The organism is Maricaulis sp. (assembly GCF_034670125.1).
Classification (GTDB): Bacteria; Pseudomonadota; Alphaproteobacteria; order Caulobacterales; family Maricaulaceae; genus Maricaulis.
Window position 1 is genome coordinate 677,929 of record NZ_JAXMOC010000001.1, and the last position, 57,671, is coordinate 735,599.

Annotated in this window: 55 protein-coding genes, 1 tRNA gene and 1 pseudogene (2 of these 57 only partly in view); 27 read left to right on the forward strand and 30 right to left on the reverse strand. The window is 61.6% G+C overall.

Going from position 1 to position 57,671, the window contains the following annotated elements:
- The 11 genes from VOI18_RS03030 to VOI18_RS03080 form a co-directional block, all read left to right on the forward strand.
- A protein-coding gene (locus tag VOI18_RS03030; protein WP_323760930.1) for a TQO small subunit DoxD crosses the window boundary here: on the forward strand, window positions 1-231 show its 3' portion. Its footprint begins 198 nt before the window's first position; only the last 231 of its 429 coding nucleotides appear in the window; the start codon falls outside the window, past its left edge; its stop codon occupies window positions 229-231.
- A gap of 101 nt (window positions 232-332) precedes the next feature.
- Window positions 333-1,706, forward strand: coding sequence for a hypothetical protein (locus VOI18_RS03035; protein ID WP_323760931.1), 1,374 nt, complete (start codon window positions 333-335; stop codon window positions 1,704-1,706).
- 101 nt (window positions 1,707-1,807) lie between these two features.
- Window positions 1,808-3,010 (forward strand): ADP-forming succinate--CoA ligase subunit beta, encoded by a 1,203-nt coding sequence (gene sucC, locus VOI18_RS03040; RefSeq protein ID WP_323760932.1) that lies wholly within the window; start codon window positions 1,808-1,810, stop codon window positions 3,008-3,010.
- Window positions 3,007-3,213 carry a hypothetical protein gene (locus VOI18_RS03045; protein WP_323760933.1) on the forward strand — a complete coding sequence of 69 codons (207 nt, stop codon included), beginning with the start codon at window positions 3,007-3,009 and terminating at the stop codon, window positions 3,211-3,213. Before sucC ends, VOI18_RS03045 begins: the two co-directional genes overlap by 4 nt.
- Window positions 3,213-4,121, forward strand: a complete 909-nt coding sequence (gene sucD / locus VOI18_RS03050) for a succinate--CoA ligase subunit alpha (protein ID WP_323760934.1) — start codon at window positions 3,213-3,215, stop codon at window positions 4,119-4,121. The genes VOI18_RS03045 and sucD overlap by 1 nt, the downstream gene beginning before the upstream one ends.
- A gap of 188 nt (window positions 4,122-4,309) precedes the next feature.
- Window positions 4,310-7,294 (forward strand): 2-oxoglutarate dehydrogenase E1 component, encoded by a 2,985-nt coding sequence (locus VOI18_RS03055; RefSeq protein WP_323760935.1) that lies wholly within the window; start codon window positions 4,310-4,312, stop codon window positions 7,292-7,294.
- A gap of 37 nt (window positions 7,295-7,331) precedes the next feature.
- The gene (gene odhB, locus VOI18_RS03060; protein WP_323760936.1) at window positions 7,332-8,912 is read left to right on the forward strand and encodes a 2-oxoglutarate dehydrogenase complex dihydrolipoyllysine-residue succinyltransferase; all 1,581 of its coding nucleotides are present in this window, start codon (window positions 7,332-7,334) and stop codon (window positions 8,910-8,912) included.
- Between the two features lie 10 nt (window positions 8,913-8,922).
- The gene (locus tag VOI18_RS03065; RefSeq protein WP_323760937.1) at window positions 8,923-9,369 is read left to right on the forward strand and encodes a hypothetical protein; all 447 of its coding nucleotides are present in this window, start codon (window positions 8,923-8,925) and stop codon (window positions 9,367-9,369) included.
- Window positions 9,370-9,451: 82 nt separating this feature from the next.
- Complete coding sequence (locus tag VOI18_RS03070) at window positions 9,452-9,910, forward strand: hypothetical protein (RefSeq protein ID WP_323760938.1); 459 nt, start codon at window positions 9,452-9,454, stop codon at window positions 9,908-9,910.
- A 98-nt stretch (window positions 9,911-10,008) separates the two neighbouring features.
- A complete protein-coding gene (gene lpdA / locus VOI18_RS03075; RefSeq protein WP_323760939.1) occupies window positions 10,009-11,409 on the forward strand; it encodes a dihydrolipoyl dehydrogenase in 1,401 nt (466 codons plus the stop codon).
- A 192-nt stretch (window positions 11,410-11,601) separates the two neighbouring features.
- The gene (locus tag VOI18_RS03080) at window positions 11,602-12,159 is read left to right on the forward strand and encodes a GNAT family N-acetyltransferase (RefSeq protein ID WP_323760940.1); all 558 of its coding nucleotides are present in this window, start codon (window positions 11,602-11,604) and stop codon (window positions 12,157-12,159) included.
- 10 nt (window positions 12,160-12,169) lie between these two features.
- Here VOI18_RS03080 and VOI18_RS03085 read toward each other — a convergent pair whose 3' ends face one another.
- The 4 genes from VOI18_RS03085 to VOI18_RS03100 form a co-directional block, all read right to left on the reverse strand.
- The gene (locus tag VOI18_RS03085; protein ID WP_323760941.1) at window positions 12,170-12,469 is read right to left on the reverse strand and encodes a transcriptional regulator; all 300 of its coding nucleotides are present in this window, start codon (window positions 12,467-12,469) and stop codon (window positions 12,170-12,172) included.
- Window positions 12,470-13,084: a hypothetical protein gene (locus tag VOI18_RS03090; RefSeq protein ID WP_323760942.1), complete on the reverse strand. Its 615-nt coding sequence runs from the start codon at window positions 13,082-13,084 to the stop codon at window positions 12,470-12,472.
- Window positions 13,085-13,184: 100 nt separating this feature from the next.
- On the reverse strand, window positions 13,185-14,120 hold the full coding sequence (locus tag VOI18_RS03095) for a tyrosine recombinase XerC (RefSeq protein WP_323760943.1): 936 nt from the start codon (window positions 14,118-14,120) through the stop codon (window positions 13,185-13,187).
- Window positions 14,102-14,773, reverse strand: coding sequence for a DUF484 family protein (locus tag VOI18_RS03100; RefSeq protein WP_323760944.1), 672 nt, complete (start codon window positions 14,771-14,773; stop codon window positions 14,102-14,104). The genes VOI18_RS03095 and VOI18_RS03100 overlap by 19 nt, the downstream gene beginning before the upstream one ends.
- 176 nt (window positions 14,774-14,949) lie before the next feature.
- On the opposite strand from VOI18_RS03100, the gene VOI18_RS03105 reads away from it, so the two are divergent.
- The 8 genes from VOI18_RS03105 to VOI18_RS03140 all read left to right on the forward strand — a co-directional run bounded on the left by VOI18_RS03105 (window position 14,950) and on the right by VOI18_RS03140 (window position 24,062).
- Window positions 14,950-17,115: a primosomal protein N' gene (locus tag VOI18_RS03105; RefSeq protein WP_323760945.1), complete on the forward strand. Its 2,166-nt coding sequence runs from the start codon at window positions 14,950-14,952 to the stop codon at window positions 17,113-17,115.
- Window positions 17,116-17,140: 25 nt separating this feature from the next.
- Window positions 17,141-17,944 (forward strand): TerC family protein, encoded by an 804-nt coding sequence (locus VOI18_RS03110; protein ID WP_323760946.1) that lies wholly within the window; start codon window positions 17,141-17,143, stop codon window positions 17,942-17,944.
- A gap of 243 nt (window positions 17,945-18,187) precedes the next feature.
- Complete coding sequence (locus VOI18_RS03115; protein WP_323760947.1) at window positions 18,188-18,727, forward strand: F0F1 ATP synthase subunit delta; 540 nt, start codon at window positions 18,188-18,190, stop codon at window positions 18,725-18,727.
- Window positions 18,728-18,731: 4 nt separating this feature from the next.
- Window positions 18,732-20,264, forward strand: coding sequence for a F0F1 ATP synthase subunit alpha (atpA, locus tag VOI18_RS03120; protein WP_323760948.1), 1,533 nt, complete (start codon window positions 18,732-18,734; stop codon window positions 20,262-20,264).
- Between the two features lie 33 nt (window positions 20,265-20,297).
- The gene (locus VOI18_RS03125) at window positions 20,298-21,185 is read left to right on the forward strand and encodes a F0F1 ATP synthase subunit gamma (RefSeq protein ID WP_323760949.1); all 888 of its coding nucleotides are present in this window, start codon (window positions 20,298-20,300) and stop codon (window positions 21,183-21,185) included.
- Window positions 21,186-21,202: 17 nt separating this feature from the next.
- Window positions 21,203-22,642: a F0F1 ATP synthase subunit beta gene (atpD, locus tag VOI18_RS03130; RefSeq protein ID WP_323760950.1), complete on the forward strand. Its 1,440-nt coding sequence runs from the start codon at window positions 21,203-21,205 to the stop codon at window positions 22,640-22,642.
- A 32-nt stretch (window positions 22,643-22,674) separates the two neighbouring features.
- The gene (locus tag VOI18_RS03135) at window positions 22,675-23,076 is read left to right on the forward strand and encodes a F0F1 ATP synthase subunit epsilon (protein ID WP_323760951.1); all 402 of its coding nucleotides are present in this window, start codon (window positions 22,675-22,677) and stop codon (window positions 23,074-23,076) included.
- A 128-nt stretch (window positions 23,077-23,204) separates the two neighbouring features.
- Window positions 23,205-24,062: a hypothetical protein gene (locus VOI18_RS03140; protein ID WP_323760952.1), complete on the forward strand. Its 858-nt coding sequence runs from the start codon at window positions 23,205-23,207 to the stop codon at window positions 24,060-24,062.
- A gap of 34 nt (window positions 24,063-24,096) precedes the next feature.
- On the opposite strand, the gene VOI18_RS03145 is transcribed toward VOI18_RS03140, so the two are convergent.
- From VOI18_RS03145 to VOI18_RS03210, 14 genes are all read right to left on the reverse strand, one after another.
- Entirely contained in the window at window positions 24,097-24,609 is a 513-nt protein-coding gene (locus VOI18_RS03145; protein WP_323760953.1) for an RNA pyrophosphohydrolase, read from the reverse strand.
- Entirely contained in the window at window positions 24,609-25,934 is a 1,326-nt protein-coding gene (locus VOI18_RS03150) for a divergent polysaccharide deacetylase family protein (protein ID WP_323760954.1), read from the reverse strand. Before VOI18_RS03150 ends, VOI18_RS03145 begins: the two co-directional genes overlap by 1 nt.
- 152 nt (window positions 25,935-26,086) lie before the next feature.
- A complete protein-coding gene (locus VOI18_RS03155) occupies window positions 26,087-27,400 on the reverse strand; it encodes a S41 family peptidase (RefSeq protein ID WP_323760955.1) in 1,314 nt (437 codons plus the stop codon).
- 45 nt (window positions 27,401-27,445) lie between these two features.
- Window positions 27,446-28,651, reverse strand: coding sequence for a murein hydrolase activator EnvC family protein (locus tag VOI18_RS03160; protein WP_323760956.1), 1,206 nt, complete (start codon window positions 28,649-28,651; stop codon window positions 27,446-27,448).
- A 32-nt stretch (window positions 28,652-28,683) separates the two neighbouring features.
- Entirely contained in the window at window positions 28,684-29,154 is a 471-nt protein-coding gene (gene rlmH, locus VOI18_RS03165) for a 23S rRNA (pseudouridine(1915)-N(3))-methyltransferase RlmH (RefSeq protein WP_323760957.1), read from the reverse strand.
- On the reverse strand, window positions 29,155-29,586 hold the full coding sequence (gene rsfS / locus VOI18_RS03170) for a ribosome silencing factor (RefSeq protein ID WP_323760958.1): 432 nt from the start codon (window positions 29,584-29,586) through the stop codon (window positions 29,155-29,157).
- A gap of 22 nt (window positions 29,587-29,608) precedes the next feature.
- The gene (gene egtD, locus VOI18_RS03175; RefSeq protein WP_323760959.1) at window positions 29,609-30,613 is read right to left on the reverse strand and encodes an L-histidine N(alpha)-methyltransferase; all 1,005 of its coding nucleotides are present in this window, start codon (window positions 30,611-30,613) and stop codon (window positions 29,609-29,611) included.
- Between the two features lie 30 nt (window positions 30,614-30,643).
- Window positions 30,644-31,246, reverse strand: a complete 603-nt coding sequence (locus VOI18_RS03180) for a nicotinate-nucleotide adenylyltransferase (protein WP_323760960.1) — start codon at window positions 31,244-31,246, stop codon at window positions 30,644-30,646.
- Window positions 31,243-32,370, reverse strand: a complete 1,128-nt coding sequence (gene proB, locus VOI18_RS03185; RefSeq protein WP_323760961.1) for a glutamate 5-kinase — start codon at window positions 32,368-32,370, stop codon at window positions 31,243-31,245. Before proB ends, VOI18_RS03180 begins: the two co-directional genes overlap by 4 nt.
- Complete coding sequence (obgE, locus tag VOI18_RS03190; RefSeq protein ID WP_323760962.1) at window positions 32,367-33,422, reverse strand: GTPase ObgE; 1,056 nt, start codon at window positions 33,420-33,422, stop codon at window positions 32,367-32,369. The genes proB and obgE overlap by 4 nt, the downstream gene beginning before the upstream one ends.
- 227 nt (window positions 33,423-33,649) lie before the next feature.
- The gene (locus tag VOI18_RS03195; protein ID WP_323760963.1) at window positions 33,650-34,171 is read right to left on the reverse strand and encodes a GNAT family N-acetyltransferase; all 522 of its coding nucleotides are present in this window, start codon (window positions 34,169-34,171) and stop codon (window positions 33,650-33,652) included.
- A gap of 121 nt (window positions 34,172-34,292) precedes the next feature.
- Window positions 34,293-34,562 (reverse strand): 50S ribosomal protein L27, encoded by a 270-nt coding sequence (gene rpmA, locus VOI18_RS03200; protein WP_011644711.1) that lies wholly within the window; start codon window positions 34,560-34,562, stop codon window positions 34,293-34,295.
- 15 nt (window positions 34,563-34,577) lie between these two features.
- Complete coding sequence (locus VOI18_RS03205) at window positions 34,578-35,255, reverse strand: 50S ribosomal protein L21 (protein ID WP_323760964.1); 678 nt, start codon at window positions 35,253-35,255, stop codon at window positions 34,578-34,580.
- A gap of 207 nt (window positions 35,256-35,462) precedes the next feature.
- Window positions 35,463-35,774, reverse strand: coding sequence for a hypothetical protein (locus VOI18_RS03210; protein WP_323760965.1), 312 nt, complete (start codon window positions 35,772-35,774; stop codon window positions 35,463-35,465).
- 154 nt (window positions 35,775-35,928) lie between these two features.
- Here VOI18_RS03210 and VOI18_RS03215 point away from each other — a divergent pair.
- Window positions 35,929-36,018 (forward strand) — tRNA-Ser (locus VOI18_RS03215).
- Window positions 36,019-36,195: 177 nt separating this feature from the next.
- Window positions 36,196-36,832, forward strand: a pseudogene (locus tag VOI18_RS15040) (IS6 family transposase).
- A gap of 224 nt (window positions 36,833-37,056) precedes the next feature.
- Here VOI18_RS15040 and rffA read toward each other — a convergent pair.
- A complete protein-coding gene (gene rffA / locus VOI18_RS03230; RefSeq protein ID WP_323760967.1) occupies window positions 37,057-38,331 on the reverse strand; it encodes a dTDP-4-amino-4,6-dideoxygalactose transaminase in 1,275 nt (424 codons plus the stop codon).
- 98 nt (window positions 38,332-38,429) lie between these two features.
- Here rffA and VOI18_RS03235 point away from each other — a divergent pair, with 98 nt between their 5' ends.
- Genes VOI18_RS03235 through VOI18_RS03260 form a run of 6 tightly spaced genes read left to right on the forward strand, consistent with a single transcriptional unit; the run spans window position 38,430 to window position 44,213 of the window.
- A complete protein-coding gene (locus tag VOI18_RS03235) occupies window positions 38,430-39,362 on the forward strand; it encodes a lysylphosphatidylglycerol synthase domain-containing protein (RefSeq protein WP_323760968.1) in 933 nt (310 codons plus the stop codon).
- A gap of 1 nt (window position 39,363) precedes the next feature.
- The gene (locus tag VOI18_RS03240) at window positions 39,364-40,482 is read left to right on the forward strand and encodes a hypothetical protein (protein WP_323760969.1); all 1,119 of its coding nucleotides are present in this window, start codon (window positions 39,364-39,366) and stop codon (window positions 40,480-40,482) included.
- Window positions 40,479-41,492 (forward strand): hypothetical protein, encoded by a 1,014-nt coding sequence (locus VOI18_RS03245; protein ID WP_323760970.1) that lies wholly within the window; start codon window positions 40,479-40,481, stop codon window positions 41,490-41,492. The genes VOI18_RS03240 and VOI18_RS03245 overlap by 4 nt, the downstream gene beginning before the upstream one ends.
- An 8-nt stretch (window positions 41,493-41,500) precedes the next feature.
- Window positions 41,501-42,508, forward strand: a complete 1,008-nt coding sequence (locus VOI18_RS03250; protein ID WP_323760971.1) for a sulfotransferase — start codon at window positions 41,501-41,503, stop codon at window positions 42,506-42,508.
- On the forward strand, window positions 42,505-43,470 hold the full coding sequence (locus VOI18_RS03255; RefSeq protein ID WP_323760972.1) for a glycosyltransferase: 966 nt from the start codon (window positions 42,505-42,507) through the stop codon (window positions 43,468-43,470). The genes VOI18_RS03250 and VOI18_RS03255 overlap by 4 nt, the downstream gene beginning before the upstream one ends.
- Before the next feature lie 20 nt (window positions 43,471-43,490).
- On the forward strand, window positions 43,491-44,213 hold the full coding sequence (locus tag VOI18_RS03260) for a WbqC family protein (RefSeq protein ID WP_323760973.1): 723 nt from the start codon (window positions 43,491-43,493) through the stop codon (window positions 44,211-44,213).
- Between the two features lie 33 nt (window positions 44,214-44,246).
- Here VOI18_RS03260 and VOI18_RS03265 read toward each other — a convergent pair whose 3' ends face one another.
- The 11 genes from VOI18_RS03265 to VOI18_RS03315 all read right to left on the reverse strand — a co-directional run.
- A complete protein-coding gene (locus VOI18_RS03265; protein ID WP_323760974.1) occupies window positions 44,247-46,025 on the reverse strand; it encodes a hypothetical protein in 1,779 nt (592 codons plus the stop codon).
- A 304-nt stretch (window positions 46,026-46,329) separates the two neighbouring features.
- Entirely contained in the window at window positions 46,330-47,457 is a 1,128-nt protein-coding gene (locus tag VOI18_RS03270) for a hypothetical protein (RefSeq protein ID WP_323760975.1), read from the reverse strand.
- A gap of 26 nt (window positions 47,458-47,483) precedes the next feature.
- Window positions 47,484-47,939, reverse strand: coding sequence for a hypothetical protein (locus VOI18_RS03275; RefSeq protein ID WP_323760976.1), 456 nt, complete (start codon window positions 47,937-47,939; stop codon window positions 47,484-47,486).
- A gap of 87 nt (window positions 47,940-48,026) precedes the next feature.
- Window positions 48,027-49,205, reverse strand: a complete 1,179-nt coding sequence (locus VOI18_RS03280) for a hypothetical protein (protein ID WP_323760977.1) — start codon at window positions 49,203-49,205, stop codon at window positions 48,027-48,029.
- A 112-nt stretch (window positions 49,206-49,317) separates the two neighbouring features.
- Entirely contained in the window at window positions 49,318-50,538 is a 1,221-nt protein-coding gene (locus VOI18_RS03285; RefSeq protein WP_323760978.1) for an SEL1-like repeat protein, read from the reverse strand.
- Entirely contained in the window at window positions 50,535-53,660 is a 3,126-nt protein-coding gene (locus VOI18_RS03290) for an FG-GAP-like repeat-containing protein (protein WP_323760979.1), read from the reverse strand. Before VOI18_RS03290 ends, VOI18_RS03285 begins: the two co-directional genes overlap by 4 nt.
- 5 nt (window positions 53,661-53,665) lie before the next feature.
- Window positions 53,666-54,454 (reverse strand): hypothetical protein, encoded by a 789-nt coding sequence (locus VOI18_RS03295; RefSeq protein ID WP_323760980.1) that lies wholly within the window; start codon window positions 54,452-54,454, stop codon window positions 53,666-53,668.
- On the reverse strand, window positions 54,451-56,508 hold the full coding sequence (gene gspD, locus VOI18_RS03300) for a type II secretion system secretin GspD (protein WP_323760981.1): 2,058 nt from the start codon (window positions 56,506-56,508) through the stop codon (window positions 54,451-54,453). The genes VOI18_RS03295 and gspD overlap by 4 nt, the downstream gene beginning before the upstream one ends.
- 77 nt (window positions 56,509-56,585) lie before the next feature.
- Window positions 56,586-56,993, reverse strand: coding sequence for a hypothetical protein (locus VOI18_RS03305; protein WP_323760982.1), 408 nt, complete (start codon window positions 56,991-56,993; stop codon window positions 56,586-56,588).
- Complete coding sequence (locus tag VOI18_RS03310) at window positions 56,993-57,568, reverse strand: hypothetical protein (RefSeq protein ID WP_323760983.1); 576 nt, start codon at window positions 57,566-57,568, stop codon at window positions 56,993-56,995. The genes VOI18_RS03305 and VOI18_RS03310 overlap by 1 nt, the downstream gene beginning before the upstream one ends.
- Window positions 57,558-57,671, reverse strand: partial view of a hypothetical protein gene (locus tag VOI18_RS03315; RefSeq protein ID WP_323760984.1) — the end only. It continues 843 nt past the right edge of the window; 114 of the gene's 957 nt are visible here — the last part of the coding sequence; the start codon falls outside the window, past its right edge — the gene reads right to left on this strand; the stop codon is at window positions 57,558-57,560. Before VOI18_RS03315 ends, VOI18_RS03310 begins: the two co-directional genes overlap by 11 nt.

Sequence of the window (57,671 nt, forward strand, 5' to 3'; positions counted from 1 at the left end):
GCCCAGATCGCCGTGTGGGGTGCGCAACTGGTCGCTTTCCTCCTGCTGGTCGGATTCCTGACGCGATTGGTGGGGTTTGCCTTGCTGGTCGCTTGCGGCGTCTACGCGTTCTGGGTCATGCCTGAGGCGTGGACGTCCGTCGCTGTTCTCGCCGCTGCCGGATTTTACCTGTTCGCACGTGGTGGTGGCGCCTTCTCGATCGACGGAGCGATAGTGGCGACTTTGCGATAAGCATCTCAACGCGATAGTCCCGCCAACAGACTTACAAATTCGCAAGACATACGACCGCAGAGTGTGGTGGCTCGGGTTTGCCCCAAACGGATCGACCGCACATGTCGCCAGAAATGCGTCAAAAACTGAAGAAGGCCCTGGCGGGCCGGACCTCTGTGGACATGGGGCAATTCCAGTTCCTGAACCTTGAGAGAGTCCGGGCCCGCGCCGGCGAAGACTGGCCCAAGCTCCGCGAGAAAGTCTACGAGACGTCGACACAATTCATCGAGCGACGGATCAAGCCGGATGATGTGATGCTCAGGGTCCAGGGTGGGTTCCTGATTATCTTCAAGGCCGCGGACGTTGAGGCCGCGGACGAAATCGTCGACGCCATTTCAGGCGAGTTGAACACGTTTTTCCTCGGGCAGCCGGAATTGGCAGAGGTCCGTGCCGAAGGCGAGGCGCGTGATGTGCCAACCCATGAACTTCTCGATATTGTCGCCCGGTCGCAGCCTCATGAGCCTGAACCCGATCCCAAAAAGCCGGCGAAGGTCGCGCCCGTACGGGGCGGTGAGCAGGCGCCGCCATGGCAGACCGCGCCGGTAAAGGAGCGCGATGACGATGATCGGACGCGTTGGGTTGAGGGGCCAAGACCCGAGCCGCGCGGTCGCCCGTCCATTGTCGCAGGTGCATCGCCGGCTTCCAGCGGTCCGCGTCCAAGCTGGGACGACATTGTTTTCAAACCTTGTTGGGACAGCCGGAAGGCGGTGATCAGCCACAGCCTGTGCGTTGCCCGCAAGGTGATCGACGGCTTCGCCTACTACGGGCGCGAAACCCTTTCGGGTTCAGCCGACCGTGACCAGCATCGTCAGCTTGATCGCGCCATCGCCCTTGCCGCCCAGCGCGGATTTCAGCGCGCACGTGCCGCCAAGCGCGCCGGCATGATCGTTGTCCCGGTGCATTATGACAGCCTGTCGTCGGTGTCGCGCCGGATGGCGTATTTCAAAGTCTTGCAGCCGATACCCGAGCCGGCACGGAAATTTTTCCTGTTGCGGGTGGACGGCATTCCGGACGGCGCTCCGATGGCACAGATGCAGGAAGTCTTCCGGTCGATGAAGCATTTTGGGGCCTATGTGCTGGCTCACCATGCCTTTGGCTCACAGCGACTCGATCGTTTCGAGAGTTGCGGTATCGGCGTCCTCAGCGCCGAAACGCCCGCCCGGCTCAATGACGGCGGTGTCAGCGAAAAGGACTTGTTGGCCTGTGTCGATTGGGTGACCGCGGGTCGTTCCCTGACCGCCGATACCTGGCTCACGCAAATCGGCAATCCGGCCCTTGTCGAGGCGGCCATGTCTGCCGGAGTGCGGTACTTCTCAGGGCCGGTCATTGGCCAGGAATCGGATCAGCCGATACCGGCGCGCCGCCTTGGACTGGCAGACATCCTCAACCCCCCGACAGACGATGAGGAAGGTGACGACACGTTCGAGATCGACTGACAATTAGTCGCTGCGAGTGCGTTGCGCCGCAGCAGCCCAGTGCTATAAGGCGAGTCCATTCTGGCCGTTTTGTCGCTCCCTTCCTCCCGCGAGGCCCTTTCATGAATATCCACGAACATCAGGCGAAAGCCGTCCTGAAATCCTTTGGCGCACCGGTCGCTGAAGGCGTTGCCATTTTCTCTGCCGACGAGGCAGCCGCAGCCGCAGACAAGCTGCCCGGACCGCTCTGGGTCGTGAAGTCGCAGATCCACGCTGGTGGACGCGGCAAGGGCAAATTCAAGGAACTTGGTCCCGACGCCAAGGGCGGTGTCCGTCTTGCCTTTTCCAAGGAAGACGTGATCGCCAACGCCAAGGACATGCTGGGCAATACGCTGGTGACTCACCAGACCGGCCCGGACGGCAAACAGGTCAACCGTCTTTACATCGAAGACGGGGCCGATATCGCCACCGAGCTCTATTGTTCGCTCCTGGTGAACCGCGAAACCGGCCAGGTTGCCTTTGTCGTTTCCACCGAGGGCGGCATGGATATCGAGGAAGTCGCGGCGGAAACGCCGGAGAAGATCCAGACCATCGATATCGACCCGTCGACCGGCGTGACCGACGCCTCTGCGGCTGCCGTGTGTGATGCGCTGAAGCTGGAAGGCCAGGCGCGCGACGACATGATGGGGCTCGCCAAGATTCTCTACACAGCCTTTTGCGAGAAGGACATGTCGATGCTGGAGATCAATCCGCTGATCGTCATGGACAACGGCCATGTCCGCGTTCTCGACGCCAAGGTCTCCTTCGACGGCAATGCACTCTTCCGTCACCCGGACATCATGGAGCTGCGTGACACGACCGAGGAAGACGCCAAGGAAATCGAGGCCTCCAAATATGACCTCGCCTATGTCGCCCTCGACGGGGATATCGGCTGCATGGTCAATGGCGCCGGCCTTGCCATGGCGACCATGGACATTATCAAGCTCTACGGCGCCGAGCCGGCCAACTTCCTCGATGTTGGCGGTGGTGCCACCACCGAGAAAGTCACGGCCGCCTTCAAGATCATCACCGCCGACCCGAACGTCAAAGGCATCCTGGTCAATATCTTTGGCGGCATCATGCGCTGTGACGTCATCGCCGAGGGTGTGGTCACCGCGGTCAAGGATGTCGGCCTTCAGGTCCCGCTTGTGGTCCGGCTGGAAGGCACCAATGTCGCCAAGGGCAAGCAGATCATCAATGAAAGCGGTCTCAACGTGATCGCCGCCGATGACCTCGACGACGCTGCCCAGAAAATTGTCGCCGCCGTGAAGGGTGGTGCTGCGTGACAAGCGCCGAGGACATTCTGTTTGCACTGATGCCTTTGGCATTGTTGATCGGCGTGGTGTGCATTTCTGTGATGCTCATCCTGCGCGCAGGCAAACGGTCGTCAGCGGTACTCCGGATGCTCGAGAAGCAGGCTTCTGTGAATCGGGAAATCGCGACGAGCCTTCAGTCTATTGAAGGCCTACTGAAAGACAGGAAAAACTGATGTCGATCATCGTCGATAAGAACACCAAGATCATCGTCCAGGGCCTCACCGGCAAGACGGGAACCTTTCATACCGAGCAGGCGCTGGAATACTACGGCACCAAGATGGTTGCCGGCGTACACCCGAAAAAGGGTGGCGAGAGCTGGTCGGCCGGCATTGACGGCGCCGCCTCGCTGCCGATCTTCGCCTCGGTTGGCGAAGCCCGGGACGCGACCGGCGCCGACGCCTCCGTGATCTATGTCCCGCCGGCCGGTGCCGGCGCGGCGATCATCGAGGCGATTGATGCCGAGATCCCCTTCATCGTCTGCATCACCGAGGGCATTCCGGTGATGGACATGGTCAAGGTCAAGGATCGTCTCGACAAGTCGAACTCCATGCTGCTGGGCCCGAACTGCCCGGGTATCCTCACGCCGGAAGAATGCAAGATCGGCATCATGCCGGGCTCGATCTTCAAGAAGGGCTCCGTGGGCGTGGTATCGCGCTCGGGAACGCTGACCTATGAAGCTGTCTTCCAGACCTCGCAGGTCGGCCTCGGCCAGACCACGGCGGTCGGTATTGGCGGTGACCCGGTCAAGGGCACCGAATTCATCGACGTGTTGGAAAAATTCCTCGCCGACGACGAAACCAAGTCGATCATCATGATCGGCGAGATCGGTGGCTCGGCCGAAGAAGACGCGGCGCAATTCCTGGCTGATGAAGCCAAGAAAGGCCGCTCCAAGCCGACGGTCGGATTCATCGCTGGTCGCACAGCGCCTCCGGGCCGGACCATGGGCCATGCCGGCGCCATCGTCTCCGGCGGCAAGGGCGGCGCGGAAGACAAGATCGCGGCCATGGAAGCGGCTGGTATCACGGTCTCCCCGAGCCCGGCGCGTCTTGGTACGACCCTCGCGGACGTGCTCAAGGGCTGATTGCCCGCATCATCGTGACAACAACAAGCCGCGCTCCGGGCCTCCGGGGCGCGGTTTTGTTTTGTCACCATCTTGGCAGCAGACCCGCGCCAATCCCTTTCGTGTGGCGCGGATTGAGCATAGAGGGTTGGTTAACCGACACGGTTTAACCCCATCCAGACACACTCCTGACTCAGGCCTCCCCCCACATGTCTGACCAAAACCGCTCCCAAGAAAACCAGAACTTCCTGGACACCTCATTCCTCCAGGGCGCCAACGCCGTCTATCTCGAGCAGATGGCCGCGGCTTACGCCTCTGATCCGAACTCGGTGCCGCCCAGTTGGAAAGCCTTTTTTGCCGCCATGGGCGATGCGCCGGCCGAAAGCTCGCACGCCGCACGTGGCCCGGCCTGGAAGCGCGCCGACTGGCCGCGCCAGGCCAATGGCGAGATGGTCTCGGCGCTGGGCGATATCGGGCCCGATGAGGGTGCGATGGTCGACAAGGTCGCCAACCACGTCGCGGCAACCAATCCCGGAGCCAATGCGGAGGATGTCCGCAAGGCAACCCAGGCTTCAATCCGCGCCATCATGATGATCCGCGCCTACCGTATGCGCGGGCACCTGGCGGCCGATCTCGATCCGCTGGGGCTGACAGATTTTGGCTATCAGGCCGAGCTGGACCCGGCGACCTATGGCTTTACCGGGGCGGCGCTCGACGAAGAGATCTTCATCGACGGCTATCTCGGTCTGGAGACAGCGACCCCGCGGGTGATGCTCGACATCCTCAAACGCACCTATTGCGGCCCGCTCGGTGTCGAGTTCATGCATATTTCAAACCCCGAAGAGAAAGCCTGGCTGCAGGAGCGCTTCGAGGGGCCGGACAAGGACATTTCCTTCACGAAGGAAGGCAAGATTGCCATCCTGTCCAAGTTGATCGAATGCGAACGATTCGAGCAGTTCCTGCACAAGCGTTACCCGGGCACCAAGCGTTTCGGCGTGGATGGCGGCGAGAGCATGGTTCCGGCGCTCGAGCAGGTCATCAAGCGCGGCGGCTCGATGGGCGTCGAGGACATCATCATCGGCATGCCGCACCGTGGGCGCCTCAACGTGCTCGCCTCGGTGATGGGCAAGCCCTATCACCAGATCTTCCATGAGTTTCAGGGCGGCAACACCCAGGGCGAGGAAGAGTTCGGGTCCGGTGACGTGAAGTATCACCTGGGGGCCTCGTCAGACCGCGAGTTTGACGGCAACAAGGTTCACCTGTCCTTGACCGCCAACCCGTCACACTTGGAAGCGGTTGATCCGGTCGTGCTCGGCAAGGCTCGGGCCAAGCAGGAAGAGAATTGCCGCAAGAAAGCGGGCACGCCGCGTTCCAGTGTTCTGCCCCTGCTTTTGCACGGCGACGCGGCCTTTGCCGGCCAGGGCATTGTGACGGAGTGCCTCGGCCTGTCGGGCCTGCGCGGCCATCGCACGGGTGGTGCGATCCACTTTATCGTCAACAACCAGATCGGTTTCACGACTGACCCCAAGGACAGCCGCTCAAGCCCGTATTGCTCGGATGTGGCGCTGATGGTCCAGGCGCCGATATTCCATGTCAATGGTGACGACCCGGAGGCCGTGACCCACGCCACCCGCATGGCGACGGAGTACCGTCAGCTGTTCGGCAAGGACGTGGTGATCGACATGATCTGCTACCGCCGCTACGGCCACAATGAAGGTGATGATCCAACCTTCACCCAGCCGATCATGTACCGCATCATCAAGGACATGCCGCCGGTCAAGAAAAAGTACCAGGACCGGCTCCTGGCCGAGGGTGTCCTGACGGCCGCTGAGGCCGAGGCGATCGAGAATGAGTTCGATACCTTCCTCGAAAAGGAATTCAACGCCGGCAAGGATTTCGAGCCGAAGAAGGCGGACTGGCTGGATGGGCGGTGGTCCGGACTGGGTCTGGCCGAGGGCGATGACCGTCGCGGCGAGACGTCGGCCACTACCGAGAGCCTGATGACAGTCGGCATGGCGATGACCGAGATTCCCGACGGGATCAACATCCATCGCACGCTGAAACGCGTCATTGGCAGCCGTCGCGAAGCGATCGAGACGGGTACCGGGATTGACTGGGCGACGGCCGAGCACCTCGCTTTCGGCACGCTGCTCACCGAGGGTTTTCCGGTTCGGCTGTCCGGACAGGATTGCGGGCGCGGCACTTTCTCGCAACGCCATTCCCACATCATCGATCAGGAAAGCGCTGAAAAATATACGCCACTCAACAATCTGGCGCCGGACCAGAAGAAGTATGAAGTGATCGACTCCATGCTGTCCGAAGAGGCCGTTCTCGGCTTCGAGTATGGCTTCTCGCTGTCGGCGCCCAACACGCTGGTCATGTGGGAGGCCCAGTTTGGTGACTTCACCAATGGCGCCCAGGTGATCATTGACCAGTTCATCTCCTCAGGTGAGCGCAAATGGCTGCGCATGTCCGGCCTGACGATGTTGTTGCCGCACGGCTATGAGGGGCAGGGGCCCGAGCACTCTTCAGCGCGCCCCGAACGCTTCCTGCAGCTGTGCGCGGAAGACAACATGCAGGTGGCGAACTGCTCGACGCCGGCAAACTATTTTCACATCCTGCGCCGCCAGATCCACCGCAATTTCCGTACGCCGCTGGTGATCATGACGCCGAAGAGCCTGCTGCGGCACAAGCGCTGTGTTTCACAACTGGCCGCTATGGGGCCGGGTTCCTCCTTTCACCGCGTGCTCTGGGACGACGCTGACGAGGCGTCGCGGCCTGAAGGTGAAATCCGCCAGACCTCGCTCAAGCTGAAGGCGGACAGCGAGATCCGGCGTGTCGTTCTTTGCACCGGCAAGGTCTATTATGACCTGTTGGAAGCGCGCGAAAATCGCGGAACCGACGATGTTTACCTGATGCGGGTCGAGCAGCTTTATCCTTTCCCGTACAAGGCGTTGATCGCCGAAATTGGGCGATTCCCGAACGCCGAAATCGTTTGGTGTCAGGAAGAGCCGCGCAACATGGGCTACTGGACTTTTGTCGAACCGAATATCGAGTTCGTGCTCGGCAAGGTCGGCGGGACCGCACAGCGCCCTCGCTATGTCGGGCGCGTGCCGACCGCGTCGACAGCGACCGGCATCGCCTCGAAGCACAAACAACAACAAGACGCCCTGGTCGATGAAGCCCTGTCCTAGGGGCCGGCCAACCTTGATTTGAAGGAAGACGAGAGACATGACCGATATCACCGTGCCGCAGCTCGGCGAGAGCGTCACTGAAGCCACCGTGGGCAGCTGGATGGTCAAGACCGGCGATACTGTCTCCCGGGACGATGTCCTGGTCGAGCTGGAAACCGACAAGGTTGCTGTTGAAGTCCGCGCGGAAGCCGACGGTGTGATGGGCGAGATTTTCGCGTCAGAAGGCGACAATGTTGAGATTGGCGCCCGATTGGCAGTGATCGAGGCTGCCGGCGGTGCCGGCGGTGCCGATGCAGCCGATGCTGCCGAACCGGCCAGTGAGGCTGGCGGTACGGACGACGAGGACGTCGACGACAACAAAGCTGGCGAGGAAACGGCAAAGTCCGCGGCGCCGTCGTCGGGCGACACCGTTGACGCGACTGTTCCGCAAATGGGTGAAAGCGTCACGGAAGGCACGATTGGTTCCTGGCTGGTCAAAGCCGGCGATACGGTCGACATCGACCAGGCCCTGGTCGAGATCGAAACCGACAAGGTCGCGGTGGAAGTTCCGTCTCCCGTGGCCGGCGTGGTCGCCGAACTGCTGGTGGACGAAGGCGACACGGTCGCTCCCGGTGATGCCGTCGCGCGCATCAATGAGGGCGGATCGGCGCCGGCCGAAGACACGAATTCCAAGGCTTCTGACAGTGCCGACCCGGCAAGCGAAAAGAAAACCATGCCGTCGGCGGCGCGGGTAATCGAGGAGAACAAACTCGATGCCAATTCAATCGAAGGCTCTGGCAAGGATGGTCGTATCACCAAAGGTGATGCACTGAAGGCTGCTGCCGCGCCAAAAGCCGCGACATCAACCGCCCCGCCCGCGGCCGCACCGGCCAAGACACCCGCGGCGCCGTCGGCGCCGACCGCTCCGCGCGAAACCGGGCCTCGTGAAGAGCGCGTGCGCATGACGCGTCTGCGACAGACCATCGCCAAGCGGCTCAAGGACGCACAGAACGCTGCCGCGATCCTGACCACCTATAACGAGGCCGACATGTCGGCCATCATGGCGGCCCGGAAAGCGCATCAGGAAGCCTTCGTCGCCAAGCACGGCGTCAAGCTGGGCTTCATGAGTTTCTTTGTGAAGGCGTGCTGTCACGCTCTCAAAGAGGTGCCCGCTGTCAATGCCGAGATCGATGGCGCCGACATCATCTACAAGAATTATTACGACATGGGCGTGGCTGTCGGCACGGATCGCGGCCTCGTGGTCCCTGTGGTGCGCGATGCCGATCAGATGACCCTCGCGGAGATCGAGAAAGAGATCATTCGCCTCGGGAAGCGGGCGCGAGACGGCAAGCTTTCGATCGACGAGATGCAGGGCGCGACCTTCACTATCTCGAATGGTGGCGTATACGGGTCATTGATGTCCATGCCGATCCTGAATGCCCCGCAATCGGGCATTCTCGGCATGCACAAGATCCAGGAACGCCCGATGGCCGAGAATGGCCAGGTCGTGATCAAGCCCATGATGTATCTTGCGCTTTCCTATGACCACCGGATTGTGGACGGCAAGGAAGCCGTGACTTACCTGGTGCGCGTGAAGGAGAACCTGGAAGATCCACAACGCATGATGTTTGACCTCTAGGGGATCGGTCATGCCGCTAATTCGACATGTTCTCGTCGTGCTGGCGGCCTTGAGGGGCATCTACGGATTGCGGTCGCCGATTGCAGGATTTCTGCATCAGGCCGGTTTCGAGGGGCAGTTCGGTTTCTCCGTTTCCGTGACACGGATGCTGGCCGAGACCGGTCTGGCCCTGTCAATTTTGTCCCTGACGCTTCAAATCGGGTATTTTGTCGTCGCTTGGGCCATCTGGCGCGGTGCGCGTTGGCTGATCTGGCTCGCTCTGGCCGTTTATCTGATCGATCAGGCGATGTGGGTCGGCTTCAGTGTCAGGCCTGAGGACGTGGCCGCCCATCAACAGGCCAGGGTCGACGAGAACTTTGACCCGGACTTGATGGACTGGGCTCTGTTCACGGTCGAGACGTTGATTGCAGCTGGAGCGCTTGCGGTAGGTGTTCGGGCGGGGTCGGAAGACGCATGAGGGGCGTGTCCGGAAATTGACGGCTCGCAGGGGTGACGCCACGGTCGGGACGAGTGGCGTGTCCGACACAAGGGGCTTGGACGTGACGGCAAAACTGGTGTTGGTTTCGGCAAGATGGGTGCTGGTTGTTGCAATTGGCGCGTGGGCACTCAATCAGCTGTCATCTGCGGCCGATGTTCTCGCCGTCAAGTTTGGCGACGCGGTCTCGGCGGGCATTGATCCAAGCCTGATCATTATCGTGGAGGCGATGGGCCCGTTTCTCGTCCTGCTCACCATGGCCAACGCCATTTGCTATGCAGCGAGCACGGTTTTGCTGGCGACGCGGTTTGCGGCGGCACTGCCAGTCTATGCGGCAGCTGTGGTGTTTGATCTGACCGGGTGGATGGTCTACTCGTCGACCTCCACCTACGATTTTTGGGCGGCCTCGACGCCGGCTCCGGCGGACTGGGTCGCCAACGGACTGCTTCTGGCTGGATTGATTGTCATGATCGCCCTGCGCCAGGCCGGTTCCATCCCGCGGCATCTGCTCCGGGACCACTGACCAGCTGCGGCTGCAGGGATTTGCCCCTTACACCATGACCCCCGCGGGGGCATATAGGACCAACAGGCCGCGATCGCGGCAAGCAGAACGAGGCGAGCATGTCGGACACGTATGATATCGTAATCATTGGCGGCGGCCCCGGCGGCTACAACTGTGCGATCCGCGCCGGCCAACTCGGTCTCAAAACGGCCTGTGTCGAAATGCGGGGCACCTTGGGCGGGACCTGTCTGAATGTGGGCTGCATTCCCTCGAAGGCCCTGCTGCACGCGTCCGAGCTGTTTGAAACCGCCAGCACCCAGTTTGCAGAACTCGGTATCAAGACAGGCCCGGTCGAACTCGATCTGGATGCCATGCTTGGACAGAAGGATGAGGCCGTTGACGGGCTCACCAAGGGTATCGAGTTTCTCTTCAAGAAGAATGGCGTGGACTATATCCGCGGCCGTGGGCGGATCGCCGGATCCGGCAAGGTCGAAGTAGACGCGGAATCCGGCCGCTCGACACTGGCGACGAAAAATATCGTCATCGCGACCGGATCTGAAGTCACGCCGCTTCCCGGCGTCACCATTGACGAGAAGCGGATTGTGTCGTCCACCGGCGCCCTCGCCCTGGAGAAAGTGCCCGGCAAGCTGGTCTTGATTGGCGCCGGCGTGATCGGGCTGGAACTCGGCTCGGTCTGGCGCCGGCTGGGCGCTGAGGTGACGGTTGTCGAATATCTCGACCGGATTCTGCCAGGGATGGACAGCGAGTTGGCGAAGACCGCTCAGCGGACTTTTGCCAAACAGGGGATGGACTTCAAACTGGGTACCAAGGTGACGGGTGTTGATGCGTCCGGTGAAACCCTTGTGGTGAAGCTGGAGCCGGCCGCCGGTGGTGAAGCGGAAACGCTCGAAGCTGACACTGTCCTGGTTTGTATCGGGCGTCGCCCCTTCACTGACGGACTCGGCTTGGAGACCGTCGGTCTTGAAACCGATCAGCGTGGGTTCATTGCTCACGACCATTATAGGACTTCGGCGGAAAACGTCTGGGTGGTTGGCGATTGCACCCATGGACCCATGCTGGCGCACAAGGCAGAAGACGAAGGGGTCGCTTGTGCCGAGCGGATTGCCGGCAAGGCGGGACATGTGAACTATGGCGTGATCCCGGGCGTGGTTTATACCGCTCCAGAAATAGCCAGCGTCGGTCTGACCGAAGATGAGCTCAAGGCGTCCGGTCGCAAGTACAAGAAGGGCAAATTCCCCTTCCAGGCCAATTCGCGCGCACGCACCAATCATGCGACGGACGGTTTCGTGAAAATTCTGGCGGATGCCGAGACCGATGAAATCCTGGGCGCGCACATGATCGGTGCCAATGTTGGTGAAATGATCGGGGAGCTGTGCGTCGCCATGGAGTTCCGGGCGGCGTCCGAAGATGTCGCGCGGACCTGCCATCCACACCCCACGCTGACGGAAGCCATTCGCCAGGCAGCCATGGGTGTTGAAGGTTGGACGATGCAGTCCTGATCGCCCTGGTGAAGGCTGTCCGTCGCTGCGTCATCACCCTGTCGCAGAGATAGGCAATGGTTGGTTTTGGTGACCCGTCCTAGTTCGCGGCCTGGCGCGCTCGTGACACGAGTGTAGGCGGGCCCGTACAGTCGCGATATTGTAGGGCGGACCGGGCTTGAAAGCGCCCGGGCGGCCTGTTTGCTTCAAGTCTTGGAATTCACGCTGATGCCAAAGCCGATCGAAATCGCTTCGCCGCGCTTGCGGCTGGTGGCGCTCAATGCGGAGCTCGCATCGTTGCAGCTTGATGACCGAGCTGCGTTTTTTCGTGTGCTCGGTGTTGAACCCGAGCCGACCTGGCCTCCCGAATTGATGGATCAGACAGCGATGGAGTGGACGCGCGAGCAGTTACGCGCCCATCCTGCCGACACCGGCTGGTTTTCGTGGGTCTACATCTCGCCGGTGATGAATCGGTTGTTGGGCGTTGGCGGATTCAGGGGCGGGCCAGACGCGGAGGGGGCAATCGAGATCGGGTACTCCATGCTGATCTCATACCGCGAACAGGGGCTCGCGACAGAGGGCGTCATGGCGCTGCTTGATTGGGCCTATACACATGAGCGGGTCAAATCGGTTATGGCCCAGACCCGCGATGATCGCGATGCCTCACATCGGGTGCTCGAGAAGGCCGGCTTTGTCCAAGGTGAAACCCCGCAGGATTCCGGATCGGATGTGATCGTCTGGCATCACAGGCCCAACCGCAAGGTCGCCTGACGGCGAGTGGTCAGGGCTGTATCAGGGCCCGCAACTGGTCGAGATAAGCGAGCCAGGCTGTCCGGCCTGTTTGGGTCAAGGCAGCGCGGGTCTGCGGTTTGCGATCCACGAAGCGCTTCTCGATTTCGACATAGCCCGCCTCCTCCAGCTTGCGCAGGTGCACAGACAGATTGCCGTCCGAGGCGCTGGTGCGCTGCTTGATCTCGCCGAATGTCGCGTCGCTGACCGCCGACAGATAGGCCATGATGGCCAGGCGAAGCTTGCCATGGATCACCTCGTCGAGGTTGGTGGCATCGAATGGCTCAGACATTCACGCGGCCTCCGTCGCCGGCTCCCCGCGCAACAATACAACGCCCGGGATAATGGCCAGGACCGCAACCGCAGCGGCGGAGAACAGATAGAGGTCCGGCGTGCCGGTCAAGCTGAGGCCGAAGCCACTGGCAAGCCAAGCCAGAATGGCGGCGCCATGCATCCAGCGGGCACCACCCAATTGGGCGCTGACGTGGAATGAGAGGCCGTATCCGGCAAACGCGACCAAGGGGATGGTGTCGAACAGGATCAGATGTCCGCGCCCAAGCAGGTTGGCGGCAACAGCGCCGATCGCGTAGGCGGCAACCATCCAAGTGACGCCGCGCCAGGCGGCGGCTTCGCCGCGGTTGTTGACGGCGCCACGACCGGGTTTGCCGCTCAGGCTGCGGGCCAGCAATGCGGAGCCGATCATGCCAACGACACCATAAATGAGCCAGACGAATCCGACGAATTGGGCCGGTATACCGATCAAACCGGTGATGATCGACCAGTGCGCCAGCAGGGCCGGCGCTGCGAGGCCGCCCCACCAGACAAAAAAGCGTCCGCTCAATGATGGAGCGCGCTGGCCGCTGGCAGCGACGTCGCGGAGAAATTCGAGATCTGTCTGTTCGGTCATGGCGCTTCCTCAAGAACTTTAGTAAACAAAGTAGTGAATTTTGACCATTCGGGCAAGTGGGAATACGCCGCGGTGAAGCCAGGGTTGAAGAGAAGCGCCGTCAGCGCTTGCGCGCTCTCGGGTGGGTGCCGTCATAAACAGCCAGAAGCCGGGCGCTTTCAACATCGGCATAGATCTGGGTGGTTGAGAGGCTCGCATGGCCGAGCAACTCCTGAATGGCCCGGAGGTCGCCTCCATGGGCCAGCAGATGAGTGGCAAAGGCATGACGAAGCGCGTGGGGTGTTGCGGATTCCGCCAGCCCAAGCCGGCCTCGCAAGTCTGACATCAGCGATTGGACGCTTCGGGCGGACAGGGCGCCGCCGCGAACACCGCGAAACAGCGCGCTGTCGCCCTCGAGCGTGAAGGGGCACAGCGTCGCATAGCGTGAGATGGCTTCGGCGACCGCCGGGAGGACCGGAACAATGCGCGTCTTGTTGCCTTTGCCGGAGATGCGAAGGGTGTCGCCGACGGGCAGGTCGCAGGCCGGGAGGCCCAGCGCCTCCGAAATTCGCAGGCCGCACCCGTACAGCAACAGCAGCACGGCATTGTCCCGTGCGGCAATCCAGTCCGGCTGACCCCGCCGGCCTGTCTCAACCAACAGCAGCTTCGCGGCACTTTCACTAACTGGTTTGGGGGCTGTTCGGGACAGTTTGGGACTCTCGACGAGTGACAGGGCCGGGTTGTCGACCCCCCATCGCCGCTTGGCATAGTCAAAAAACGTCCGGATGGCGGAGAGCGCCCGCGCCAGTGACCGGGCCGACAAGCCGTCGCGCCGCCTCGACGCCATATAGGCGCGAAAATCCCGTGATGACAGATTGCCCAGCGCTTCCGTGTCCGGGCGATGACCGTGGTGTTCGCCCAGGAAGTCTCCGAATGATTCGAGGTCGCGTTGGTAGGCTTCAAGCGTGCGCGGCGACAGCCGACGCTCACCGGACAGATGATCCAGGAAAGTCGCGAGCGCCTCCGGCCACGGCGTGTTCAGGTCTGATGCAGCCATTGCACCACCATCCGTTCGACCGCCCGGGCGAGGAAGTTGAGAAGCTCCGTGCCCTGGCCGGACTGGAACAGGTGCGCGTCCCGCGCCGCCAGCGCTATCAACCCGTCATGGCCGTTGAAATCGAGACGCACGATAGCCTGGGAGCTGACCCGGGCGCCTTGTTGACCGTACAGGGCGTGGGCATTGGCCGGATCGACCGGGCCCAGCACCTCGACATGGTCACCCAGGACGTCACCCACAAACCCTTCCGCAGCACCAAGAATCGACTCCGCGGATTGAAGCGGAGCGTGGCCCTCGATCAATACCCGGCACACGTCGACACCGAGTGCTCCGGTCAATCTGTTGGTCATTTTCTTGTCTAGCCCGGACAGGGATTCAGCCTCGAGCAGCGCCAGCACTGCCATGTGTATTTGGGACTGGGTCGCGAGATTGGCACGTGCGGTCTCGACGATTGACGCATTGAGGGATTTGAGCTGGCGGATCTCGTTTCGCAGCCTGTCGCGCGCGGCAGCCCCAAGGTCGATCGCCCCGTCTACCCGGTCGGTCTCGACAATCAACGAGAAGAGCTCGGCATCCTCACGCACAAAGTCCGGATTGCGAGTCAGGAAATCCCGGATCATGTCCGCATCAGGTTCAGTGAATGTATCGGACATGTCTTTGTCTCCCTCGACGTGAATGGCCAGTGTTGGCGCATTCGGTTTACGATGTGCAAACCAACCGCGCGGGTGCAGCCAAAACCTGAGTTTGTCCGGCGAATGAAAACCGTCATGCCGATAGGGTCGCACTGCAACCGCACCCTGATTCTCCCGCCCATTCCACAGGCCCCGATGTGACCGAAGACAGCCCGTATCGTGTCTCCATCCTGTTTCCGCTGCCTTTGCCGGAAGCCTTTGACTACCTGGTGCCGGCGGATCTGAACCTTGAGCCTGGCGACCATGTCGTCGCGCCTTTGGGCAAGCGTGCGGCGCGCGGAGTGGTCTGGGCGGTCAAGGCGGGGCCGGGCGAGCGGCCGCTCAAAACCGTGGAAGGCCCGGCCGGCGGACCGCCAATTCCCGACGGGACCCGGCGCTTTGTTGATTGGTTGTCCCGCTATCTCGTTCAGTCTCCGGGTATAGTGCTGCGTTCGGTCCTGCGATCAACTGAGGCTCTCAAGCCGTCTCCGATGGAGACGGTCTATCGCCGGGGTGGTGCCGAACCGGACCGCATGACGGATGCCCGCAGACGCATCCTCGACGCCATGGACGCTTTGGGTGAGGCCAGCGCTGCCGAACTGGCACGGGAGGCCGGCGCTACCGCGTCGGTCGTCAAAGGTCTCGCGAGGGCAGGGGCCCTTGCTGAACTGACCCGGCCGGTGGATCCCCCGTTCGGACATCCTGACCCGGAGCGGGAGGGGTTGACCCTGACCATGATGCAAGTCGAGGCGGCGGGTGTCTTGCGGCGACTCGCTCGCGCCGGAGGATTTCAGGCGGCCCTGCTGGATGGCGTGACAGGCTCCGGCAAGACCGAGGTCTACTTTGAAGCCATCGCCGAGGTACTCCGCCGGGAGCCGGACGCCCAGGTCCTGATTATGCTGCCGGAAATAGCCCTGACTGAAGCCGTGCTGTCGCGCTTCAAGTCCCGGTTCGGGGTTGAGCCTGCGCTTTGGCATTCGGGCGCCGGACCCAAGGCCCGACGAAGGGCCTGGCGCGAGGTCGCCGAGGGGCGGGCGCGGATCGTGGTCGGGGCAAGATCGTCGCTGTTCCTGCCATTCCCAAAGCTGCGCATGATTGTGGTCGATGAGGAACATGATCCCACCTACAAGCAGGATGAAGGCCTGCCCTATCAGGGCCGGGATCTGGCAGTCGTGCGCTCCAAAATCGAGGGGGCGATGGTGATTCTCGCCTCGGCAACGCCCTCCCTGGAAAGTCTCTCAAACGCTCTCGCCGGCCGCTATGTCCATGTCCGCCTCGCCGCCAGGCCGGGCACAGCGATGTTGCCGGAGGTCGGCACGATCGATCTGCGCGAGCATCCGGCCGAGCCGGGACGCTGGCTCTCGCCGCCAATGATCGAGGCGGTGCGGGACACGCTGGAACGCGGCGAGCAGAGTCTGCTTTATCTCAATCGTCGAGGCTACGCGCCGCTCGTCCTGTGCCGGGCTTGTGGCCACCGGATGGTGTCGCCGGACACGCAGTCCTACCTCGTGGAGCACCGATACACCGGGCGACTGGTCTGTCATGTTACGGGCTTCTCCATGCCGAAGCCCAAGCGGTGCCCGGCCTGCAATGCCGAAGACAGTCTCACGTCGATCGGCCCCGGCGTTGAACGGGTTGCCGAGGAGGCGAAGCTCACCTTCCCCGATGCGAACGTCGAAATATACTCGTCGGACAGTCGCTCCGGTGCCGAGATTGTTGCGGCGATGGAACGGGGTGAGATCGACATTCTTGTGGGCACCCAGATCGCTGCCAAGGGCCATAATTTCCCCGGCTTGACCCTGGTCGGCGTGGTCGATGCCGATCTCGGCTTGGCCGGCGGTGACCCGAGGGCCGGCGAGCGGACATTCCAGACCTTGGTACAGGTCGCGGGGCGCGCCGGGCGTGCCGACCGCCCGGGGCGAGCCCTGCTACAGACCCACCAACCAGAACACGATGCCATCCAGGCCCTGATCGCCGGTGACCGGGACGCGTTCCTCGACATGGAAGCGATGGTCCGCGAGTCGCTGGGGCTGCCGCCTTTCGGTCGTTTGGCTGCGATCGGCTTCATGTCGCGGAATCCGGACGTTCTCGACAAGGTCGCCTCGGACTACGCTGCCATGGCGCCGAACTCCGAAGGTGTGGAGATCTGGGGGCCGACTGAACCGCCTCGCGCCATGATCCGCGGTTGGCATAGGCGGCGCATTCTTGTCCGGGCCGACAAGGAGATTGATATTTCGGCATTTCTCAAGGCATGGAAGGACCGGGTAAGAACGCCGCCTTCAGTGCGGGTTTCAATCGATGTCGAACCATATAGCTTCATCTGATCGCTGACTGAGGGGCCGCGCCGCCATGCTCGAATTCCTGACCCATCCCGCCGTATGGATGTCTCTCCTGACACTGACCTTCCTGGAAGTCGTTCTGGGCGTCGACAATGTCGTCTTTGTATCGGTGGCGTCACAGAAGCTGGCCAAGCACCAGCAGGCGCGCGGACGGGATATCGGAATCTGGACCGGCGCAGCTATGCGGGTGGTCTTGCTGTTCGCGCTGGTCTGGCTGACCGGTTTGACCCACGCGACCTTGTTCACAATCCCGGAATTCCTGCATGGGCTGGCTGATCCTGATCACCCTGAGATGCTGATCGATGTGACGTTGGAGGACCTGATTCTGCTGCTCGGGGGGCTTTTCCTGCTCTGGAAGGGAACGATCGAGATCCATGACACGATCGAAGGTCACCACGACAGCGGCAAAAAGGGCAAGGTGTCCGGCTTTGTTTCGGTGATCGTGCAGATGTCGGTGATCAATCTCGTTTTCTCACTCGATTCTGTTCTGACAGCAGTCGGCATGACCCGCGATCTCGGCGGTGAGGATGGTGCGGGTGTCCGGCTGTTTGTCATGGTCACCGCCGTTCTGGTGTCCACCATCATCATGGTGCTGTCGGCCAAAAGCGTGGCCGGCTTCCTCGAGCGCTATGTGACGGCCAAGATGCTGGCGCTCAGCTTCATCCTGCTTGTCGGCGTTGCCCTGATCGCGGATGGCCTCGGCTTCCATATTCCGCGCGGCTATCTCTACTTCGCGATCGCTTTCTCGCTTCTCGTCGAGGTGCTCAACATCATGGCGCGCAAGCGGCGGACAGTGAAAGCGCCTGTTGAATGAGTGCTCGCGCGGGCGGGCGTCCTGCTGGAAATGACGCAATGCGCTGAAACACCCGGTGCCAGTGGCTTGCTGCCCGCTCCCCCCTGTGCTATCGCAGCGCCGAACCTGAGGGGCTTGCAGTGCAACACGGTACGCCTCGTTTCTAATATCGTTGAACATCAAGCGTTTATGTCGTTCGCGGCAAACTGATGAGCGCTGATCCAGCTAGAGAGTGACGTCACGGTGAAGACCGGCGAAGACGCCATGACAGCCAAAGCCGCAGGCCGCTATGCGACCGCGTTGTTTGAGCTGGCGAAATCCGAGGGTGCTGCGGAAGCTGTCGAGGCCGATCTCGCAGCCCTGCGCGCCATGCTGACAGAATCCGCCGAACTGGCCGACGTGCTGGCTTCGCCGCTGTACGCAGTCGAGGTCAAGGCTGGCGTTCTTTCGGCGCTGGCCAAGAAGGCCAAGTTCAACGCCCTGACCGCCAATGCCTTTGGTGTTGCCACCCGCAACGGCCGAGCCGGTGACCTGGGTGACCTGGCGCGCGTTTACGCGGCGCTGGCTGCCGCGGATCGCGGCGTCGTCACTGCTGACGTGCAAACCGCTGCGGCATTGACCAAGAAACAGACCGAAGCCCTCGCGGCTTCGCTGAAAAGTGCCTTCGGGCGCGAAATCGAGGTCCGTACGGAAGTGCGGCCTGAATTGATGGGCGGACTGATCGTCAAGGTCGGTTCCCGCATGTTCGACTCTTCCCTCCGCGCCAAGCTGGATGGGATGAAGACCGCGATGAAAGAGGCCTAGGTCCATGGACATCCGTGCCGCAGAAATCTCTGCGATCCTCAAGGATCAAATCAAGAATTACGGCGCCGAAGCGAAAGTTTCGGACGTTGGTAGCGTTCTGTCCGTTGGTGACGGTATCGCGCGTGTCTATGGCCTCGATGAGGTGAAGGCCGGTGAGCTCGTCGAGTTCCCGGGCGGCATCAAGGGCATGGCCCTGAACCTCGAGCGCGACAATGTCGGCTGCGTGATCTTCGGCGATGACCGGGGCATCAAGGAAGGCGACACCGTCAAGCGTCTCGGGTCAATCGTTGACACCTCCGTCGGCCGGGGCCTGCTGGGCCGCGTTGTTGATGGTCTCGGTGAGCCGATCGACGGCAAGGGTCCGCTCACGGACGTTGCCGAGCGTCGCCGCGTCGACGTCAAGGCGCCGGGCATCATCCCGCGTAAATCCGTGCACGAGCCGATGGCGACGGGCATCAAGGCCATCGACGCCATGATCCCGGTCGGACGTGGTCAGCGCGAGCTGATCATTGGTGACCGCCAGACCGGCAAGACCGCAATTGCGCTCGATACGATCCTCAACCAGAAAGCCATCAACGAAGGCGATGACGAGAGCGCCAAGCTCTACTGCATCTACGTCGCCGTCGGCCAGAAGCGCTCCACGGTCGCCCAGATCGTGAAGACGCTCGAGGAAAATGGCGCGCTGGATTACACCATCATCGTTGCGGCCACCGCTTCGGACCCGGCTCCGATGCAGTTCCTGGCACCGTTCACCGCCTGTGCCATGGCTGAGTATTTCCGCGACAACGGCATGCACGCGCTGATCGTTTATGATGATCTGTCCAAGCAGGCTGTTGCCTATCGTCAGATGTCCCTGCTTCTGCGTCGCCCGCCGGGCCGCGAAGCCTATCCGGGTGACGTCTTCTACCTTCACTCCCGCCTGCTCGAGCGCGCCGCCAAGCTGAACGAAGCGAACGGTTCGGGTTCCATGACGGCCCTGCCGATCATCGAAACCCAGGCGAATGACGTGTCGGCCTACATTCCGACCAACGTGATCTCGATCACCGATGGTCAGATCTTCCTGGAAACCGACCTGTTCTACCAGGGCATCCGCCCGGCCGTGAACGTGGGTCTGTCGGTGTCGCGCGTTGGCTCGGCTGCCCAGACCAAGGCCATGAAACAGGTTGCCGGCAAGATGAAGGGCGAACTGGCCCAGTACCGCGAGATGGCGGCCTTCGCCCAGTTCGGTTCGGACCTCGACGCCGCCACCCAGAAGCTTCTGAACCGGGGTCAGCGCCTGACCGAGCTCCTCAAGCAGCCGCAATTCTCGCCGCTGTCGATGGAAGAGCAGGTCTGCGTGATCTACGCTGGTACCCGTGGCTATCTCGACAAGCTGCCGACCGCCGATGTGCAGCGCTATGAAGCGGACCTTCTTCGTCACCTGCACGGCGAGCACGCCGCGCTGCTGACGTCGATCCGCACCGAGAAGAAGCTGACCGACGACAGCGAAGGCAAGCTGAAGGCGGCACTCGACAAGTTCACCGAACATTTCGCGTGAGCCTGATCGAGATCAACCGCTGAGGAGAGCCTGATGGCGAGCCTTAAGGACCTTAAAAACCGGATCGAAAGCGTCAAGTCGACGCAGAAGATCACGAAGGCGATGCAGATGGTCGCCGCAGCGAAACTGCGCCGTGCGCAGGAGGCTGCGGAAGCCGCGCGCCCCTATGCCCAGCGCATGGCGGCCGTGATGGCCAACCTGTCGACCGCCATGTCGGGTACACCGGGAGCGTCGCCGCTCCTGGTCGGAACCGGCAAGTCGGACGCCTACCTGCTGGTCGTCATGACCGCAGACCGCGGCCTGTGCGGCGGCTTCAACACGAATATCGTGAAGAAGGCCCGCGAGCGCATCAATGCGCTGAAAGCCGAGGGCAAGGACGTCAAGATCATCTGCGTGGGCAAAAAAGGCGCTGACCAACTCAAGCGTACCTTTGCCTCTCTGATCGTCGACAAGATGGACCTGTCCGCCGAGAAGACGATTTCCGGTGCCACCTCGGCCCGGATCGGCGACAAGATCCGCCACATGTTCGAGAATGGCGAGTTCGACGTTTGCGAACTCGTTTCGGCTGAGTTCGTCTCGGTCATCTCCCAGAAGCCGCGTGCCAAAGTCCTCATTCCGGCGATTGACGCCATTGATGAAGGTGTTGAGCGCCCGGATCTCGGCGGTGCCGTCTACGAAGCCGAGCCGGACGAGGAAACCATCCTCAATGTACTGCTGCCGCGTTATGCCGACACAGTCATCCTGTCTGCCCTGCTGGAGAATGTTGCCGGCGAAATGGGTGCCAAGATGGCTGCCATGGACAACGCCACGCGCAATGCCGGCGAACTGATCGACAAACTCAACCTTGTTTATAACCGCACCCGTCAGGCGCAGATCACCACGGAGTTGACTGAAATCATCTCCGGCGCCGAGGCCCTCTAGGCAGAGGAACACACGCTATGACCACTTCCCAAGGACGCGTCGTCCAGATTACCGGCGCTGTTGTTGACGTTGAATTTGACGGCACCCTGCCGGACATTCTCAACGCCCTGGAAACCACCAATGATGGCAAGTCCCTGACGCTTGAGGTTGCCCAGCACCTCGGCGAGAACACGGTTCGCACCATCGCCATGGACGCCACCGAGGGCCTGCAGCGCGGTACCGTTGTCACCGACACGGGTACCCCGATCATGGTTCCGGTTGGCCCGGGCACGCTCGGCCGCATCATGAGCGTCACCGGTCAGCCGATCGATGAAGCTGGAGACGTGCCGCACACGATGAAGGCGCCGATCCACCGTCCGGCCCCGTCCTTCGCGGAACAGGCCACGGAAGCTGAAATCCTGCCGACCGGTATCAAGGTCGTCGATTTGCTTTGCCCCTACGCAAAGGGCGGCAAGATCGGCCTGTTCGGCGGCGCCGGCGTTGGCAAGACGGTTCTGATCCAGGAACTGATCAACAACATCGCCAAGCTGTTCGGTGGTTACTCGGTCTTCGCCGGTGTCGGCGAGCGGACCCGTGAAGGTAACGACCTGTACTGGGAAATGATCGAATCCGGCGTGAACAAGGACCCCAAGGAGCATGACGGCTCTACGGAAGGTTCCCGTTGCGCGCTGGTCTTCGGCCAGATGAACGAGCCTCCGGGCGCCCGTGCACGTGTCGCCCTCTCGGGCCTCGCCCAGGCTGAATATTTCCGCGATGAAGAAGGCAAGGACGTGCTGTTCTTCGTCGACAACATCTTCCGCTTCACCCAGGCCGGTTCCGAAGTGTCCGCCCTGCTGGGTCGCATCCCGTCCGCCGTGGGCTATCAGCCGACACTGGCAACCGACATGGGTGCCCTGCAGGAGCGTATCACCTCGACCAACAAGGGCTCGATCACCTCGGTCCAGGCCGTGTACGTCCCGGCCGATGACCTGACCGACCCGGCGCCGGCCACGACCTTTGCCCACCTCGACGCGACCACGGTTCTCAATCGTGCGATCTCGGAAAAGGGCATCTACCCGGCCGTTGATCCGCTCGACTCCACCTCGCGGATCCTCGAGCCGCGCATCGTCGGTGAAGAGCACTACCTGACGGCCCGTCGCGTCCAGGAAATCCTTCAGCGCTACAAGGCCTTGCAGGACATCATCGCCATCCTGGGGATGGACGAGCTGTCAGAAGAAGACAAGCTGACCGTGGCTCGTGCCCGTAAGGTCGAGCGCTTCCTGTCGCAGCCGTTCGACGTTGCCGAAATCTTCACCGGCTTCCCGGGCATCCAGGTGCCGGTTGCCGATACCGTGAAGGGTTTCAAGGCGATCTGCGATGGTGAGTATGACCACCTGCCGGAAGCCGCGTTCTACATGGTTGGCACCATTGAAGACGCTGTGAAGAAGGCCGAGAAACTGGCTGCGGAAGCTGCGTAACGCAGCTTCCGGCCTAGCCCGGAGGTAGCCTGATGGCTGACAAACTCCAATTCGATCTTGTGTCGCCGGAGCGCCGTCTGTTCGCGGGGCCTGTTGATCAGGTCGTCGTGCCCGGCGAAGAAGGTGATTTCGGTGTGCTGCCGAACCACGCACCCTTCATGTCTGTGATCCGTCCCGGTGCGATCACCGTGATTGATGGCGGTTCCGAAACCCGGACCTTCATTCATGGCGGTTTCGCCGAAGTGACGGCGGCGGGTCTGACGATCCTCGCCGAGGAGGCGATCGCGGTCGCCGACATCAATGCAGATGAGTTGGCTCAAAACCTGTCCGACGCCCGCGAGGACGTCACGGCGGCCAAGGATGATGAAGCCCGCGACGCTGCTGCAGCGCTTGTCGCGAAGTATGAGGCCATGCAGGCTGTCGTCGCCCACTGACCAAGCGACATGTCTGACCGAACAGGCCGCCCCTACCAGGGGGCGGCCTTTTTCGTTCCGGGATCATTCAGCGTGGTGGCGGCGGATGCAGACATGTGGCTAGACTGGGGTGAAATCAGGAGTGCGCCATGAAGCTTTCCCAACCCGTTCTCGCCATCGTCCTTGCGTTCGGCCTCGCGCCTGCGCAGGCCAGTATCCCCGCACCGGCCGAGCCACCGGCCAATCTGCCCGACTTGATCGGCGGCATTGAAGGTAGCCGGATCTGGTACTCGTTTTCAGAACAGGTGCGGTTTTCGGCTGTCGGCCGGATCGATGTGGCTACTGAAACCAGCCTTCCTTCCCGCCGAGACCCGACAGCCCCGGTGTATCTTGATCGTGTCGGGGCGACAGTTCGCACGACCGCTTCCTTCCACGGGGTGTCAAATACAATCCGCTATGAACGGATGTGTACCCACGCTTCCGACGCGGCTCGCGATCCATCGGCCGATCCGTGCTTTTGGCAGGCGCGAATGATCCGCCTGACAAGTTCTTCGGCGATCGATGAAGTGTCGAGGGCCTGGTTTGATCCGCAGAAAATCGAGGCCTATCTCGCAGAGCACAATCTCAACGCGGACTCATACAGGGGGCCGGGGCCTGACTTGTTCGGGCACGCGGACGAGATCCTCGAGCGCCTCGACGGGCTAGTACGGATGGATGTGGTTGATGAGCGAAGCTGCCCGGCTGTGTCTCAGGCTGTCGAAGCGACGCGCGGCCTCAATCCGATCAGCCTTGCGATGGCGCCATCCGGTAATCAGGCGATCGTGAATTTCTCGGGGCCGCCTGCGCCGCCCCCTCCGCCGATGGGACTCAATTTCATTTTCACTTTTCCGGCCAATGACCAGGCGGGTTTCGATGGAGAGATCGAGCTTTGGGCGGGCGCCACCCGACAGGCATTGGGGCTGTCGGAAATCCTCCGCCGCGGGCTCAGGGACTGCGTTTCAGACTGAGCGCGAGGATAGGAAAAGCCGCGTGACCCCTTGGTCAGGATGAGGTTGCGATTGTGAATGGCGCAAAACGGTCCGCGACGACCTGGTAAATGTGTTTCTTCCACGGGATTATGAGGTCCGGAATGTCGGACAGTCGGCCCCATTTCCAAGTGTCGAACTCGACTTCGTCATGGGCCGCAAGATCGAAATCCCGGTCAGTGCCACGGAAGCGGAACGCGAACCACCGCTGCTTTTGTCCGAGATGGCGCTTTCTGCGAAAACGCGGATCATCACGGACATCGGGCGGATAGTCATACGTCAACCACCCGTCGATCTCGCCGAGATAGGATACGGACGATGCCGCTATGCCGGTTTCCTCGGCCAGTTCCCGCAAAGCCGCGGCGCGATGCTCCTCGCCGGCATCGATCCCCCCTTGCGGCAATTGCCAGTTCCAGGGGGCGGGGGTTTGGCTGCGTCGCCCGAGCCATACAGAGCCTTCCGCATTGAACAGTGCAATACCGACATTGGCCCGATGATTGGGAAAGGCTTCGTCGCTGGGCGCTGCCATCAGTGACCGCTGGCGGCCGGAGCCGCATGACCATCCTCGGAACCGGCGTCGTCGGGATCCCGGGCCCAGCGATGATCGGTCGCTGACGCTTCGTCATGACCCGTTGAGGCGTTCGCCTCCGCCGCGAGGCGGGCCTCCAGGCGCCGTCGTGCCATCACAGCAGACGGTGGGGCCAACTGGTAGCCCCGCAGATCAAGGCTGATGGCCCAGTCGCGAATCTGTTCCACGGTTGCCGGATAGGCAAAGCCGGTTCCAAGAGCCGAGCCATTCTGGATCGCCAGAGCTTCCAGCGCCAGCAGACGCTCGTCGATTGCGTCGGGTGACAGGTCCTCGTCAAGGATCCGGTCTGCCACCGCATAGGTTATATTGGTGGCATCGGCAGCTGCCTCGATCGTCGAGCGACGCCCGGCGCCATCGTGAAGGAATGCCACGCCCCGGCCTTCCAGCGTCCCGAAAACCTGCCGCATGGCCCCCTGTGACGCCGAGAATCGGGCGCCAAGATAGTTGGTCACTCCAAAATAGCCCGTCGCGCGGCTGAGAACCCAGGCGAGTCGACGGCCGTTCTCCTCGGCGGAACCGTCAGCGAGCAGGGTATGCGGACCGGGGTCGTTGTTGGGGTAATCAAACGGTTCCATGGGCGCTTCGATGAGCACCTCATGTCCGGCGGCGCGGGCGCGGTCGATCCAATCCTGGAGATCGCGGGTATAGGCCGCGAAGCTCAGGGCAACTTCCGGCGGCAACTCGTCAATTGCTGCCTGGGTAACGGTAGAATTGAGGCCCATGCCGCCAACGACGACTGCAATGGTCGGGGCACCCGGATCGCCATGATAGGGTCGTGCGTAGGCGCGCGACGGGCGGGTGCCGTTGGCAGCGATTATCGGCAGTGGTCCGCCCGGACCAGGCTCCGTCAGACCGGCTATGGGCGCGCGCGGCAGGGCGTTCGGATTGGATTCATGTGTTGCCAGACGCGCTTCGGCGTCAGCTGGATCAGAGCCGGGCGCCGGTGCTGGGTTCTCCGTTGTGGCAGGCGCGTCAAAGTCTTCCCGAACCCCGGACAGGCTGACCTCGCTCTCACCCTCGGGCTCCAGGAAACGAATGCCGTCACCATGCGTGCCGGCGTCGGGCCGGACATCATGCTCGGCGATCGCGGCAGGTGGTGCCGGCTGAACCCCCCCGACAGCCCGCGGCAGGTCGATCTCGCCATCCCCGAACAGCGCCACGCCGCCAATCATCACACTCAACAGAACGGCTGCGCCAATGCCCGTGAAAAGCGGTGCACGCAGGGTCAGTAGGGGTTGGGCATGACGAAGAATGGCGGGCGACATGTTTTCAGCACGGGTCAGGTGTTGCCGGAGTGAAGGCCGGACAGACCTTCGATTGGGCGCCAATGTGCCTGTCTGTGCTGTAAGAAACGGTTAACGGCGACAGGCTCGCACCCGTCGCCGTACAATCCGGTGGTCCGAAATGGCGATGCTCGTCAGGGACGCAGCGAGGCCTGTTGGGTTTCCATCGCCGTGCTCAGGATTTCGATCGCACGATGCAACTGATAATCCTCCCCTTCTGCCCAATCGGCTGGGGGTTGCTCGACCGCTGCGAGATCGGTGTTTTCACGCACGACACCATTCTCGTTTTCGAGCGCGCCGTCGAGATCGGCTTCAGATCCGATCTGCGGCACATCCGCCTCATCATCATTGCTCAGCGCCCAAGCAGAGACCTGTTGGTCGGGGATGATCCCGGTCGCCTGGATCGAGCGGCCAGCCGGCGTGTAATACCGACCGGTGGTAAGGCGCAGCGCGCCATCCCGGCCGCCTCGAAGCGGAATAATGGTCTGGATCGAGCCCTTGCCGAAACTGGTCATTCCGACAAGCTCTGCCCGTTCCCGGTCCTGCAAGGCACCCGCGACGATTTCGGCCGCACTCGCCGTGCCTTCATTGATCAGGATCACGATCGGCGCACCGCTCAGGCGGTCACCGGGGCGGGCGTTGTAGCGCTGGGTATCCCTTGGGTCCCGTGTCCGGGTCGAGACGACTTCGCCGCCGTCGAGGAAAACATCGGTCACCCCGATGGCCTGATCCAAAAGGCCGCCCGGATTGTACCGCATGTCGATGATAAGGCCGGGCAAGTCGCTGCCAAACTCGTCGCGCAATTCGGTCAGACCTTCGTGGACCATTTCGGTAGTGCGCTCGTTGAAGCCGGCGATCCTCATATAAGGCACGCCGGATTCAATCCGGGTTGCCACCGTGCGCAGGGGAATGGTGTCGCGTACGAGGGTCACGTCGAACGGGTCATCGTCCTGGCGGGCGATTGTGATGGTCACCGGGTCGCCAACAGCGCCGCGCATGAGGGCGACCGCTTCATCGACCGAGATGCCGACGATGGCGTCGCCATCGACTGCAATGATGCGGTCATTGGTCCGCAGGCCGGCGCGTTCGGCGGGTGTGTCGGAAATCGGGGAGACGATCGTGATATACTGGTCGCGTCGGACGACCTCCATGCCGAGGCCACCGTATTCGCCGCGTGTCGTCACCCGCAGGTCTTCGTAGGCGTCGGGACTGTGGTAGGCCGAGTGGGGATCGAGAGAGGACAGCATGCCTTCGATCGCGGCCTCGATCAGTTCGGCCTGATCCGTGTCGGACACGTAATCCGCTTCAATCCGGCTGAGAACATCGCCAAAAAGTTCGATCTGGCGGAAACTGGCCGACCGGTCTTCCTGGGCACCTTCTGCCGATACCGCGATGGCCACGGCGCCAACGGCGAAAGCCACCATTGAAGCGAAGACATTGATACGCATGCAATCTCGCGTCCTTTGAGCGCGATGGGCAAAGCCCGGCTGCAATCAGGTCCGGAACCAGGGGCCCGGGTCGATCACATCGTCATTCCGTCTCAGCTCCAGATACAAGTCTGATGCCGGTTGGGCACTTTCGGACATGGCGCCGACCGGCTCTCCCGCCAGCACGCTCTGTCCGACACTGGCATAGGTAACCGCCATGCCTGCCAGTACGACATAGTAGCCATCGCCGACATTGAGTATCAAGAGACCGCCGTATGTGTTGAACGGTCCGGCAAACTCAACCCGGCCATCGAACGGCGATACTACCTGCGCCCGTGGCCGGGTCCGAATGAAAATTCCTTCAGACGCTGTGCCATCTTCGGCCAGTTCCCCGAATTCGCGTACGATGTCCCCGGATGCGGGGGGGCGCAGCCGACCGCGAGCGTCCGCAAACCGGAGGGTTTCCAGAGGCGCATTCGGCACGCGGGCTGCCACAAGATTGCGGGGTGGCCGTGGTCGGGGCTCCGGGATGGCCGTGTCCGGCGGCGTCCGGCGTGGACTGAGCGTCGGCATGACCTCGGCCATTCGCGTCAGCTCGCCGATAAGCGATCGGATAGAGCGGGCGCGCTGGCCGGCCGAGCTGGACGCTTCCAGAAAAGCGACGGCTTCGTTGCGGTGCCGGGCTTCCAGGGCCCGTCGCTCGGCGATCAACATCTCCAGCTCCAACCGCTGGGCCGCCAGCGTCTCTTCGGCGGCGCTGAGAGTGGTCTGCTCGACTTCGATGGCCTCGCGGACCTGTCGCAACTGAATCAGCTGATCCGCGATCTGTTCTGCCCGTTCCCGCAGGGCCGGGGCAACCTCTGCCATCAGGGACGCCGCACGCGCCGCCTCGGCGGCATCATCCGGCGCCGCCAGCACTGCTGGAGGTGTCTGGCTCTCGATCCGCTGAATGGCCGCCAATATGTCGATCAGGGATTCGCGGTCGGCCGTCAGACGGGACAGAAGGTCGGCCTCGATGTCTGCTTGCCGTGCCAATTCGCGCTCGGCCTGCAGCGCGGCATTCTCGCTGGCTCCGACGCGGGCACCCACATCGACGAGCTGTCGTTGCATCAATGCAACTTCGTCGGCGAGTTGTTCGGCTTGAAGCCGGGCGGCTGCGGCCTGGGCGGCGTTCTCGCGTTCCTCCTGCTCGAGGCGCGCCGCCTCGTTCACATCCGGTGATGTGGTTGGCTGGCTCTGAAACAGGAGCAGGGCTGCGATGGCACTCAACATGGTTGAAAAGCTAGCGCTCCGGCGGTTAACGCTCAATCACGATGATAGGGCGTGCCGGCCAGGATGGAGGCGGACCGGTATAATTGCTCGGCCAGCATGACACGCACCAGCTTGTGCGGAAAAACGGCCGGCCCGAATGCCAGCATCAGGTCCGGTTTGGGAAGCTGGGTGCGGTCATGCCCGTCGGCACCGCCGATGCAAAATACCGCTTCGCGGCACCCTTCGTCACGCCATTGGCCGATTTGCCTGGCCAGCTCCCGCGATGCCAGCGCCTTGCCGCGCTCGTCGAGCAGGATCAACCGGGAACCCGCATCCAGACTGGCTGCCAGTGCGCGGCTTTCTTCGCTCGCAGACTTGAGCGAGCGGTTGTCCAGTTCGCTTTCCACCAACGGGCCCAGTCCGACCGACCGACCGGTCGCCGTGCCGCGCTCGAGATAGTCATCAACCAGTGTGCGTTCAGGGCCGGACTTGATGCGGCCAAGGGCGGCGATGCGGAGCTTCACTCAGGAGGCCGACGCATCCGGCTCGACCGACCACATCTTCTCAAGATTGTAGAATTCGCGGACTTCGGGTCGGAACAGGTGGATGATCACATCACCAATATCGATCAGAACCCAGTCATTGGTCTGGGTCCCTTCGATGCGGGCCTTGCCGCAGCCGGAATCCTTGAGCTTGCGCACAAGATGGTCGGCCAGCGAGGCGACATGCCTGGCTGAACGACCCGATGCGATGATCATGATGTCGGTGATGGATGATTTTCCACGCAAATCAATGGCGACAATATCTTCGGCCTTGTCGTCATCAAGCGAGTCGAGGATCAGGGTTTCCAGGGCCTCGGTGGGACCGTCATCGCCGGTGACGCGAACGGCAGCGGCCGTTTCCTGCTCAGCGCGGCGCGATAATTCTGTAGACAGGGTCAGTGTCCTCTCTGTCATCCAAACACAGTCTATACTCTTATCACGCTTTGGCGGCGGGTTCGAGCCAGTGAAGCGAGAACAGTTCAGCGTCGTCGGACCAGGTCGAACGGACCCTGAAACCCACTGATTCTGCTAGTGAAGTGAAGCTTTCCTGGGTAAATTTATGGGAATTCTCAGTGTGGATGCTCTCGCCTTCACGCAGTTTGAATGTTGAATCGCCAATCTGGAACTCCTGCGCAAGCCCGGCGACAAGATGCATTTCGATCCGGGCCTTGTCGGCGTTCCAGATGGCCCTGTGCGACAGGCTCGCCGGGTTGATCGATCCGCCGAGTTCTCGATTTATGCGGTGGACCAGGTTGAGGTTGAACCGGGCTGTCACGCCTTGCGCATCGTCATAGGCGGCGACCAGCCGAGCCGGATCCTTCACGCGATCCGCGCCAATCAGCACGGCGTCTCCCGGGCGCATGGCCTGACGGAAGCCCGCCAGCAAGCGTCGCGCACCGTCCGGCTCGAAATTGCCCACGGTGGAGCCCGGGAAGAATAGGATGCGCTTGCCGTCATGAAGTGGCAGGTGCGAAAGATCCAGGCCTTGCGTGAAGTCAGCACAGACGGCGCCGACCTGGAGGTCCGGATAAGCTTCGGCAATTTCGAGACAGGCCGCTTTCAAATGCCCGCCAGAAATGTCCAGACCGACATAGGAGGCTGGCTCGGAAAGGGCGTCGAGCAGCTTGCGAACCTTCACGCTGGAACCGGAACCCGGTTCAATGACAACCGCGCCGGGCCCGGCTAGGGCCGCCAGTTCCGGGCCGATCCGATCCAGAATGGCAAGCTCGGTCCGTGTCACATAATACTCGGGTAGCTGGGTGATTTCATCGAAGATCGCCGAGCCGGCCGCGTCGTAGAAATAGACAGGCGCCAGTTGTTTGGGTGAACGGGAAAACCCGTCCAGCACATCGGCAAGGAAATCGCCTGCGGGCGGATGTTGGTCATCAAAGAAAGCAAGCGCAGCGTGGCCGTTCAGGCGGCCGGAGGCCCGGTCGTGCATGATGTCGTCCTGTCAGCGTGGTCTGGAGGGTCAGTGGCGCGCGCGCAGCGCTGTCGAGGAATGGGAGTGTAACCGCTCAGTCAGATAGGTCCATGCCGGAGCCGTTTGCAGGGGCAGGAGGGTGGACTGGCTTTCACGAATGCGTGAGGTCGCAAACTGTCTGGCCGCGTGCGAGAGTCGGGCCCGCACGGCATCCTGCGGCCGAGCAATCACGGCCACGGGACAAGCGTGGAATATCCGCGTCCACTGCGCCCACCGATGAATGCCCGCCAGATTGTCGGCTCCCATGATCCAGACAAAATGGACGCCCGGGTAACTGCGCTTCAGATGGGTCAGCAGGTCGATCGTCCGGGTTGAGCCCAGGCGGGTTTCAATATCCGATACGCGCATGTCCGGCTGTCTGGCCAGTTCGCGAACCGCTGCGAAGCGTCGGCTGAAATCGTCAACCGGTGTGCCCTTCAGCGGATTCTGGGGTGAAACCAGCCACCAGACCTGGTCCAGGCCCAGTCGACGCAGGGCCGTCCGTGCGACATGCAGATGCCCGGCATGGGGCGGGTCGAAACTGCCCCCGAACAGGCCCACCCGCATGCCCCGGCTTAACCCTTCGCCCCGCAATGCCCGATTCCGACTCATGCGTTGTCCTTCGCTGCATTGATCCGGACGATGTCATCGGCATGGATCAGTGCGGCGCTTCGCCGGTAGCCGAGCCTGGATTCCGCCTCCTCGCTCCGGCAACCGGCGATCCGGCGGGCATCAGAGGCGCTATAGCCCGCGACGCCGCGGGCAAGCGCCTCGCCGTCTGGTCCAAGGATCCGAATGGTTTCGCCGCGTTCAAACAGGCCTTCAACCGACAGGACCCCGACCGGAAGCAGGGATTTGCCTTCGGCCAGAGCCGCGGCCGCGCCAGCGTCGACCCGGACTGCGCCGTTTCGGCTGACGACGCCGGCAATCCAGCGCTCACGGGCACTGACGACCGACCGTGACGGATGGAACCAGGTACCATGCTGGTCACTGCCGAGGCTCATCAACGGGCTGGGTAGAAATCCTGATGCGACCGCCGTCGCGCAACCAGAGCTGCCGGCGAGTTCCGCGGCGAGTATTTTTGTCCGCATGCCGCCGGTACCAACTCCGGCACTGGCATTGGCGTCGCCGGCCATCAGCCGGATGCGGTCATCGATAACGGGTATATCGTTTATCACCGGGGCACCCGGGACCAGTCGTGGGTCGGCGTCGTGCAGCGCTTCAACATCGCTCAACAGGACCAGCAGATCAGCGCCGATCAGCTGCGCCACCCTGGCCGCCAGGCGGTCATTGTCGCCATAACGCAATTCATCGGTGGCGATAGTGTCATTCTCGTTCACGATCGGCACTGCACCAAAATCAAGCAAGGTCGAGAGGGTCGCCCGCGCGTTGAGCCAGCTGCGCCTGTTTTCGGTCACGTCGAGCGTGACGAGGGCCTGGGCGGTGATGGTATTGTGGGCCGAGAACGCGCGCTCCCAGAGCCGGATCAGGAGTGGCTGGCCAGTCGCGGCGGCGGCCTGTTTCTGTTCCAGGCTGAGAATTCCCGGTGCCAGATTCAGCCGGGTCCTGCCCAACGCGACAGCGCCGGATGATACCAGGATGACCCGTTTGCCCAAGGCGCGAAGGGCGACAATATCCGACACGATCGCGGCAATCACCGGGTCGCCAGCCTGCAGCAGGCTGGAGCCGGCCTTGACCACGATGCAGCGTGCTGCCTCGAAGCCCGGCCGCGTCATGAGGGCGACCAGCCCTCCTCGCCCTTCTCTGCCGCTTCCGCTGCGGCCTTCTCGGCGCGCCGGTTCTGCAGCACAATTTCCCAGGCGCTGCCGCACAATGCCTTTACGCCATCACCCGAGACTCCCGACAGCGTCATCACAGGCTTGCCGCTGGCCGCTTCGAGCTCGGCGCGCTTTTCGGCCACCATGGTCTCGTCCATCGCGTCGATCTTGTTGAGTGCGAGGATTTCCTGTTTCTCGGGCAGACCGTCACCATAGGCTTCAAGCTCGCCGCGGACGGTCTTGTATGCAGCGACGACGTCGTCCTGGGTCCCGTCGATCAGGTGAATCAGCGAGGCGCAACGTTCGATATGACCGAGGAAGCGGTCGCCGATCCCGGCGCCTTCATGAGCGCCTTCGATCAGGCCGGGAATGTCGGCCACGATGAAGCGTGAGCCAGGGCCCAGATCAACCACGCCGAGATTGGGATAAAGCGTTGTGAACGGGTAGGCGGCAATCTTCGGATTGGCCTTGCTGACGACCGAAAGGAAGGTCGATTTGCCGGCATTGGGCAGCCCGACCAGGCCGACATCGGCGATCAGCTTCAGCCGAAGCCAGATCCAGCGCTCTTCGCCCGGCCAGCCCGGAATGGTCTTGCGCGGTGCCTGATTGGTGGAGGTCTTGAAGTGTGAATTGCCCTTGCCGCCATCGCCGCCCCGGGCCAGCAGAACGCGCTGCCCGACTTCGGTCAGATCGGCGAGGATTTCTTCCTTGTCCTCGTCAAGCAGCTGGGTGCCAGCGGGAACCTGCAACACCACATCCTCGCCACCGGATCCTGTGCGGTTGCGGCCCATGCCGTGCATGCCTGTATCGGCCTTGAAGTGCTGCTTGTAGCGGTAGTCGATCAGCGTGTTCAGGCCCTCAACCGCCTCCACCCAGACATCACCGCCCTTGCCGCCATCACCGCCATCCGGGCCGCCATACTCGACATAGGCTTCGCGCCGGAAAGACACGCAGCCGCCGCCTCCGTTGCCGGAGCGCACATAGACTTTGGCTTGGTCGAGGAATTTCATGGTGTCAGCTTTATGTCGGCAACAGGTTGAACCGAGAGTTCTTATAGGAAAACGCTGATGAGTTCAGCGCGTTTCTTCCGTAAGCGCGCATGGCGGCTACCTCAATTCGCCTGACTGGACGCCCAAGCGCGTGCCGCCGCCGCTTGTGGCCGGTCAGACCAGGCTGTACGGACCGGAAACCAGACCCCAGGATACGCGAATTGATGGAGGCCCTCCGTTGATGGCCGTTAGAGCTGCAAGGACAATTGGTGCATGTCTGCCGGTCCCATGCGGGCCATCGAAAACGCGCGAACGCCTTTGCCCTCGTGGCAGAAGCCGAGTTTCTCCAGCACCCGCCCAGATGCCGGGTTGTCGGTGTAGTACCCGGCGATCACACGGCGCGTGCCAAGGGTGTCACGAGCATAATCGACCAACCCCTGTCCAAGTTCCGTCGCGAGGCCGCGCCCCCACCACGGCTTTCCAATCCAGTACCCGATCTCCCAATCTGCATCGGATGTGCGTTTGAACACGCCGCCGCCACCGATGACTTCACGGTCCATTTCGACTGACAGCGACAGATTGCTGCCCGGTTGCCAGCTGGCGCGTGTTGTGATGACCCACATTTCTGCGGCGAGCGTCGGATAGGGGTGGGGAACGCGGGCGGTGTTCTTCGCCACGTCATAATCACCCAGATAGGTCGAGATGTTCTCGGCGTCTTCCAGTTCGGGAAGCCGCATCACCAGGCGTTCTGTCTCAATCCGCGGGCCCATGAGCCTCTCCTCGCGGGGGGAACAAAGAAAAAGGGGAGGCGGTGGTCCGTCTCCCCTTTTAACGCGTGTGGCGTTCCCGGACCTGCCTGTTCAAGACACGGTCCGGATATGTGCGAACCGCTTATTCAGCCGCTTTGGCAATCGGCTCTACCGAGACGAAGGCCTTGCCGCCGGACTTCTTCGCGAAGACCACGCGGCCTTCGGTAAGCGCAAAGAGGGTGTGGTCCTTGCCCATGCCGACATTGGCGCCCGGGTTCACCTTGGTGCCGCGCTGACGCACGATGATGTTGCCGGGAATGACTTCCTGGCCGCCATATTTCTTCACACCAAGGCGGCGACCTGCGGAGTCGCGACCGTTACGGGATGAACCGCCTGCTTTTTTGTGAGCCATTGATCAGTCCTCCGATTACTTGGCCAGCGCCTTGGCGGCGTTGATCCAGTCGTTTTTCTCTGCCTTGGCCTTGAGACCGGTGATGGTCTCGCTCAGGGCGTCCAGGTCAGCATCGGTCCAGGCTGCGATCTGCGCAAACGTGGTGATGCCGGCTTCGTTCAGCTTGGTGGCCAGGGCCGGGCCGACGCCCGTCAGCTCGGTCAGCGCGTCGGCAGCTGCAGCTTTCGGCGCGGCTGCTTTCTTGGCCGGAGCCTTTTCAGCCTTCGGCGCGGCAGCTTTCGGTGCAGCGGCTTTCGGAGCGGCCTTGGCTTTCGCCTTGGGTGCTTCTGCGGCTTTCGGAGCAGCCGTGGTCGACTTCAGCGCGGTCTTGGCCTTCTCGCCCGGTGCGACGATCTCGGCGATCCGCACAACCGTGCCCCACTGGCGGTGGCCCTTGGTGCGGCGGTAGTTCTGACGGCGGCGCTTCTTGAAGACGATGATCTTGCGGGCGCGGTTGGTGTCCAGCAGCTCGCCGATCACCTGGGCGCCATCAACGGTCGGCGAGCCAACCGTGACGCCGGCGTCCGAGCCGAGCATCAGCACATCACCGAGGTCGAGCGTGTCGCCGGCGGCGCCCTCGAGTTTCTCGATGCGAATTTCGTCGCCGGCGGCAACGCGGTATTGCTTACCGCCGGTCTTGATCACTGCAAACATGATCTTCTCTGTCCTTTTGTCCGATCCGTCCGGTGCCTGCGGGATCACCCTGATCCTGTACGCCCGGCGGGTCCTTTTTCTTCACTCCGTATGCCCGGAGCGTTGTTCGTGATTTATGGGCCCGCGACGGCTGGCCGCGCGAGCAGGAGCGGGCGTTATACGCATGCCCGCTTCGGAGTCAATCAGTCAAACCGGTTGAGATGCGCGTTATTGGCCCGGACCGGTAAATGAATCCGGACGAGCCTCGCCCCGATTTCCATCGCGCACCGAGTCCACACCCTGCCGGACGCGTTCCTGGTAAGCCTCCCACTCGGCCTCGGTGTAGCAGATGCGCTCGCGCTGCCGTGTGCCGGTGACCTGGATACGTCGACAGGTGAAACGATCACCTTCACTTGTGACACCCTGATCGGGAAGGGCTTGAGCCACTTCATCGTCAGATGTGGTTGCGCAGCCCGCGACCGCGGTGAGCGTCGCAGCGCCGAGCAGGCAGGCGAAAGCCTTGAAGTGAAAACTGGTCATACCAAACACGAACCCCTGATTTTTCTGGTTTGTCGCGACCTTAGTGGGGACGATGCGGGTTGGCAAAACCAATTTTGCGCCGGTCGGTCGCATTGTTCACCGCATCCGCCCCTTGATTTTGTTGCGCCAGTCGGTCAAAACCCCGCTTCCCCGCGGAGAGGTGCCGGAGTGGTCGATCGGGGCGGTCTCGAAAACCGTTGAGCGCGCAAGCGTTCCGAGGGTTCGAATCCCTCTCTCTCCGCCACATATCTTCCTGAAATAATTAGATAAAGTGGCGCCGCGGATTTCCCTCGGTGTTTTCGCGGCAGTGTCAGAGGAACTTTGGCTTGAGCGTGGAGTCCGGGTTTCGTCGTGTCGCTCGATCAGTAGGTCGTTCAAATATATCAAGGCCTCTCGCGAGATCATCCGCCTTGCGGTGACGATGTATATCCGTTTCCCGCTGACGCTTCGAAACGTGGAGGACCTGCTGCACGAACGCGGCAGCGGCATCACGCACGTGATGGTGCGGTTCTGGTGGAACCCGTTCGGACCACTATTCGCTGGTGAGATCCGAAAACGCCGCGCCCAGAACACGAACTACTCGAACTGGGCGTGGCATCTCGACGAGGTTTTCGAGCGCATCAATGGAGAACTCCACTACTTCTGGCGCGCCGTCGACAACGAAGGGGAAGTTCTCGAGGCGTATGTCACCAAACGCCGGAATCGCGTGGCGGCGCTGCGATTCTTTTCGCAGAACGACGAAGCGATATGGGGCGCCGGACCAAGTCGTCACCGACAGACTGCTGTCCTACAAGGCCGCGTTTCGTGATGTCGGAATTGCCGGCCGTCACGCAACCGGGAGGTGGCTCAACAATCCGGCCGAAAATTCGCATCAGCCGCTCAGGCGGCGAGAGAAAGTCATGACGCGGTTCAGGTCTATGCGAAGCCTTCTAAAGTTTGCCGCGGTCCAAACCTCAGTTCACAACCAGCTCAATCCCGAACGCCATTTTTGCCGCCGCGAAAATTTCAAGGAGAACCGCGCCCGGGCCCCGGCCGAATGGCGCCAACTCGCCGCCTGAATCGAGGTCGGTGGTCGAATTCGGAGGCTGGTTGGCGTTTGCCTGGCGTCACCGACACATATCCTGCTGTATTAAATCGATAAAATCGAGAAACGGCCGCTTTGTTGCGCCGCCGTTCGGCGTTCGGGTGCCCGCCTGTCACGAACGAGCGGGTTGCAATCAACCGGTCGCGATGTCGTCGGGATCAACCGGGCCAGGGGTCAAAAAGGGCCCGGACCGTTTGTTTATTCGGGGCCGGACGTGAGGCCGTTGGCGATCAAGAAGTCGCGGGCTGTGTCGATCACGTGCGCTTGTTGAGCATCGGACATGGCGCTGAACAGGGGCAGTCTCACCAAGGTTCGAGCGGCGTTGCACGTCACGTCGAGTTCGCCATGCGCCCGTCCGTAGAGCCTGCCTCCGGGGGTCAGGTGCAGGGGAACATAATGCGGGGCAGCCACGATACCGCATTTTTTCATCGCCTCGCAGAAGCCGTCGCGCAGCTGATGCGTGGGCAGACGCAGGTGATAGATATGGGCGTTGTGTTCGGCCTTGGCCGGAATCTGCGGCGCGGTCACACCGGAGACGCCTGAGAAGACGTCGTGGTATCGCGACCACAGCCTCATGCGCTTGATCGTAAGGTCATCGATCCGCTCCACTTGCCCGAGCAGGACAGCCGAGGCCAGTTCGCTGAGCAGATATGAGGACCCCAGGACCAACCATTCATACTTGCTTTCCTGTCCCCGAAGGAAGTCGGCGCGATTGGTCCCCTTGTCTCGAATGAATTCCGCCTTTCGTCGATCCTCCTCCTGATTGACAAGAAGTGCGCCACCTTCGCCACAGGAGATGTTCTTCGTATGATGAAAGCTGATCCCGGCGAGGCGTCCGAAGCTCCCGAGAGGTTGGCCCATCCAGCGGGCCCCCAAGGCCTGTGCCGCGTCCTCCAGAATGTCGATGCCATGGGTGTCGGCGACGGCGCAAAGGGCATCCATGTCGCAGGCGACACCCGCGTAGTGCACGACCATGATCGCGCGAGTCCGGTCTGTGATCGCCGCTTCGGCCTTCAACGGGCAGATGTTCAGGGTCACCGGGTCAACATCGACGAACACCGGGACAACGCCGCGGATGGCGAATGCATTGGCCGTTGAGACGAAAGTGAATGAGGGCATGATGACTTCGTCCCCCGGCTTCATGTCGGTGATGAGTGCCATCATCTCGAGCGCCGCGGTGCAGGACGGGACGACATAGGCTTCCAGGCTTTTGGACAAGGCCGATATGCGGGCTTCGCATTCCCGGGTGAAGCGGCCACCGCCCTCCAGGCGGCCTTCATCCACCGAGGCCTGCAGGTGCGCCATTTCGAGTGGCGAATAATCGGGTTTGCAAAACGGGACAGAGACGAGATTGTCATCCGGTGATGGCATGGTAGGAAGTCCGCCTTGGTTAGCCGGTCGTCCTGCCTTGTCGTTCGGTGGACACAACGGAGCCGATCCTGATTCACTAGCCAATAACGCGCGGCGCGCCAACCGGTGTCCGCGATCCGGGTGAAATTGGGACGGTTGGCATGCCGGACCGGTTCGTGCGGATTGTTACAGGGCTGGGCTCAGTCCTAGAGGGGGTGGAGTTGAGATACACCGCGCCAGTGCTGATCCTGGTTCTGGTCGCAGGCGGCCTGTGGCTGGTTCCGCTGGACCGGTGGGTCGCGGTGTTGAATGCCTCCGACCCGTCTTGGCTTGTCTGGGCTTCGTTGTCTGTTGTTGTGATCCAGTCGACCGAGGCCGCCCGACTGGTATGTCTGAGCACGCTGCCCGTTGGCATGTGGCGCTCGGTGGCCAAGATCACATGCGCCGCAGGTGCCATTTCCCTCCTGCCGTCGGGTTGGTTCGGCGGTGACGCCTACCGGGGGCACGCGGCATCAAAGATGGGACTTGGCCTGAGCGGCGCCGTCTCGGCTGTCCTGCTATCGCGCGTGATCGGTCTGTTCGCGACCTTGGGCCTGACCGGTATCGCCGCCCTGCTTCTGGCGCCCGGCCACGGCGGTGTCGGATTGACACTGGGACTGGAGGGGGCTGTCGGGGTCCTGGCCATTGGCGGCAGTCTGGCTGTCGTCGCTGCCGCCAGCTTCATGCTTCTGCGCAAAACAACGCTTGCCCGACAATTTCAACAATTCCTGCGCAATACCGTTTTGGCGGTCACGGCGACGCCACGGCACCGGTTGGTCATGGCGGTCGTGTTGGGATTGGGAACGGCAATCGCGCGCGCCGCCCTGCTTTGGGTCGCCGCAAAATCTGTCGGCACCTCACTCAACCTCGATGTTGCGCTTCTGATCGGTGGGCTGGCTCTGATCGTGACCATTGTTCCGGTGGTGGGGACGACAGTGGGCGTTCGCGAAGCCGTCGTGGCTGGTTTGCTGGCCGGATTCGGGGTCGATGCGCCGTCGGCGATCTCCATTTCCGTTCTGGCCCGCCTCGTGACCGCGTTGACCTGCGTCACCGCGTGGGGCGCCTTGGCGGCCGCCGAGCGGGTTTGGCCTCCGCAGATTGCCGGGAAACCCTGACATGACCGAACTCACCTTCGTGACCGGAGCTCCCCGGTCCGGCACAGGATTGTTGGCGGCGCGTCTGGCGAAGGGTCCGGGACGCCGCTGTGTCTCGCAACCCGCGCCCCTGCTTTTGACCGGTCTGAAGCGGTCTTTCCTTGCCCAGCGTGGCGCGCCGGACCTGCTGGCAACCTATCCGCTGTCGGACCAGCAATTCGGCACTTATACGCCGCCGGATGAGTTCACGGGCTTTCTCGGGGCGGCACGCCCGAGCCGCGACGATTGGGAAAGCTGGTTGACATCGATGGTTGGTTACTCCGGCCAGTATACTCGACCCGCAACGCCTCTGGCCGGTCTTGGAGCCCTGTTGAGACAGGTCCCCATCGGCGCGTTGTGTCGGTATCTCGACGCGAACTACACGGAGCCCGGAGGGGCCACGGCGATCGTCTGGAAAGAGACGTTTGCCGAAGAATTTGTGCCAGCAATTCTGCAAGCCGGACATTCTTGCGTCCTGATCCTGCGCGATCCGCGAGACAGTATTGCGTCGCAAACGGGCGGGAGGGGCGAGCAGTTTGCCGGCGACCCGAGGCCGCTATTGTTCATGTGTCGACAGTGGCGCAAGTCTGCCCTTTATGCGTTGGCCCTGAAAGACTGTCCCGGTTTCTACATGGTGCGTTACGAGGACTTGGTCGAGGCCCCTGTTTCCACGCTTTGCGATCACCTGCCGCCGGAAATCGCTCCGGATGCAGATGCGATCAGGTCGGCGGACAACACGCCGCGCAATTCCTCTTTTGATTCTGGCGATGCAAGCCCGGTGCAACCGATAGGCCGGTACAAGGATCACCTCGCGCCGGAGACCAGTGCCTTTATCGAGGCGCTCTGTGCCGCGGAAATGAGCGCGTTCGGGTACGGGACGACGATGAGCCCGGCCGAGCGGTCCACAATTGTGAAACGGGGATGTCCAGACACGGCAGTCGGTCGTCCCGAGTTGTCGTTCTATGCATGGTGCGACCGTCATCGTGATGACGAGCTGGCGCGGCTCGAAGCGATCGACCGCCCGGACGGGAAATTCATGCGGGAGGCTTTCATCTTCGAGCGGGCCTTCGCCCGCTTGCGGGCGGCGGGGAGCGGTCAATGACGGTCCGGATGGTTACAGCGCCGAGAGCGTCGCGGTTGATACACTCCATCGTTGCAGGCCAGGCAGCCCGCCGCCCCGACTGTCGCCATTGGCTGGTGCCGGCAAATGCATGTGACGCGGTATATCTCAGTCTTATGAGTGCCGGTGCTAGCTTTGATGTCGTTGATATCCGTGAGGAAAATTTCTGTCTGGATGTCGACCAGGCCATTGAGGCGCTGGGCGGCGATCGATCCTATGCCGGGTTGATCTACATTCATGGCTACGGTGCTTCGCATTCGGCGGCCACGGATATACGGCGGTTGCGCAATGCGGCGGGACCGGAGCTTGTGGTCATTGATGACCGTTGCCTTTGTCCGCCGTCCATTGATCCAGAAATGGAGGGTTTGGGCTGTGCGGACGCAGTCGTTTACAGCACTGGCCATGGCAAGGTCCTGGATCTTGGTGCAGGTGGCTATGCCCTTGTGAGCGATGGTCTCGCGCTTCTTCCGGTTGAGGGGGTGTTCGATCCGGCCGCCGAGGCCGGCCTGATTGACGCACTCCGGACAAGGATCGATCCCGGCCTGGATCAGGAAGTCGCGGTGGAGAACCGCATTGCGGATTGGCTGGCAAGCTGGCTACCGACCGCAGAGGGACCGGACTGGCCGGCTTTGCGACACGCGATTGAGCGGGAGTTACCCGCAGTGCTGGCTCACAAAAGCCGACTCAACGAAGTCTACCGATCGACCTTGCCTGCGGAATTCGTCCTGGCGGGCGCCGACCATCTGTGGCGGTATAATCTCCGGGTGCCGAACAGGGATCGGCTGTTGGAGCGGATTTTCGACGCCGGATTGTTTGCATCCGCGCATTTCCGCTCATTTCGCAGCCACCTGGACTCCGGGCAGTGCCCCGTCGCCCATGCGGTCCAGTGCTCGACCATCAACTTGTTCAATGATAAAAACTTTTCCTTGGATCAAGCGACCCGCGTGTCAGAAATTGTCGTGGCGCACCTGGCGCACGCAGCATCGGGATAGGGTGAGGCATGCAATACACCTTTCTGATTTGCAGCGAGCGGTCCGGCAGCAACCTGATCACGTCATTGATGAGTGGGCATCCGCAATTTTCCGGGCCACCGCCGACACACATGTTCCGGCTATTCGGCCTCAATAGCGGTCATTATCTGCCATTTGATCATGCGGCTCGTCGTCGTTTTCTGGCTGATTTCCACGCCGCCCGAGCCACCATACTTGGTGACTGGAACACAAGTTTTTCGCTTGAAGAGCTTGAGGGCGTTTGTGGTCAATCACAGAGCATGGCATCAGCATTTGACTTCATGTATCGACGCGAGTGCGCATCTGAAGGTGCCAGTCGGGCTTTTGTGAAAGAGAACCACACCTATAGATTCGTACCCTTCTTGCTGGATCATTGGCCCGGGGCCCGGTTTGTGTTCCAGGTCCGGGACCCTCGCGATGTGGCTGCGAGCTGGGTCAAGACCAGCAGTGTGCCGGGCGGAGTGGCCAAGGCGGTATCGGTGTGGTGCGCTGACCAAAGCGAGACATTAGACCTTCTTTGTGACCCGCAACTGTCGGCACGGACGGTGCAGATCCGCTATGAAGACCTGATTCAGCGGCCCACCGAGGTCCTGAGCGGGGTCTGTCACAATCTCGGGGTGGATTTCGATGCCGGCATGCTCTGCGCACACCAGAATCCGAGAACGGCCAAGACCGCCAAACAAGTTGATGCGTGGTCCAACCTGGGTCGACCCGTGATGAGTGGGAACTCGGGCAATTACGGCTCGGTCCTGACTGCGGATGACGTCCTGTATATCGAGTTGAAGTGCGCCACGCTCATGAAACGCTTTGGATACACGGCTCAAAATGATGTCGATTCCATGGGAGCGGAGGAGCAGGAGCGGATGCTTGCCAGTCTTGAGGAACGCTTGTCGCCAGGGCGTTCCGAGCGTCCCATGTCGGATGATGAAGTGAAGCGGCGGGAACGTCGACTCGCGTTGATTTCCCGCATCATCGAGCCGCCGGCAGTCCGCTCATGACCGAGCAGGGCGGTTTCGACTATTCGGTCATCATTCCAACCTATAATCCGGGGCCGCCGCTGATCGAGCTGATCGAGCGGTTGGAGCGGACATTCACGAAAATGAACGTCGGACGGTACGAGATTGTCATTGTGGATGACGGATCGCCCAGTCCCGAGGCGCCGGCCACGCTCAAATCGGTCGGCGAGCGAGAGGCTGTAACTGTCATTCGCCTGACCCGCAATTACGGCAAGCCCGGCGCCGTAATGTGTGGCCTCAACCAAAGCCGGGGCGACCGGGTCCTGACACTCGATGATGATCTGCAGCAGGCGCCCGAAGATCTCGAGAAGCTGGCAGTGCACAATGGGCATGATGTGATCATCGCGCGCTACCGGAACAAAAAACATGACCTCATGCAGCGCGTGACGAGCCGTATCAAGGCGCAGTTCGACCGCGTTATTCTTGGCTATGAGTTCCCGATTTCGCCCATGAAGCTCCTCCGGCGACGGGTTGTTGAAGGGATGTTGCTTAACTCGAGCGATCGGCCCTTCATACCCGCGCTTATCCAGCAGGTGACGACCGATATTGTGGCGGTGGATGTCGAACACCACGAGAGCGCATACCCGCAATCCCGATACACTTTCTCGCGCCGGTTGCGCCAGTTCTCGAACCTGCTGGTCGGCAACTCCAACCTGTTGTTGCGGTGGTTGGGTGTTGTGGGCTTTCTCATCATGTTCGCCAGCCTTTCACTGGCGGCATTCATCATCGTGCGGAAGCTGGCCGGCGTTCAGGTGGAGGTGGGCTGGTCCTCGCTGATGGTCGCGGTCTTGATGATCGGGGGGCTACAACTCGGAGCAATGAGCATCATAGGTCAGTATCTGCTGCGGATACTCAATGTTTCGGCCAAGAAGCCGGCCTACTTCATTCGTGACATTGATGGTGTTGAGTATTCTGACAACCGGTCAGGCAAGGAGAGCCGCTAGTGGCGAGGCCGGAGGACGGTATGCGGCGTGGCCGGTGCATCGGTATTCTCCAACCAGTCTATCTGCCCTGGATCGGCTACTTTGAACAAATTGATTATGTTGATCATTTTGTTTTCCAGGATGATGTTCAGTACACCAAGAATGACTGGAGAAACCGCAACAGGATCTGCACCAAGTCAGGGCCGACCTGGTTGATCGTTCCCGTGAAACGGGATGGGTTGAGCACGCGCTTGCACGAGACCCGAATAGACTACGGTCGAAACTGGGCACGAAAGCAGATTCTGACGGTCAGGCAGGCCTACTCATCATCACCCTATATCGATCCCGTCATTGCCATGTTGGAATCGGCATTTGACGCGCGGCCAGACCGGCTGACTGACCTGACCATCCCGTTGATAGAGCAGCTCGCCGGTCACCTCTCGATTGCCGGTACGTTCAGTCGCGCGAGCGATATTCCCCGCGCTCCGGACGCTGACCTGACTGGCCGCTTGCTGGAGATCGCGAAAGCCCATGCCGCCACGGATCTGTATCTTGGGGCCAAGGGCATAGCCTATGTGGACACGCAATTCCTCGGACAGAATGGCGTTGCGGTAACGTTCCAGAATTTCATCCATCCCACTTACAAGCAGCACGGGGCTGATTTTCAATCCCACATGTCGATGTTGGACTATATCGCGAACGTTGGGCCAGCGGGCGTCCGTCAATGGCTGGATACTTTGCCAAAGTTTGGGTCAGCACCCTGATTGCTGATCAGGTCGGCATCCGCGCCTCCAATCTCATTGATCCGGCTCGGATGGTCCTGTCTCGTTCGCCACCGCGCGCAGGGCGTGGCGGGGAATCCAGATGATGATGGGAGATTGGACATAGTCTGACCAGGTCTCGAGGACGGGGTCGTAGTCATCCGGGAACGCAATGCCGTGGCGAGCCAGAACGGCAGGGTCGTGGGAGTTCTCCCGGGCAGGGCTTTCGAGAATCCAGGCGTTGCGGACGGTCTCCTCGTCCAGACTTGCGATCGTATGATCAAACAGCGCCTGCGAGCCGGAATAACCTGACAGGGCCCACGGCGTTCGCGGCGTCGAAAGGTCCAGCAGAAACGCTACCATGGGCAATCGGCCGGACAGGTCGATCAAGGCCGGATTGGGACCTGTCTCAGGGAGGCGCGATTGCAAAGAGGCGATGTCTTCCATGAAGGACCGAGTGGAAGGGTCGACGCGCATGAACGCCATTCCCCGAACGGCCTCAACCGGTTCGCGCTGCGTCGAGAGGTCGGATGGCAGGCGATATGGCAGTTGGTAGGCGTGCTTCATCGAGACGAACACATAGGCATAAGACAGGACCAGAAAGATGGCTGTTGTTTTCCAGAACGTGCCGGTCCTTTCAGCCATCAGGAAGATGCCAAACAGGACGATCAATGTGCCTGAGAAAAACTGGAATTTGACCAACCAGTTGCTGCCGGTGCCGAAGAAGGCAGCCACACAAAGCGTGAGCATCATCAACAAGGCCGCCCAGTCCTTGATCCAGAGCCCGACTGGCGCGCGGCTCAATACTGCGATCGCAGGCGTTATCACCAAGGCCGAGGCGGTACTGATCAGGATCGTGAAGCTCATGGCCCCAAAATCAACGGATTGCAGCCAAGCCTGACCGAAAACTGCATCGAGCCCTGAGGCGCCGAATGCCAAACTGGCCGCCACGACAGCCAGGAGAGTGACGCGGGCCCAGTCCGCTGCCTGCCAGAAGCGGGACGGCAATTGCCTGCGGACAAGTACCAGTGTCGCAAACGCCGACAGCGGGAGGTAGGTTGCCCAATCCCGCGCGCCGTACTTTGAGAAATCTTCAAAAAACCGTTCCAGACCACGAGCCAGGGCCCCGTCGCGCTCGAGCAGGGCGCGTCGCTCCAGCCCGCCGCCGATGCGGTCCAGCGTCGTCCAAGGCGGCTCCACTGCCAGCGTTTGATAGGCGAGGTAGCCGACAACTCCGACCAGCAGCCAGCCAGCAGCCTTTGCCAACTGGCCCAGACGCGGGCGGGCGGTAACAAGAACAAGCGGAACAGCCACAATCGCGACAATCAGAGGCGCGAGTGGCCGGGTCAGGAAAAGGGGTATGAGCAGCGCTCCGACCGTCATCATTTCCGCGCGACAGTTGTTGTGAGACTGGCTCAGTCGAACGGCAACCCGCAGGGCCAGGGCGCCCATGAATAGCAGCAGAATGTAGCCGAGCGCATTGTAGGAGGGGTCGGGAACCCAGTTCCTGTAGAATGGCGTTACGGCCAAGCCCGCCAGAAATGCGTGTCGTGTTTCCACCACCCAGTCAGAACTGGCATCGACACAGAACTCATGAGTTTGACGGACAAGAAAATAGGCGCCCGCCCAAATCAGGACGAAGACCGCAATGCGATGGAGAAGGAAGGAGTCGCTAAACGAAAGGAATTGCCAGACAACGCCAAACTGAGTGGTCTGCATGTCAATCTCGTCGAGATTGAAAATCGAGTTGTAGTAGAATCCGGTGTCGCTGAACTCGACCCCGCGATGAAGAAGCCCAAGCACGGTCAACACCATCGCCACCGATGGCAGGAGCCCGATCAGGAAGATCAGGTGGGTCTTGCTGATGCCATTCAGGCGAGCGCGGATGGAGTGCTGAAGTGGGATGGTCATCGCTTCGATCTGCCTGGTAGCAAGGTAACGCCCCTGGGGCGCATGGCAGCCGCTTGCCGGTTGATACGATGCTTTGGGCCTAATGTGGTTGAGTGCCGGACCAGTTCTCGGGTCTTCGTCCTTGCCAGCGGGCCAACCGGACCAAAAAAATGGGCAGGCCCCTCAATAGGATGGGCCTGCCCTGCAATGGGGTCGAGGTCAGAGACCGTCAGTTCTGCTCGAGGCGGGACAGGCGCTCCTCGAAATGAGCAATCTGAGTCTGTGCGGCCTGCTGCTCGCGGTGAAGCTGCTCGATATAGATATGGGCTGTCTCGAGCTCGTTGAGCATGCCGCCAATTTTCTCGGAGATGTTCATCGGACCCTGCTCAGCCGTAGGACCGACATTCGGCAGGTGGCGATTGGCCCACATGTATTCAGCATGATCATCAATTGATGGCAGTGCATAGCTTTCCTCGAAAACCGCGTCACAGCCGACGCTGCAGCTGCCATCGGTCGTCAGCGTGCCACCAATTTTCAGATCCCCACCCTCGTAGAGGATGAGTTCGGACAGGCCGCTGCCCGCCCGCGAAATCCGGAAAGTCGTGTCGTGGCCGCCATGGACCATGCGCCAGGAACCGGTCCCACCGGTCGCACCGGTATCGTCCAGCGTCACGCCAAAGAACCCATCAGATGAGTCAACGATGTGAATGTTATCGTCGGGGCTCGCAGTGCCCATGCCGATGTGGTTGTTGGACGCGATGTACAATGCGTTGGTGTCCGCGCCGGGCTGGATCCGCAAGGGAAGCTGGCTTCCGTTGGTAACGTCGCGAATGAAGAAGTTGGATTCATTGGCAGCGAGATCGAATACCTGTGGCGTAAAGCCGCTGGACCCGTTCTGATCAAGGCGCAAGGTGGGCGTATTGCCGTCGACGACATGAATTTGCGTGACCGGGGTCGACGTCCCGACGCCAATTTCACCACTACTGTCGACGTAAAGAGAACTCGCCGGCGCATCGGCGTCGATACGGAACACCTGGCGACCAGCGTCGGTGTCCTCAATCGCGAAATAGTTGGATCCGCCATTGGACGAGTCGTTGATCACGATCCGCCAGTCACGTGTCGGGAAACTCGCTGAACTACTGGTGTCGTTGAAATGTATGCGAAGATTGTTTTCCTTCAGGCGCAGCGTATCGAACCCAAAACTCTCGCCATTGACGCAGTCATTGCCGACGCACAGGCTGAATGAAATGATGACATCATCCAGGTGCTGGACGTCAGCTGAAGTCGCCCCCGGCAACCCCACCGAGAGCCCGAGAGTAAGTGCCAGCGAACTGGCTATGGTACGAAGCTGCTTCACGAGAATGCCCCCCATTGCGGCAATATTCAGGTTTCTGACTCCGCCTCGGACGAGGCGAAAATTTGTCCGTTGACGACGCGGAAACTGCCGTCGGATGCAATGCCGATACGAGGCACCTGTGCGCTTGCCTCGCGACCATTGGCACGACGCGAGTGTGGCGAGGAATGCTGGACCACATCGCCCGTCGCCGCCGTAACTTCATAGCGATATACGCCGTCATCGACGGCACCGTGGTCACTGAGCCGGAAGCTGGGCGCGCGACGCGCCGAAAAAACTTCGCCGACATAACCATTCGGTCCGGTTACGCGAACCGAGTAGTTGAAGAAACTCGGCTCACCCTCGAAATACAGACGGGTTCCGGCCAAGCGAACCGATATCGACGCCGAGGAAGGCACATCATCTGCTTGCGGAATTGCCACCCCGGATGGCAGTGCCAACCAGATGGCTGCCACCATCAGTGTGATCAAATTTCGGACTCGCATCGAGCACCCCTCATTTGGTTGGGAATCATATACACAAGCCGGTTGCGGCACAATGCTGCGCAATTGGCAATGTTCTGTTTTTTGCCATTATTCCGGGTTTCCGGTGCCGATTGTGGCCAGCAAGTCGGGGACTTCAGACTGGGCTGCGGCGACCACATCAGGCGGAAGTGCGAGAATTAGCCGATCGCGCAGCAGCATTGCCCGCGTCTGGCCGCGATAGGAGGCAACGCTGCACCAGACCAGGGCTGTCCGATAGCTCTGGGGAACGCCGGACCCTCTCGCGTACAGCAGGCAGAGATTGAGCGCGGCTGCCCCGGATCCCTGTAGCGCTGCCTGACGCAGACGCGCGAGCCCCAGACCCGTATCCTGTCGAACACCCAGTCCGCCAAGATATCGAAACGCTGTCCGATAAAGCGCGACTGTCTCACCCGCCTCGGCTGCGGCGTTCTCAGCCGGATCCATTGGCCGATTCCAATCCGGCACGATCAATCGATCGTCGAATGGCACGCCGAGTTGCTCGATGAGATTGGCAACATTCCCGACCTCAATCGCCCTGGCGCGGCTGAGAAGGGCCCTGGCGGCCTCTTCGTCAACCGGCATGCCAAAGCCGGATTCATGTAGGATCGAGAGATTTCTCATCGCCTCGGCCAAGCCCTGTTCGGCGGCCAGACCAAACCAGCGGGCTGCTTCCTCGTAATCCTGCTCGACACCAACGCCGCGGACTCTCAGCAGGCCGAGATTATTCTGGGCTTGGGCATTTCCCGCTTCAGCGGCTTCGCGAAAAAGGCGTACGGCCTCCCCCTCGTTGGTCTCAACTCCGTTGCCCTGCAGGTAAAGAAGGCCGAGATTGGCTTGGGCCTGCGCATTTCCCTGTGCCGCGGCCGCGGAATACCACCGTGCAGCTGCCTCGAGGTCCGGTTGCGGACGGTCGGCAAGGGCCGCGGCCAAATCGAACTGGAACTCGGGCGCTCCCGATTGCGCGGCCTGCTCGAACCAGAACAACGCAGTGTCGGTATCTTGCGCGGTACCGAACCCGGCCCACAGGGCGTGCCCGAGAGCATTCTGCGAGCGGGCAACGCCGGCTTGCGCGGCGTCCCTGTCCAGTTCGTAGGCACGCGTATAATTTTGCGGGACGCCCAGGCCGTGACGGAACATGTGCGCCAGCACCGCCATCGCGTCCGGGTTGCCGTCCGCGACAAGCGGGCGAACCTGTTCCAGCGCGGACTGATAGGCCTGCCTGTCGAGCGCGGCCTCAACGCCGGGCAAACCAGATTCCGCTTGCGGGTGCGCACCCGGCGCAACGAGAAGCGCAGTCAAAGTGCCGATGAGTACCATTCGGCAGGCTAGTCCGCTTGGGGGTTTGGTCGCCATGTCGGACCTATTCCACCGGCCGCCAGCTGGCGGCAAGGTCCTGCGCATTGGTCAGCTCTGACGGCGACAGGAATTGCGCGAAAACGTCGCGCTCTGCGGCGGCCCCCTCCACACCATTGGCAGCGGCCAGATTCGCCCAGACGTGGGCCATGACATAATCCGGGTCACCATTCTCGCCAGCAGCCATGCGACGTGCCATGACCAGTTGGGCGGGTGGCGACCCGCGTTCTGCCGCCCGGCGATAGCTTTCGGCCGCCAGCCGCGAGTTTTGCGGCACACCCTCGCCAACATCATACATGGTTGCGAGGGCATACAGCGCCGCAACATCTCCGGCTTCCGACTGGCGTTGGATCCAGTCAATAGACGCCGTGTCACCCGCCCGGGCGGCCGTTGTCACCCAATCGGCGGCTTCATTGTGGTTTCCCGCCTGTATTTCATCCGAAGCAACAAGCCGGCCCAAGCGAACGGCAACACCGGGCGCGCCGGCTTCGTAGGCATTGAGATACCAGCGCACAGCCTCGGAAAGGTTGCGCTCGGTTCCTGCTCCCTCCTCATAAAGGAGGCCAACAGCTGCTTGCGCGCGGACCATGCCGGCTTCGGCGGCTTCCAGATACCAGCGGAACGCAACAGAATCGTCACGGGCCACCCCTGTACCCGTCCGATAGGCGTAGCCCAGGTTCGACTGGGCGCGCACGTCGCCACCTTCCGCGGCTTCGCGCAGCAATGTCAGGCCGCGGCCCAGGTCCTGCGGCAGAACCTGTCCACTGAAGTAGTAAGACCCCAAGACGGCTTTTGCCTGCACATCCCCGACCGATGCGGCGTGCTCGTAATAGGGCACGCCGTCCTCGAGGCTGTCGGATGTCTCGGCGGCCTCGATCAATATCTGCACCAAGGCATCGCGAGCGTCGGTCATGCCCTGCGCCGCGGCGGCGTCGAGCAATTCAATCGCCCGGCTGGTGTCGTGCGGAACCCCCAGCCCCTGTTGGTGCATCATGCCGAGTCGGTATTGCGCCAGCGGAACTTCCGCGGTCGCCAGTTCGGCCAGGATTTCTGCAACCTCCTGATAGCGGGCCTGCCCGAATGCGTCGGTAGCGTCGGCCATGCGCGCCTCGATGTCGGCCTCCGAAAGGCGCGTGCCCGAACGGTTATCAAACAGCGTGACACCGCCCACGATCGAGAGTGCCAGAGCCACTGCCCCCACCGCACCCAGCAAATACCGACGACTCATTCCGCAACTCCTTCACGCGCGAGGCGCCGAACCAGATAGGTCGCTGACGCTGTAATCGGGCCATCAATGTCCGATACTTCGCCGTCTGGCCAGCGCACTCGCAGTCGATCGATCGAACTGATGGGCCCCAAACCGAAATGCACTGTTGTCGGGTCGAACGACATGAAGCCGCCGCCCAGCTGGACTTCACGAGATTGCAAACCCGTCGGCAAGGCTGGGTCGATGATCTCAACACGCGCACCAACGCCATCCCGATTGCCGACATGGTCTTCCAGCTGAACACTGATCGAATTGCCACCGGCATTGTTGATGAAGGCTGTCACCGGCGCGTTGACCGGCACCGTGATGATGTCGAGATCGCCGTCACCGTCCAAATCGAGCACGCTCGCAGCTGCAGTCAGGGCAAAATCCGTCATGCCCCACTGTTCGGTAGCCTCTTCAAACCTGTCCCCGCCGGTATGGCTCAACAGGATATTGGATGGCGAGACCTCATTCGGGACCCAGGTGCCGTTGACGATGTAGAGGTCCTGCCAGCCATTGTTGTCGAAGTCCCCAACCGAAACGTCCCAGCTCCAACCGCCAATTTCCACACCGCGGGCCTGGGCCGTTTCCAGATACGAACCCGAATTGTCAGGTTCAAGCAGGACATTGCGCGACATGATCTGGGGCAGCGCGGCCGCCTGTTCTTCACGGGACATGGGTCGGGCGGGCCGGAAGTGCATGTCGCAATAGGCGCGAATTCTGGGTTGATTGACCGGAATCAGATCGCACATGTCGGCATTATCGTTCTGAATGGCCAGATCCTTGATCATCATGCCGCGGCACTCTGACCTGTATGGCTCCTCAAAGCCTGAGCACCGGCGTGCATTGGACGGGTCGAGGCTGTTGCCCGGTCGGTACCAAGCCTTGATCGCCATGTTTTGCTCGCAGACCGCCCGGTCTGTGTCCCGCTCCATGCCGTTGCAGTAAAGCCGGATGGGCTGCATCCGCAATCGATCTGAAACGCCCTCCGCCCGGCCGGCGATCTGGGCGAAGTACAATGCCATCTGACCGTTGTTCGCAACATCGAACGACGAGACCGACATCGTAGTGTTGGTGGTCATGGGTATAAGATCGTCCTGGTGGGTGACCGTGGAAAAGCCGCCCGCGCCGTCGCCAATATGGACGTAGTCCGGGACCTCGAAATCATTGCCGACGATCAGATCCGGATCCCCGTCGCTGTCGATATCGCTCATGAGAATGGACAGCGTTTCACCCGGAATGCCGGGGAGGTCGAGGTAGTCGTCACCGCTCAACTGGCCGTCGTCGTTGAACACGATGCGATTGCGGGATTCTTCCCCGGGGATACGCCGGTACCAGCCAGCAGCCCAGTTGCCGAGCGCAACATCAAGATCACCATCGCTATCGGCATCCCCGAAACTCGCAGCCAGGGTCAAGACCGCATCGGGCCGGTTGGCGACCGGCCTCAGGCCGGCGGGGTCAAGCTGCCCGTTGGTGTTCGGCAGGATGAAATTTCCCTCGCGGTAGGTGGTCAGGAAAACGTCTCGCCAGCCGTCATTGTCGATATCGACGATGATGGCGTTGAAGACCGGGAGCGACGCCAGACGTTCATCCTCCATGGCGCCGCCGGTAAAACCGCCGTCGCCATCATTGTGATAGATGTAAAGCCCGACCCGTGTGGATGCGAACACCAGATCCGGCAGATCATCCCCGTCAAGGTCACCGCTGGCGACGCTGCGGCCTTCCCAGAACGGAGGCCACATGTCGGAAAAGGAGAACTCGATCGGCTGGTCGATCCCCAGATGCCACGCCTCGACGCGCGTAAAGGGGGTGCTTCCTTGTGCCCGCTCGACATAGGGACGCCGTTCGACCGTGATGGAATCCGCCGACGGGTCCGCCTGTGCTGACGCCGCGGGTTGCAGGGACAGACCAATCCCGAGGCCTTGGCTTGAAGGTCCGAGCTGCAACCCGATCTGGTCTTCCGACGTCAACAGCTCGATCGCGCGGCGGGTCTGGTAGGTGTGGTAGGCGTCGATTGCCACGCCACTGCCTATTCCCAGGGTCGCGACCATGAGCGCCAAAAGGGTGCCGGCCCGCCAGCCGACGGATGTTCCGACAATCAGGAAGGAATACACGCTGAAACTTCCGAGCGTGAACACCAGTGCCATCACAAACCCGTGGCCGACTCCGCCATTGAGCAGTGCGCCGGAAACAACAACATCAAATCCGATCGGAACGGGCAGGAAAGTCCCGACCACCCCCGCGGCGACAGCTCCCAGCAACCCGAATTCCCGGCCACTGACGAGGTCCGGCGAGATGAGCGTACCGGCAACCGCGCCGAGAAAGCCGGCCAGCAGCATCAGTGGTGCCGTCACCCGAATAATGAACCAGAAATTCCGACCATAGTCCGCGATGAACCCGCGCGCTGAGGCAGCGAGAGTTTCCACAGGAGGTTCCTGCAGGGTCGGAGCCTGCGGTCCTGATTGATCAGCGGGAACTGTGCGTAGCAGGCGGTCGGCCGGCAACAGCCGGCAAACCAACGGAACACCGACCAGAATGACAAACAGGCTCAACGCTACCTTGGTGGCGGCGATGTAGAATGGCAGCAAGGAGAACGCCATCGTCAGAACGACCACGTTCATGGTCGGCGAGGCAATCATCGCGGAGAGCGTTGTTTCTGCCCGGGAGCCACCCTGAAAAAGCCCGCGCGCAATCGGTGCGGCGCAATTCACGCACACGCCCAGCGGAGCGCCGATGACCAGGCCATAGGCAGAATTGGCAAAGCCGTTGCGGAAGTTTCGCCTTCGGAAATAGCCCAGCACTGTGAGAAATGCGGCCCCGAACAGCCACCCAAAGGTCATCCCTTTCTTGTTGGTATTGATCCAGTTCACGGTCGATACGCCAATCCGCTCGATCGTGCTGGCGGTCGGGTCAAGGGCAATCAGGGCCTCGAAGCCGAGGGGGTCTTCAAGTTGGATGGCACCGCTCATCATCGCCTTCTCGTCCAGCGACGGGTAGCGCGAACTGGTCCAGAAGACCGCTGCCAGCGCAATCATCACTATGGCGGCGAAAATCAGTCGCTTTGACTGGTCATTCCGGATCAGGCCTGCAAGCACATTCATTGGGCTCATCTTGGTGTGCACCCCTCGACCTGGAGCGAATCCTCCCCGAATGCGATCCACTGATAGGGCACGTCCGGACGGATTCTGAAAGTTGCCAGTCCCACCATTGTCCGGCGGTGTCCAGACGGCAAGGTGAGGCGCGCTTCCAGCGCCACCCGAGCCCCATCCATATCGGTTGTTGCAGCGAAGCGACCTGAGTCCCGGGCCGGAGGCGGAGTACCGCCCAGGACCGTGACAAAGGGTGCCAAACAAGCCAGGCGGCGTGGTGTCACCGACAGGACGTCGCCAACTTCCTCGACTGATACAAAGGGACGGTTGTGCGGTGCCTGTTGACGTCGGGCCGCGTACTCAGAGGCTTCGGCGCCCATGGGGCGGACCCGGTCATCCGAATCCCGCCAATCAAGGATCTCGTCAGCGAGGCGGGTCGCAGCCTGTTCAGATTCGCCCAGTTGCCGGAACAGGGCGCTCAATTGACTTTGATCTGCCATGTTGATGTCCAGCAGGCGCTGGGCCGGGGCCAGCTGGACCGTGACGGTATGTTCGCCCAGTTGCAGCGTGGTCGGCAAACTCGCGAGAAAGGCACGACCGCCGGTCGATATGTCGAAGGCGGCAACCTCCAGCGCAGACCGCAGGATCGAATTGGCGGTCAACTCGCCTTGAGCAGCGCTGGCGGTCCGTATGTGGACATGCACCAGCGCGGTCACCGTCAGCAATGCGGCAGCGAGAAAACTCGATGTCCACAGGACATAGATAAGCGCCGATCCGCGATCTCGTCCGGTCTCGGCGTGCCTCATCGATCAAAAAGGTCGGGTTGTCGCGCCTCCAGGGCTTCGAGTTGCCGACGGACATGGAGCAGAGCGGCCGAGGACTCGGCTTCAGTCTGGATGATCCTGGGCGTGAGAAAAATCACCAGCTCGGTTCGCTCACTCGAAATGCCACGGCTTCGGAAAATGTTGCCGATTGCGGGCATGTCTCCCAGCAGCGGAATGCGCGCCTCGTTGTCCGATTGCGACTGGCGGATCAAGCCACCCAAGGCAATTGTGCTGGAGCTGCGTACTGACACTGTACTCGTGAACTCCAGTTTTTGAATCGTCGGTGAGTCTATTCCCGATGTTGTCGTGGGACGCACGCTCGAGACTTCCTGATTGACCTCCAGAACGACCATGCCATTGACGTTGATACGCGGGGTCACCTGTAGAATGACACCGGTTTCACGCAGTTCAACGGACGACACGATGGGAGCATTGGATTCGCTGACTGAGGTGGCCGTTTGTGTGACGATCGGCACTTCATCACCCACTTGCAGGTGCGCCGTCTGGTTGTTCTGAACCATGATCGATGGCGCCGACAGGATCGTGACGTCCGTGATCGACCGGAGGGCGCTGAGTGTCGCGGTGATATCTGTACCGGAGAAAGCATAATTGAAACCCGGGAAAGTCGGGTCGGTACCGCCGGTCGTGCTGTCGGAGAAGGAAGCTGTCGAGGTCTGGCTTCCGTTTGAGTTCTCGAAAAACCAACGCACTCCGAAGTCGAGCCCGTCAGCCAGTCGAACCTCGGCGATGGTGGCTTCGATCAGGACCTGTGGTGGCATGACGTCCATGCGCTCAACCAGATCGATAATTTCGCGATATTCCTGGTCCGTTGCCCGGATGATGAGCGCATTGTTCAATTCATCCGGAATGATGGCCAGTCGCCCGGCCTGGCTCGCCTCTTCGCTCGACGCGGTTGCCGAGTCGTCTGCAAACCGTGGTTCAAATACCGCGCCGTCGCCGGTTTGCCCGCCGGCGAAAGCCGCCGTGATCTGCGTAGCGAGCGTTGTGGCCGGAGTATTGTTCACGAGGTGGTAGCGCAAACGCCGCTCAGACCCGGCAGACGGACGGTCAAACCGCTCGATCCATCCCCTTGCATGCTCGAACTGGGACTCTTCGCGCGCGCTGATCAGCAACATGTTCAGTCGCGGCATGGCTATCGTCTGGACGGATTGCGGAGAAATTCCCAGCCCTGCAAGCACGGTATCGATCTCGGATTCGGCTGTTTCCGCCGAAACAAACCGCAGCTCGAACAGGCCGACAATCCGATCAGTCAAAAGAGGGCGGTCAAAGGTTTCGACGGCATTGCGGGCCGCGTCGATATCCGATCCGGGACCGGCCAGGATCAGTATGCCCAAATCATCGTGGGGTACCGCCTCGACACGGTCGGAGAGGAAGGGCTCGATGAGCGATATGATGGCTGAAGGCGCTGTGTGCCGGACCGATACGACCCGCCCGCCATATCCCAACTCACCCCAGTTCCCATTCAAGGATGGCTGCGAGTCGCTGAGTCTTGCCAGCAGGAAGCCCGATTCACGGGCTGCGAGCACCAGATTTGACTCGGCGAGGACCGTTTCAAGAGCAGCAAGTGCGGCGAGTGCGGGCGCGGGTTCCGGGGATGTCAGGGAAATCCGGCCGTCGACCCCGTCCGCGACCATAACGGTTTGACCCAGTGCATCCCCGACCACCGCCTGGACAACTTCTGCAACCGGCGCATTGGTGAAGTTCAATCGCAGGGTCCGTCCGGCCAGGTCCCCAGTGACGGCTCGGCCACTGAGATGGGAGCCTACGCGCCGGTCAAAATACACCAAGCGGTCCGCCTCGCGGATCTCGTCGGCTGCCTCCTGTGAGGACACGCGGTCAGGCCCCACCATCTGGTTTGGTGTTGCCGGTGCGGGTGTTGCTGGCGAGGTGAGTGGCTGACGTGTGTACTGATCGCTGTGCACATTCGCCGCATTCGGAGTCAGGGTGGCACACCCTGGAATGCCGACGATGCAGGTTGAGAGCGCAATCGCTCGCACCAAACCACGCTCAAACACTTTCTCGCCTCCTCATCATGACGGCTCGCAAGCCTACCGGGCAGTTCAAGTCCTAGCCAGCAAAGTTTGCCGTGGCGTCATGTGCCCCGTGCGATGGAGACCCGCGATCCGTCCCGTTCAAAAACGGCTTCTTCCGGTGTCAGGTCGACAAGCACGTAGCCATGAAGTTCGGAGCCGATTGCCAGGGCGGTGAGCTCTCCCGCCTGCATCAGCAAGGCCCAGCCACCCCGATCATCTTCGATCGTTCCTACAAGGGTGATGGAACCGAGCGGGCTGTTGTCTGCGGGTACAGGTTGGCTCGCCTCCCGGGACGCCGCGACAAACCGGTCGGCCAGCGCGCTGTCCCAATCGCCGGGAGCAATGGAAACGGCGGGTTGGTGAGCAAAAAGGTCTGGCGATTCATCGCCGGCCGCATTTCGGGGCCAGGCCACCAGCGCGACCGCAATGGCAAGTCCGACCGTTGTGAAGGCAAGGGTCCAGCGCATTACTCGACCGCCCCATCAAGCAGGAAAGACTTTCGAAACTCGATGACGGCATCAACCTCGACGGCCCCTTGGGCATCCGTCGAGCGCATTGCGAAGCTGGCGATACGGAGTGAACTCTGCTGATGGCCGAGCAGCAGCTCGATGACCGCTTCAGGTGACCCTCGCCCCACCCACCGGGCCTGGAAATCGCCAACGGTATCGGTAACCGGAATTTCCCGGACAGCGCCAGCCTGCCTGGTCTGGATATTTGCGGTGTCCGCAGCCAGAACGAAGCGATCATAGGCTGCTTCAAAGGTTTCGCGCGATCGCGACCGGTCAAAATACTCCGTCACTTCATCTGGCGCGCGGGCGAGGCTTCCGTGCCAGCTTCGAAACTCAGCCTCGCCGGCGGTGACCCGCTCGGAGAGTTGGGAGACTTGTTGGCGCATTTCAGCCAACTCGTTGGCTTGGGCGAGTATGGGGAGAGACAAGGCCCCGACAAGGCCAACCGGAACGACGATCGGCAAGGCAATGACGACCCATGCCACGCAGATTGCCCAGCGCCCCGGCAGCTTGAACAAGAGGTTACGGACCATTGGGGGTATCCTGGTCCGGGAGGTTGATGTCGATTTCAGGATTGGCGGGATCGGACACAGATACCCGCAAGGTTGTTGGATCGATCAACTCGATCCGCGATAT

Coding starts and splice junctions, on each gene's coding strand:
- VOI18_RS03035 (WP_323760931.1), top strand. CDS start 333: ATGTCGCCAGAAATGCGTCAAAAACTGAAGAAGGCCCTGGCGGGCCGG.
- sucC (WP_323760932.1), top strand. CDS start 1,808: ATGAATATCCACGAACATCAGGCGAAAGCCGTCCTGAAATCCTTTGGC.
- sucD (WP_323760934.1), top strand. CDS start 3,213: ATGTCGATCATCGTCGATAAGAACACCAAGATCATCGTCCAGGGCCTC.
- VOI18_RS03055 (WP_323760935.1), top strand. CDS start 4,310: ATGTCTGACCAAAACCGCTCCCAAGAAAACCAGAACTTCCTGGACACC.
- odhB (WP_323760936.1), top strand. CDS start 7,332: ATGACCGATATCACCGTGCCGCAGCTCGGCGAGAGCGTCACTGAAGCC.
- VOI18_RS03065 (WP_323760937.1), top strand. CDS start 8,923: ATGCCGCTAATTCGACATGTTCTCGTCGTGCTGGCGGCCTTGAGGGGC.
- lpdA (WP_323760939.1), top strand. CDS start 10,009: ATGTCGGACACGTATGATATCGTAATCATTGGCGGCGGCCCCGGCGGC.
- VOI18_RS03085 (WP_323760941.1), bottom strand. CDS start 12,469: ATGTCTGAGCCATTCGATGCCACCAACCTCGACGAGGTGATCCATGGC.
- VOI18_RS03090 (WP_323760942.1), bottom strand. CDS start 13,084: ATGACCGAACAGACAGATCTCGAATTTCTCCGCGACGTCGCTGCCAGC.
- VOI18_RS03095 (WP_323760943.1), bottom strand. CDS start 14,120: ATGGCTGCATCAGACCTGAACACGCCGTGGCCGGAGGCGCTCGCGACT.
- VOI18_RS03100 (WP_323760944.1), bottom strand. CDS start 14,773: ATGTCCGATACATTCACTGAACCTGATGCGGACATGATCCGGGATTTC.
- VOI18_RS03110 (WP_323760946.1), top strand. CDS start 17,141: ATGCTCGAATTCCTGACCCATCCCGCCGTATGGATGTCTCTCCTGACA.
- VOI18_RS03115 (WP_323760947.1), top strand. CDS start 18,188: ATGACAGCCAAAGCCGCAGGCCGCTATGCGACCGCGTTGTTTGAGCTG.
- atpA (WP_323760948.1), top strand. CDS start 18,732: ATGGACATCCGTGCCGCAGAAATCTCTGCGATCCTCAAGGATCAAATC.
- VOI18_RS03125 (WP_323760949.1), top strand. CDS start 20,298: ATGGCGAGCCTTAAGGACCTTAAAAACCGGATCGAAAGCGTCAAGTCG.
- atpD (WP_323760950.1), top strand. CDS start 21,203: ATGACCACTTCCCAAGGACGCGTCGTCCAGATTACCGGCGCTGTTGTT.
- VOI18_RS03135 (WP_323760951.1), top strand. CDS start 22,675: ATGGCTGACAAACTCCAATTCGATCTTGTGTCGCCGGAGCGCCGTCTG.
- VOI18_RS03140 (WP_323760952.1), top strand. CDS start 23,205: ATGAAGCTTTCCCAACCCGTTCTCGCCATCGTCCTTGCGTTCGGCCTC.
- VOI18_RS03145 (WP_323760953.1), bottom strand. CDS start 24,609: ATGGCAGCGCCCAGCGACGAAGCCTTTCCCAATCATCGGGCCAATGTC.
- VOI18_RS03150 (WP_323760954.1), bottom strand. CDS start 25,934: ATGTCGCCCGCCATTCTTCGTCATGCCCAACCCCTACTGACCCTGCGT.
- VOI18_RS03155 (WP_323760955.1), bottom strand. CDS start 27,400: ATGCGTATCAATGTCTTCGCTTCAATGGTGGCTTTCGCCGTTGGCGCC.
- VOI18_RS03160 (WP_323760956.1), bottom strand. CDS start 28,651: ATGTTGAGTGCCATCGCAGCCCTGCTCCTGTTTCAGAGCCAGCCAACC.
- rsfS (WP_323760958.1), bottom strand. CDS start 29,586: ATGACAGAGAGGACACTGACCCTGTCTACAGAATTATCGCGCCGCGCT.
- egtD (WP_323760959.1), bottom strand. CDS start 30,613: ATGCACGACCGGGCCTCCGGCCGCCTGAACGGCCACGCTGCGCTTGCT.
- VOI18_RS03180 (WP_323760960.1), bottom strand. CDS start 31,246: ATGAGTCGGAATCGGGCATTGCGGGGCGAAGGGTTAAGCCGGGGCATG.
- proB (WP_323760961.1), bottom strand. CDS start 32,370: ATGACGCGGCCGGGCTTCGAGGCAGCACGCTGCATCGTGGTCAAGGCC.
- obgE (WP_323760962.1), bottom strand. CDS start 33,422: ATGAAATTCCTCGACCAAGCCAAAGTCTATGTGCGCTCCGGCAACGGA.
- VOI18_RS03195 (WP_323760963.1), bottom strand. CDS start 34,171: ATGGGCCCGCGGATTGAGACAGAACGCCTGGTGATGCGGCTTCCCGAA.
- rpmA (WP_011644711.1), bottom strand. CDS start 34,562: ATGGCTCACAAAAAAGCAGGCGGTTCATCCCGTAACGGTCGCGACTCC.
- VOI18_RS03205 (WP_323760964.1), bottom strand. CDS start 35,255: ATGTTTGCAGTGATCAAGACCGGCGGTAAGCAATACCGCGTTGCCGCC.
- VOI18_RS03210 (WP_323760965.1), bottom strand. CDS start 35,774: ATGACCAGTTTTCACTTCAAGGCTTTCGCCTGCCTGCTCGGCGCTGCG.
- VOI18_RS03240 (WP_323760969.1), top strand. CDS start 39,364: ATGACCGAACTCACCTTCGTGACCGGAGCTCCCCGGTCCGGCACAGGA.
- VOI18_RS03245 (WP_323760970.1), top strand. CDS start 40,479: ATGACGGTCCGGATGGTTACAGCGCCGAGAGCGTCGCGGTTGATACAC.
- VOI18_RS03250 (WP_323760971.1), top strand. CDS start 41,501: ATGCAATACACCTTTCTGATTTGCAGCGAGCGGTCCGGCAGCAACCTG.
- VOI18_RS03255 (WP_323760972.1), top strand. CDS start 42,505: ATGACCGAGCAGGGCGGTTTCGACTATTCGGTCATCATTCCAACCTAT.
- VOI18_RS03260 (WP_323760973.1), top strand. CDS start 43,491: ATGCGGCGTGGCCGGTGCATCGGTATTCTCCAACCAGTCTATCTGCCC.
- VOI18_RS03265 (WP_323760974.1), bottom strand. CDS start 46,025: ATGGTGTTGACCGTGCTTGGGCTTCTTCATCGCGGGGTCGAGTTCAGC.
- VOI18_RS03275 (WP_323760976.1), bottom strand. CDS start 47,939: ATGCGAGTCCGAAATTTGATCACACTGATGGTGGCAGCCATCTGGTTG.
- VOI18_RS03285 (WP_323760978.1), bottom strand. CDS start 50,538: ATGAGTCGTCGGTATTTGCTGGGTGCGGTGGGGGCAGTGGCTCTGGCA.
- VOI18_RS03290 (WP_323760979.1), bottom strand. CDS start 53,660: ATGAATGTGCTTGCAGGCCTGATCCGGAATGACCAGTCAAAGCGACTG.
- VOI18_RS03295 (WP_323760980.1), bottom strand. CDS start 54,454: ATGAGGCACGCCGAGACCGGACGAGATCGCGGATCGGCGCTTATCTAT.
- VOI18_RS03305 (WP_323760982.1), bottom strand. CDS start 56,993: ATGCGCTGGACCCTTGCCTTCACAACGGTCGGACTTGCCATTGCGGTC.
- VOI18_RS03310 (WP_323760983.1), bottom strand. CDS start 57,568: ATGGTCCGTAACCTCTTGTTCAAGCTGCCGGGGCGCTGGGCAATCTGC.